This window comes from Flavobacterium sp., from assembly GCF_052437795.1.
Taxonomy (GTDB): domain Bacteria; phylum Bacteroidota; class Bacteroidia; order Flavobacteriales; family Flavobacteriaceae; genus Flavobacterium.
Genome location: NZ_JBQVPA010000002.1, coordinates 230,472 through 288,142 on the forward strand (window position 1 = coordinate 230,472; position 57,671 = coordinate 288,142).

A 57,671-nucleotide genomic window follows, 5' to 3' on the forward strand; every position below is an offset into this window, starting at 1 on the left:
CGGAAAATATCTGTTTAAAAGAATGAGTAAACATATCCGGGTGAAGCTCAATCTGAAATCTAAAATCTGAAATCTGAAATGCGTTAAACCATCTGTCCGCTAAACTTTTCCCTGTACATTTTCGGGGTCATCCCCACCGTTTTTTTGAAGAGGGTCCGGAAGGTCTTCAGGTCGTTATAGCCTGATTCCAGCATTACCTCCAATATGCTGTGGCGTGACTGCTCCAGCATCTGCTTGGCCGCCTCAATGCGGGTCTTTTGCAGGTATTCTATAGGTGTGATACCGGTTACCTGCTTAAAGCGGCGTACAAGGTTGCGGCGGCTCGCGGGCACATCGGTGATCAGTTCTTCAATGGTATTAGCAGTGCTGAATTTCTTCCTGATCTCTTCCTGCGCCTTTTTTACGAGGTCATCGCCATGGTCCTGGGATGGCGTGAACGTACCAAAATACGTCTGCCTGTTCCTGTCGAGGTCAATAGAAAAAACTTTCGCGGCTTTCACTGCTATTTTGCGGCTGCAATATACTTCGAGCAGGAGCATTAGTAAATGGAAGGTATTGGTCGCCCCACCGCTTGTGTAAATGCGGTCTTTCTCGGTCACAACGGCTTCAGCCTGCAATAATACATTGGGGAATAGCTTTGCGAAAGCGCCTTCTGCATTGATGTGCGTTGTCGCCGGCCTGCCATCGAGCAACCCTGTCGCGCCCAGTACGAATGCACCGGTACAAAAACTTGCCAGGGCGGCACCCTCCCGGTATTGGTTTTGCAGCCATGGTATCCATCCCATGTTGGCCTGCATAGACTCCCCTATGCCGTCATGGGTAAAGGAGGGGACCAGCAGCAGGTCGTAATAATTATCGTTGCCGGCCGCTATTGCGTTTTGCCCGGGATAGGCCAGGCCTTCGTGCTCCGGCAGGTGTAGCAGGTCGATGGTGAACGGGGCGGTAATGCCTTCTTCAACATAAAAGCGGTTGGCGGTTTCGAACACATCCAGAAGCGCTGCAACACTTAGCAGGCGATGGCCTTTGGTCAATAAGATCCCTATTTGCATGGTATATTGTCTTAGAAATTTGGTGGTTATCACAAATATAAGGTTTTTGTCCTAAACACCCCCTTAGGTTGACTTTTAAGCACACCGTGAACTGCAACGCGTCGCCATATCTTTGTAAGGCAAACAATTAGAAAACTATGGAAACTCCAAGAGATAGCAGGATGGTCGCATTGGTTAACCTGTATGACTGGCAGACAACATTCTTTAAAAACGTTCTTGACGGCATTTCGGATGCCGATGCCCACAAGCGCCTTGATACCCCGGCTAACCACATTGCGTGGCTGGCGGGAAGCCTGGTCGGGCAGCGCTACGAGTTGGTGAACGAGCTTACAGGCAGCAGCCACAAGCAGCAGGCAGATGAACTTTTTAAAGGCAACCAGGGAATAAAGGAAGGGGTGGCGTATCCGTCATTGGAACAGTATAGGGCCGACTGGGAAAAAGTATCGCCAATAGCGAGGGAAGCTTTGCTGAATGCCACGACCGAAAAGCTGGACAGCATCCTGAAAATGCCGGGCATGGAAATGCCTCTGTACGACTATGTGTTGTTCACGATATACAGGGAGGCGAACTGCATAGGGCAGATAGCGCTGTGGCGGAGGCTGTTGGGCTATGAGGCAATGAAGTATATGTAGTTGTAGAAAATTTGCTACATTTACTACAAGAACCTTTAACAAAATAAACCATGAAACGATTTTTAAGCCCTGAGCCCTTAGACAAAAACCTTGCGGCATTATTACTACGCGTACTTGTTGGTGGATTAATGATCATGCACGGATGGCCCAAGCTGGATAATTACAGCCAGTATGTAACTGAATTCGACCCGATAGGGTTGGGTAACGACCTTTCACTGTCACTTGCTATATTCGGTGAGTTCATATGCGGTATCTTTCTCGTATTGGGCTTTATGACGCGCCTTTCGGCGATCCCGGTGCTTATAACGATGATCGTAGCCTTTTTTGTAGTGCATGGAGCAGATGAGTTCCAGGTCAAGGAGCTGTCATTTCTTTATATGGGCCTTGCACTGGTTATCTTCTTTCTCGGCGGCGGCAAATATTCCGCTGATGCCTTGCTTTTCAGGAAGAAGGCTTTAGAATAAACAACTGATATACAGTGGTTTTTTCATTCCGGATCTTTCCGGCAGGCTTGACCTGTCTTCAATTTTAAACAAACTAAACTAAAATGTTGCCATGAAAATTCTAAAAGGAATCCTGTTTACGTTATTAGGGATCGTTGTGTTGCTTCTTGTAATAGCACTATTTGTGAAGAAGGACTACGCCATTGAGCGGGAGATCGTGATCAACAAACCTAGAGCGGATGTGTTCGACTACATAAAGCACATAAGGAACCAGGACACCTACAGTATTTGGAACATGATGGACCCGAAAAAGAAGCAGATCTTTACGGGTACCGATGGGACTGTAGGCTTCATTTATGCCTGGGACGGCAACAGCGACGTAGGTGCGGGCGAGCAGGAGATCACCAAAATTGATGGAGGTAACCGCATCGAGATGGAACTGCGTTTTAAAAGGCCGATGGAAGGCGTGGCGTTTGCCTACATGGCGACCGGGGATGCAGGCAGTGGAGCGACCAAAGTAAAATGGGGCATGACAGGGACAAGCAACTACCCGATGAACATCATGAACCTGATGATGGGCAGCATGATGGGTGACGGGCTTGAAAAAGGGCTGGCCAACCTGAAGAAAAACCTGGAAAGTAAATAATTTCGGCATTGGCCGGGGAATCTTCACTTACAGTGACAAATAACAATTACAAACTATAAAATCAAAAACCATGAAATTCATTAATCCGTACCTGAACTTCAACGGCAATACAGAGGAAGCATTCAACTTTTACAAGTCGGTTATCGGTGGCGAGTTTGCCGCAGTGATGCGATATGAAGACACTCCCGGCTGCGAAGACATCCCGGCAGATGAGCGCAAAGGCATCATGCACATTGCACTCCCCGTAGGCAGCAGCGTGATCATGGGCACCGACGTACCGTCGGGCATGGAACAGGTGATTCATGGCACCAGCGTATCCATGTGTGTTAGCATGGACAGCCGCGAGGAAGCCGACCGTATCTTTAACGGCCTTTCGGAAGGTGGAAAAGTGACCATGCCCATGGAGGATATGTTTTGGGGTGATTACTTCGGGAGCTTCTTCGATAAGTTCGGTATCCAGTGGATGATAAGCTTCAGCACGCAGGATCACAGCCAGCAATAAAAAAGAAAGTCTAACGATCGATCAAAAAACGACATTTTTTATGCATAACGAGATCATTTCCAAACTGGAATCGGCATTGGGCAAAACCATCACGCTGCTTTCTTCTTTCAACGAAAAAGACCTGAACACCGTACCGTTTGAAGGGAGCTGGACCGGAGCGCAGGTAGGCAGGCATATTTATAAGGCAAGTAAAGGCATGGATGAATTGCTGCTCGCTCCAACGGGACCGGTTAATCGCGACCCGGAAGAAAAAGCTGAAGAACTTAAAAATCTCTTTTTAGATTTCAGTATTAAAATGAAGTCGCCGGACTTTATAATTCCTGAAGACAGGGAATACGCCACGGAAGAGCTTATTGCTTCATTGTGCCAAGTGAAGGACAAAATAATCCCCGCAGCCAAAGAAGCAGACCTTACCCAACTGGCCCCGCTACCTGAGGGACATCCGTTGCAAGGGTACACCAAACTTGAAATGGTGCATTTCATGACGTACCATACAATGAGGCATAATCATCAAATTGAAAAGATAGGGGAAGCTTTATAAAGTTTTCAGTCGCAGTCGCAGTTTTCATTGAGCCTCGTGACTGAGACTGAAAACTGCGACTGGGTATTACTTCAGGAACTCAATATTCCGCCAAAGGCCATCGTATGTGGTGCGCTTTACGGCGGAATTTTTAAATACGGCCCTAAAGGTATCCTCGGTAATTTCCTCCCAGTCTTTTTTGGTCATGGAAAGCAGTTCGGGGTGGGGGTTGAACAGCGGTTCGGAATGCGGTTTGGAGAAGCGGTTCCACGGGCATACGTCCTGGCACACATCGCACCCGAAAGCCCAGTCGTCGAATTTTCCATTCATTTCATGCGGAAGGTTGTCCTTTAATTCGATGGTAAAGTACGAAATGCATTTGCTTCCATCTACTACATAAGGTTGTATGATGGCCTGGGTAGGGCAGGCATCAAGACAGGCGGTACAGCTGCCGCAATGGTCGGTTACAGCATGGTCGTAGTCCAGTTCGATATCGACGATAAGTTCGGCAATAAAAAAGAAAGAACCGACCTGTTTGCTGAGCAGGTTACTGTTCTTCCCGATCCACCCCAGGCCGCTCTTGGCTGCCCAGGCCTTGTCAAGCACCGGTGCCGAATCTACGAACGCCCTGCCACCTACCTCGCCAATAGTTGATTGTATGGAGTGCAGCAGCTCTTTCAGTTTTCCTTTTATGACGAAATGGTAATCCTGCCCGTAGGCGTATTTTGAGATCTTATAGCTGTTGTCAGTTTGTTTTTCTGATGGATAGTAATTCAGCAGCAGTGATATCACGCTTTTTGCCCCATCGACAAGCAATGTCGGGTCAAGGCGCTTGTCGAAGTGATTCTCCATGTACTGCATCTGCCCATGGCGGCCTTCATTGAGCCATTTTTCAAGGCGCGGGGCTTCTTCTTCTAAAAATCCGGCTTTTGAAATTCCGCACGAAATGAAGCCGAGGCGTTTGGCTTCGGATTTTATGAATTCGGAATGTTTTTGCTTATTTTTCATAGACCTCACCTCCGTCCCCTCTCCAAAGGAGAGGGGAGCGAGACGGAAATGTTCCTTATTATATCAAAAGTATAAAACCACTGTTTAGGTTATGAGTGTAGCCGCTCCCTCTCCTTTGGATAGGGCTGGGGAGAGGCCTTTAATCAAACAACCCACCCTGCGGCCCCAGCTTATATTTACCCAAATGTTTGTATGCCTTATCTGTCACTTCCCTGCCTCTTGGTGTACGTATGATAAATCCTTCCTGTATCAGGAAAGGCTCGTACACTTCCTCGATCGTCTCCCCACTTTCGGATACGGCAGTCGCTAAGGTAGACAGGCCGACAGGCCCACCCTTGAACTTGTCTATGATGGTGTTGAGTATCCTGTTATCCATTTCGTCAAGGCCGTGGGCATCTACGTGAAGGGCTTTCAGGGCAAATTTGGAAATTTCGATATCGATCTTGCCATTGCCTTTTATCTGTGCAAAGTCGCGTACACGGCGCAGCAGGGCATTGGCAATTCGCGGTGTGCCACGGCTGCGGCCCGCGATCTCGATGGCGGCTTCCATGGTAATGGGCATTTTTAATATCATGGAACTGCGCTGTACGATAGTAGTGAGGAGCTCGGTAGTGTAGTATTGCAACCGGCTGGAGATCCCGAACCGGGCGCGCATGGGTGCGGTCAGCAATCCGGAGCGGGTGGTAGCCCCTACCAGCGTAAAGGGGTTAAGCCCTATTTGTACCGAGCGGGCATTGGGTCCCGACTCGATCATGATGTCGATCCTGAAGTCCTCCATGGCAGAATACAGGTATTCTTCAACAATGGGGCTAAGGCGGTGTATCTCGTCAATGAAAAGGATGTCGCGCTCCTCGAGGTTGGTAAGCAGCCCTGCCAGGTCGCCCGGTTTGTCAAGCACCGGCCCCGAAGTGATCTTGATGCCCACGCCCAACTCATTGGCAAGGATGTTGGCCAGGGTGGTCTTACCAAGTCCCGGAGGCCCGTGGAACAGCGTATGGTCCAGTGCCTCACCGCGCATGTTGGCAGCCTGCACAAATACCAGGAGGTTTTCCAGTACCTGGTCCTGCCCGGTAAAATCGTCAAAGGAGAGCGGCCTTAATTTCTTTTCAAGGTCGATCTCTTCAGCGTTAAAACGGGTGTTGGTCGGGTCAAGATTTTCATTCATACAGCAAAGATAAACGAAATTGCCTGTACTACATCCTATACCCTTCAGAAAGGATATCGCCCCATTCGGGATGGTCGTTAACGTATTTCGCTATGTAAGAACATAACGGCATTACGGTAAAACCATTGTCTTTGGCACATTGCAGCGTCATTTGTACCAGCTTTGCGGCAACTCCTTTACCACGAAGGGCTTCAGGCGCTTCGGTATGTGTGAGGAACAGCTTTTCGCCTTCGCGATAGTATTCAATAAAGGCAACATGGCCGTCAACGTGCAGCTCGAACTGGCTGGCTGCCTCATTGATCTTAAAGCCATCTTTGTTGTTGTTTTTCATAGCGGGTGGTTTTTTGTAAAAGTAGTACGAATTTGTTTAGACATATCGTAAAGGAAGCTTAAAGTCAGGTTAGTTCAAGCTGAAGTAATTCATTAGCAGGGGCGATATGAGGACATTAACCCATCATTAACCGTCCGTTAACCCAACCATCGATACGGTTTTCAGAGATTTGCACCAACCAATCATTCAACCATGAGTTCATCATCGATCATTAAATTGTTTTTTGCGTTAGTTATCCCGATAGTATGCTCCGCCCAATCAGCGGGGCTTTCGGGTAAAGTAACAGACAAGGCCGGACATCCCATAGCATTTGCCAACGTCGCCCTGTGGATGGCGGATTCAGTTAAAAAAACCTCCTATACCGATGAGGCCGGGCAGTTTGAGTTTAAAGACATGTCCCAAAGCAAGTATACCCTCAAGATCAATACTATGGGCTATGCACCCTATAGTGCCGAAATATCCATTCCTGAAAATGCCGTGCTTGCAGATATCGTACTTGAGGAAAGTACTGAACAGCTTGCGAATGTAGAGATCAATTACCGCAGGCCGGTGGTTAACCGAAAGATCGACCGGCTGGAGTTCGATGTGGAGAACTCCATATTATCATCAGACAATGCATGGGAAATATTGCGTAAAACACCGGGGGTAAGCCTCTCAGGTGGGGGTATTTCCATTCGCGGGAGCAACAGCATCCTTGTGACCATCAACGATAAGAAAGTTTACCTCACAGGGGAAGAACTCAAGAACCTGCTGGAAAATACCGATGGGGATAATATCAAGTCCATCGAGGTAATAACCACACCGCCTTCCAAGTATGAGGCGCAGGGGAGCGCCGTACTCAATATCAAAATGAAGCGCAGTACTAACGAGGGCTACAAGGGCTCGGTAGTAGGAGCCTATGAGCAGAGTATGTATCCAAAGGGTGTAATGTCCACAAACCATTACTACAAAGGCAACCGCCTTTCAGCGTATGGCGGGTACATGTTCGGGTCGGGGCATTATTATGGCAGGAACTATTCTACCGTAAAATACATGGACGACAACGGCGACGTTTCCTCCATCTGGAAAAGCAGGGAGCAGGCACATTACAGGGCCACATCGCAAAATAGCTTCAACCTTAATTTGGAATACCAGATCGACAGCCTGAATACGGTAACCTTTGGCGGTAATAGTTTCTTTAGCATGAAGAGCACTGCCAACATCCATACGCCAACTTACATTTATGATGGCAATGGTGTGCTTGACTCGGTATTTGATGCCAAAAACCACCGCGATTACCCACAGAAGAACAACACACTGAACGGCTCGTTCGAGCATAAGTTCCGCAAAGGAAAACTCATCTTAATGTCCGATTATACCTGGCATTACTTCAACCAGTCGCAGGATGTGAACACATTGTTCTCGCTGCCGGGCGAAGCACCTTACCGTTCGCAGCTCCTTGCCAGCGACGACAACCGCCGCATAAGCCTCTTTTCGGCGCAGGCCGATTACAGCGGGCCAATGGGCAAGTACAACGTTGAGACGGGATTGCGCTTTGGTAATGTGAATGCCGAAAATGACTTCGACTATGAACAGGAGATCGATGGTGAGCCTGTGAGCATTGACGGGCTTTCTAACCGCTTCCTGTATGATGAAGCAGTGTTTGCGGGCTATTTTGGGCTCGACCGGGAGTTTGGCAAATGGGCGCTTAAGGCCGGACTCAGGGGTGAATATACCTCGCTGGAAGGTAATTCTGTAACCACTGCCGAAGTGAATTCGCAGGATTATTTCAAGCTGTTCCCAACGCTATATACGCTATACAAAGCATCCGATGACCATCAGATAGGGCTGTCTTATGGCAAGCGCATCAGCAGGCCGCCGTATTCCTACCTAAACCCGTTCCGTCTATACAGCACGCCATATGCTTACGTAACGGGCGACCCGAGGCTGCAGCCTGCCATTACGCATAACATAAGCCTGTTGTACACGCTGAAGAATAAATACAATTTCGACTTCTATTACCGGTATGAAAAGGACCCGGCCATGGAAGTGATGTACCAGGATTACGGAACGAATACGATCATCAGCAAGGTGACCAATATCGATAATAATTATGTAGCCGGGCTTGACTTCAATACCAACCTGGAGCTAAAAGACTGGTGGCAGTCCGGGATTCAGGCAAGCACGATGTATAAGGAAGATACCTTTCAGGGCATTGACGGCACCATGCAGAAGAACAAGATCGTAAGCTTTTTTGTCTACATGAACCACCGCTTTACGCTCGACAAGAAAAAAACATGGACTGCCGAGACCGGGTATTACTATGCTTCACCGGGAGTGTCGGGGGTATTCAAATTTGGCGATATGTCCAGCCTGTCGGCAAGCTTCAGGAAGACAATGCTAAAAGGCAAGGCAGAGCTGTCGTTCATCTTTTCTGATATTTACAGGGGCGAGCAACAAACCACTACGGTGCGTTATGCCAACCAGGACAGGGTAGCGCACCAATACAATGACACACAGAATTTCCGCATACAGTTCCGTTACCGCTTCGGTAACCAGAAGTTGGGGGATAAGCAAAGACAGGAAGCCGATGAGAAGGGGAGGTTGTAAAAAGCGTGCTATTTAGAATTGCGGAAAAAGAGGGATTCTCCGCACTAACCCTTTACATACCTAAGTGCCATGTGCCCTGAAGCAAAAACCTTTGATGCGACAAGTTTTAATTCAAATTGTTCAGGAAGGTTGGCACCTTCAAACAACCTCCTGCCTTCGCCGCCAATAACGGGATGCACAACAAAATGGTATTCATCAATGAGGCCAAGCTGCATAAGCTGTGTGGGAATAGCTATGCCACCGGTCACAATAGCTCTGCCATCTTCCTGCTTTAGCCTGATTATTTCTTCCCGAAGGTTGGTACGAATTATCTGTGTATTACTGCCCTCGGCTTTCTTCAACGTTTTTGATACCACTACAATTTTATCTACCGCATCAAATACGCGGGCAAATTCATGCGTTGCATCATTATGACCGGAACTTTCTTTTGCCATGTCGGGCCAAAACGGAACCATCAGTTCGTAGGTCTTGCGGCCATAAAGCAGTATGTCGGCCTCGCGTAATAGTTCGGTAAAATAGTCATGCACTTCTTCATTTGCAATTCCTTTGGTATGCTCGCAGCACCCGTCAAGGGTAACGTTTATGCCGTAGATCAGTTTTCTCATAATTGCCTGTTTAGTGTAAACTACATTACAAATGTAAGAGGGTAATAGCAGATTTAAAGCCCGTTAGAAAGACAATTTAGGGGGGATGATACGACAAGATCGGGCAACAATGTAAATTTTGCAGCATTTATTTTTAACCACATAGGTACATAGCTTTTAGCTGTCGGGTATAGGATGTAATTAAGTAACACAGAGCCTGAAGCTTCGCTTCACTATGTTTTACTATATACGCTTTTTAGTTCATTTAGAGCTATGTACCTATGTGGTTAAATGAATTTTCAGGAATTATTGCTGCTCCAGCAGTTCTCTTAGTTGCTCCGTTTCCACTAATCCGTTATAGTTCCCGATGAATCTGTAATTGCTATCCAATAACACCCATGTAGGGTAACCGTCCTGCGGGTTGGCCATGGCGGCGGCAAGGCTTTGCATGCCGCCTGTGCCATTGCCTAAAAACCGGTACTCGCGATAATTGAAGAAGATGGTTTTACGCGATCCGGCATCCAGCTCGAGGAAGTAGCATTTTTCGGAAAGCAGTTTTTTCAGTGCCTCGTCTTTCTCTATCTTTTTGTCCTGGATCTTGCAGACGGCGCACCATGTGGTGTAGACTTTTACCAGGATAGGGCGCGGCTTTTCGGCCAGTTTCTGCGGAAGCGCCTCAAAGGTTATAGCAGGGCTTTGACTGTAGCCGATAGCCATTGCAAATAATAATAGGGATGTTACTATCTTCATTGTTATTATAGCTTGATCATTTCGCAAAGATCCGCAAAGAAGCTCAAAGATACACAAAGCCTGGAACACTTCTTTCTTTGCAAAATTTAGCGTCTCCTCTGCGGAACTTTGTGGAATATAACCCCTTAAAAGAAATTATAACGCATTCCTAAAAACACCCTTCGCCCCTGCATCGACGCATAGTTATAGCTTGGGTCGAACGTATAGCCGTTCGGGTTGCTTACCGGGTCGTTCACATTTTTATCAAAAGGGTCGAACGGCCGCATGATCGGGTCTCCCGGGACAAAATCGAATAGGTTTTTTACCCCGCCATAAAACTCAAGTCCGAAGTAGAATTTCTTGGTGGCTTGTGCATTGGCGATCAGGAACCACGGCGAATATTCAGGCCTGTAATCATTTGGCAGTACCGGCAGGCGCATTGGGCCGTACCAGTTGCCTGTCAGGTCGATGCTCACTCCTTTCGGGAAGCTGTAAGTCCCCACAAAATTACCCGACCATTTTGGCGCGTGCAGCTGTTGTATGCGGTCAAGCCCGTTGCCTTTGTCCTCCATTTGGAAAACATCCATGTACGATACCCCTGCCATGATCTTTAGCGGAAAGGTGAACGTCAAATCGGTATTCAGCGATACGCCCTGCGATATGGCGTGCCCACGAAGGTTGTCGTATATGATCTTATCGGGATCGGTATCAAAGTCACCTACGATCTTGTTGGTAAAATAAGAGTAGAACCCGGTAATGTCAAATCCAAGGAAGAGATCCTCAGTAGGGACCTTCAGCACATAGTTGAGGTTGCCGTTGTAGGAGCGCTCCGGCTTCAGGGCTTCGGCGATCACCACCTCGCGGGCACCGGTAAGCGCGGCATGGTCTTCGGTAAAAAGGTTCACCACCCTGAACCCTGTGCCGAAACTCGCCCGTATGGTGTTATTCACATCCGGGGAGAATTTATAAGCTACCCTCGGCGAATGCACAGCACCGTGGTTTTTGTCGTAGTCAAAGCGGTAGCCACCCAATACTTTGTGCCTGTCGTTCAGCCTCCATTCATCCTGTATGAAGATCCCGGGCAAGGGTGTGCGCTGCGGCTCATTACCCGTTCCGTCAGGCGTTGCGGTGGCAGGAGTGTTGTCATCATATTCAGTATAGCGCAATGCAGCCCCAAGCAGGAAGGTGTGGTCCTCTCCAAACTGCTTGTCCCAGTACGTCTGCACAAAAGCGACCTGCTGCGTGGCCATGTAGGGCGTAAACCCGTAATACGAATTCTGGTCGTGCCAGTTGTAGGAAAACTGCGTAAAGATGCGTTCCGAAAAAGGCAATTGGTACAGCCCGATAAGCTCGGCACGGCGTGTGTAAATGCTTTCCCCGTAAATGCTGTCACTGCCCCTCCATTTTTTGCTCCAGTTGAGCTCGCCGCCCCAGCGGTCCTCGTACACATAGCGCCCGGCAAGGCTAAAGACACGGCTGTCGGGCCTTTCGAAATTCCATTTATTGAAAACAGAGATGCGGTTTTGCTGGGTCACATCGGTAAAGTTGTCGCCGTTCTTATCCGCCCTGTGGTTGTAATTGAAGTAATTCACGCCCAGCAGCGACGAGGCTTTCCCCAAATTGAATTTCACGGCACCATCCATGCTCAGCTCGCCCCAGCTTGTCACGAAGGTATCGGCAGAAATTACCGGTGCCTTTGCCGGTGTTTTAGTGATGACGTTGATGATGCCGCCCATCGCCTCCGATCCGTACAGCGACGATGCCGGGCCTTTGACTACCTCGATGCGCTCGACGATGCTGTTGGGGATGCCGCTAAGTCCATAGACGGTTGACAAAGAGCTGACTATCGGCATGCCGTCGATCAGGATCATGGTATAGGGGCCTTCCATCCCGTTGATGTGGATGTCGCCCGTATTGCACACATTGCAGTTGAGTTGCGGCTGGACCCCATTGACCATGCCTACTGCTTCGAACAGGCTGGCGGTAGGGTTCTTTTTGAATAATTTTGGTGTGATGATCTCTACTGGTATGGGGCTTTCGCTGCGGCTTACCTCCTTCATGGTGCCTGTTATCACCACTTCTTCGAGCGAGGTGCTTTCTTCCTGCAGGGTAATGTCGATCACGGTTTCCGCTTGCGATATGGTTATTTTTTTGCGCACTGTTTGCAGGCCGACCGCACTAAAGATGATCTCATAGTAGCCATAAGGCACATTTTTTATGCTGTAGTTGCCATCGTTATCTGCGGTAACGCTTTTCCCTGCAGGTGAGAGGATAACCTGTGCCGCCGGGACACTACCGCTGGCATCGCTTACTTTTCCGGTCACAGCGCCGTTTTGTGCATATATCGAAATGGATGTGAAAAGTAAAAATAACTGTGTAAAGATCTTCATTAGCTAAAAGTATAATTCGTTATGCAAAATTATAAATTTAGTTTAGACTAAAAATTATTTCTTGTTATTTTAATATTTTATTTCGATTAGTGAAATTTGTCCTGTAATTTTAAAATCGCTATTTTTATGGCAAACGGCATAATTTGGACACAAGAGGGAATTTCACAACGGTAAAGCCTGCGGATGAGGTAGTGGCAAAACATATTGCCTATTACTATTTCCATTCGTCAGATGATGAAGGCTTTGACAGTAAATTCACTTTTTATCCCAATTACCTTCACGCGATTACAATTTATAAAGGCTCAAACCTCACATTTACCGAAGATTCCTCCGTTATCAGGCCTGCCACAGATGACACTATCGGATGCTACTATTCCATCAACACAGATCAAAGTTTCTCGGTCGATCTGGAAGGAAGTTTTTACAAAATAGGGATCGTGTTCAATCCGCTTGGACTGAACAATTTTCTCGATAAGCCTTTATGCGATGCCTTTATCCCTTCGTTCGGTCCGTTTTATCACTTTGGCAAAGCACTGGAAGATGTGGTTAACCAGATCGCGAAACTTGAATATGCCGAAGCCAAGGCTGCGCTGCTGGACGGTTTTTTTCGTACCGCATATTGTGGCTTTGCTGAAACTGCTGTAAAACGCGGGGTGCAGGAGATACTGAACTCGAATGGTACCATAAAAGTGGAGCAGCTTTCGGATATTATTGGCGTTAACCGGAAAACGCTGCTCAGGCTCTTTAAAAAACACCTTTGCTGCTCGGTGGAGGAATATAAAAAGATGGTAATGTTCCGCAATGCGCTCAATTATGCCCAGCAGGCCGGTGACGATGCCACGCTGACAGATGTTGCGCTGTACAATTACTACTACGATCAGGCGCACTACATCAAGCACTTTAGGTCGGTCACCATGCAGTCGCCCAAAACGCTGCTCTCCAAGATCACCCAACTGGGCAGCCAGCCCGTGTACTGGAATTTTGAGGAATGAAATTGTTACATTGGTACATTTTGAAATTTTTCAAATGTCCCAATTTTACAATTTTATGTTTTGCCGTTGCCGCAACTTTGCACTATCAATCATCAATCAACTTTTTAAAGTCATGGCAAAACTAATTATGATCGTTGTGGAAAAGCTTGTCCACATCCTGTTTTAGGATTTGGATTCCTGCTGGACATCATGTCGGTCGCTAATTTCCCGATGTATCTCCCAATAAATTGCCGGGCACACATTGATCGTTACCCATATTAACCACCTTCCAAAATGAGAACCCCGCCGGTAAAAGCGGGGTTTTCTACTCAAAAAAAATGGTGGTTGGTTTGTGCCTGCTATTAAGGCGATATAGAAGGGGACTTCTGGCGGGAGCTAAAGTAAAGTTTCAAAATAACATACCAAATACCCATAAATAGGGATATTTCGTTTTAAAGACATTTGCCAGGATTTGCGTACTGCTTATTTTGTAAATTGCAGCTTTATCAAAAAAAATGCGAAGGAAGAAAATAGAAAGGATAAAGGAAGAGAAGTTTTGGGAAAACTTCTTCTACTTCAATGTGCCTGAAGGTATCGATGAACTGCCCAGGCATCTGGACCATGTGCGGTTCAGGCTATACGGGGTGGATGATGAAGGCATTGCAATGATGGTTCCCGAGCTTGACTCCATTACAATGCTCGACCTTGATGAGACCGACATTACCAATGATGGTATCATGCACCTCACAAAACTACATTTTATCAAAGAAATGCGGCTGAAGGGCTGTGACCGAATTGACGATGCCTGCATACCTTTCATCAATAAAATAAAAGGGCTTGAGCTGCTCCATCTGTGCAGTACCCCAATAACGACTGACGGTATCCTGCGATTGTTCCTTCCTGGGTTGAAACAGCTTTTTATTTCTGCAGAATATGATGAAGATACAAAAGTGAAGCTTCAAAGGCTTTGTAAAGCCTTCCCTGATTGCGAAGTAGTGGTTAACCATAAGCTGTTTGAAGATTACCTTACCCGTACGGGTTGGTAATTTCTAAATACATATTTAACTAAAAATGTAAGAAAATATCGCCATATTTTTTGTTAATACAAAACTGTGTCGTTGAATATTGCATTAGCTTTGCGTTTGCCTTATATCTCAACGTTGCAATGAAGATAAAATATATCGTATATACGCTCCTTATCCTCGGAGTTGGTGCCCTTGTTTATTACCGTATCTCAGAAAATAGTGCCAAAAAAGCTGAAGCCCCAGGTGGTGGTGGCAAAGGAGGCAAAAAGCCGCCCATGGCTGTAAATGGCATCGTGGTTCACCCTGAGCGATTTTCAAACGTATTGTCGCTTTCGGGTTCCATCGAGGCCAATGAGCAGGTGGAGCTGAGCAGTGAAGTAGCAGGCATTGCCGAGAAGATCTATTTTGAAGAAGGCAAAAAGGTCGCAAAGGGACAAGTGCTTGTAAAGATAAACGATGTGGAATTGAGGGCACAGCTGGGCCAGGCGCAAACCCGACAAAAACTGGCCTCAGAAAATGCAAGGCGTGCCAAATTGCTTTTTGAGAAAGAAGCCATCAGCCGCGAAGAATACGACATTGCCACAGCCGACTTCAAGACCTCCCAGGCACAGACACAGCTTATCAATGCCCAGATAGCCAAAACTTCCATAAGGGCGCCGTTCTCCGGCACTGTAGGTTTAAGGAGCATCTCGCCGGGCACCTACGTTACACCCGATATACTGATAGCACGCCTGGTAAACAGCACGAAGGTAAAGATCACCTTTTCGATACCTGAAAAATATGCGTCGCAGGTAAAACCCAACACAACAGTTAGCTTTACCATTCCCGGCGAGAAGAATAAATTTACCGCTAAAATTTACGCGCTTGAACCTGCTGTGGAGGTAGCTACCCGTACCTTACGCATACGCGCATTGGCCGATAATCCACAGGGGAAGTTCATCCCGGGTACATTTGCTAACGTTGAGCTGCCGCTGGAAAAGATAGACGATGCCTATATTGTCCCTACCGAAGCCATAGTGCCGGTACAGGGCGGTAAAAAAGTTTTCGTGTCCCGCAATGGCAAGGCCGATGAGGTAATGGTGGAGACCACGACCCGTACCGATAAGGACATCGTGGTGCTGTCGGGCCTCAAGTCCGGCGATACGGTGCTTACTACAGGTGTGCTGACGCTCAAGAAGGAAACACCGGTAAAGGTTAAGGTAACCCAAGCAAAGAAACCATGAGCCTTTCTACACTAAGCATAAAGCGGCCGGTACTCACTATCGTGATGAACATTGCCATTATCCTTTTTGGGGTAATAGGTTATACGTTCCTCGGTGTACGTGAGTTCCCGTCCATCGACCCGGCACAAATATCGGTACGTACCAGTTATGCGGGTGCCAATGCTGATATCATTGAATCGCAGATCACTGAACCGCTCGAAAAATCCATTAACTCGATCGACGGGATACGCAATATTACCTCGTCCAGCAACCAGGGTTCGAGCAACATTACCATAGAATTTGAACTGGAAAAAAACCTCGAGGAAGCCGCTAACGATGTGCGCGATAAAGTATCGCAGGCAATCCGCAGCCTTCCGCAGGATATCGACGCACCCCCTGTAGTTTCTAAAGCGGATGCCGATTCCGACCCGATCGTCACCATGACCGTGCAAAGCGCATCCCGCGACCCGCTGGAACTTAGCGATTATGCCGAGAACGTGATCGCCGAAAGGCTGCAGACCATTCCCGGAGTGAGCAGCGTGCAGATATGGGGACAGAAACGCTATGCGATGCGGTTATGGATCGAGCCAACGAAACTGGCTTCGTATGGCGTTACGGTCTCTGATGTGCGAACAGCCCTTTCCAGCCAGAATGTAGAATTGCCTTCCGGTAAACTGACAGGTGCTAATACGGAACTGACCGTGAAAACTATGGGCAACCTCTCTACTGCTGAGGAATTCAATAATATCATCATTAAGTCGGAAGGGGATAAGATCGTTAAGCTAAGCGATGTGGGCCGTGCTGAATTGGGGCCTGAGAACCTGGAGACAAAAATGACGAATGACGGGCAGCAGCTCGTGGGGCTTGCCATCATTCCGCAACCGGGTACGAATTACATAGAGATAGCCGATGCCTTTTACGAGCAGTACGACCAGATGAAGAAGGAACTGCCCGCCGACCTGAAACTCAACGTTGTAATTGATAATACGGTCTTTATCAAAAAATCGGTACATGAGGTGGTGGAAACGCTGGGCATTTCCATCCTTTTGGTAACGCTCATCATTTACCTGTTCTTCCGTGATTGGGCTATTGCGTTAAGGCCATTGCTGGATATACCAGTTTCACTCATCGCGACATTCTTCATCATGTATATTTTTGGATTTTCTATAAATGTACTTACGCTGCTGGCGATCGTACTTGCCACGGGACTTGTAGTGGATGATGGTATAGTGGTAACCGAAAACATTTTCAAAAAAGTTGAGGAGGGCATGACCCCGATCGAGGCGGCCATGAAAGGCGCCAACGAGATATTCTTTGCCGTGATCTCCATATCGGTCACGTTGGCGGCGGTGTTCCTTCCGGTGATATTTTTGGAAGGTTTCGTAGGGCGGTTGTTCCGGGAGTTTGGGGTCGTCATCGCGGCGGCAGTGCTGGTCTCCGCCTTCGTTTCGCTTACACTTACGCCAATGCTCAACGCTTACCTGATAAAGGGCGTACACAAAAAATCAAGGTTCTATGAATTTACCGAACCCTATTTCGAAAAAATGAACAAGGGTTATGCCCAAGCGCTTACCGGATTCATGAAGCGCAAATGGCTTAGCTTTCCCATTCTGATCGTATGTGTAGGACTTATCGCACTGTTCTTTTCAACGTTGCAAAAAGAGACCGCGCCTTACGACGACCGCAGCTTTGTCGGCTTGAATATTACAGGCCCGGAGGGTGCTTCCTATGATTATATGGATCGCTTTATGCAGGAAATGGAGCAGCTTATCAACGATTCAGTTCCCGAAAAGAAAGCCAGCCTGGTGATCACTTCGCCGGGGTTTGGTTCGGCATCAGTAAACAGTGGCCGCATCAGGCTGGCGCTGAAGGAGCCGGGTGAAAGGGAACGTTCGCAAAAGGAGATCGCTGCCGACCTGACCAAATGGACCAAGCGCTATGCTGAAGCCAGGGTTTCAGTATCTGAGCAGCCAACCATTGCCGTGAACAGGAGGGGAGGCTTCCCGATACAATACATCATACAGGCACAGAACTTTGAAAAACTGCAGCAAAAGATACCGGAATTCATGGATGAGGTAAGCAAGGACCCAACCTTTGCCATGACCGATGTGAACCTGAAATTCAACAAACCCGAAATTAATGTAACGATAGATCGCGAGAAAGCTCAGAGCCTTGGGGTGTCTTTATTAGATGTGGCACAAACGCTGCAATTGTCGCTTAGTGGGCAGCGTTTCGGCTATTTCATGATGAACGGCAAGCAGTACCAGGTGATGGGGCAGTTTGATAAAGAAGACCGCGCCGCGCCGCTGGACCTGACTTCGATATTCGTGAAAAGCAGCACGGGGCAGCTGATACAGCTGGATAACCTTGTTACTGTGAAAGAAGAAAGCAGCCCTCCGCAACTGTACCATAATAACAGGTATATGTCGGCTACCGTCTCGGCAGGATTGTCACCGGGCATGAGTATCAGTGACGGTATCGATGCTATGGAGCGTGCCAAAGAAAAAGTACTCGACGATACCTTTACGACCGACCTTGGCGGCGAGTCACGCGATTTTGTGGAGAGCTCGAGCAATACGCTGTTCGCATTCGGGTTGGCACTATTGCTTATATACTTGATATTGGCAGGCCAGTTCGAAAGCTTCATCGACCCTTTCATCATTATCCTTACGGTGCCTATGGCCGTCGCGGGAGCCTTGCTGTCGCTGTGGCTGTTCGGGCAAACATGGAATATTTTCAGCCAGATCGGTACCATCATGCTGATAGGCCTTGTAACGAAAAATGGTATATTGATCGTAGAATTTGCCAATCAGCTCCGTGAAGAGGGCAAGGAAAAATATGAAGCCATACTGGAAGCTTCCGAATCGCGCCTTCGTCCGATATTAATGACGAGCCTTGCCATTGCATTGGGTGCTTTGCCTATCGCCATGTCACTAGGAGCAGCCTCTACCAGCCGTATCGGCATGGGTGTTGTTATTGTTGGCGGTACCATTTTTTCACTGATATTGACGCTGTTCATTATCCCTGCAATATATTACATGTGGTCGCGACCGAAAAAGCACCGCCCCGAATTTGATAACCTTGAAGACTAATGAAGTTTTTCATCTATTTATATTTGAGTTTTTTCTGCCTCACTGCATTGGCACAGGACAGTATCGTTAAGCCGGAATATCCGCTGCTTAGCGCTGAAGATGCCGTGGCCGAAGCACTGAAGAATAATTATGATATTAAGTTGGCTGCCAACGACCTGAAGATCGACGAGAACAATGTGAGCCTTGCCAATGCAGGGATCTTGCCAACCTTATCCGGTACATTCAGCCAAAATAACAGCGTACAGAACTCACGACAGGTGCGTGCGGATGGCACTGCCCAGGAACTCGATAACGCCCGTAACAACAGTATGCAGTATGGTGTAAACCTTGGCTGGACGATATTTGACGGCTTCCGGATGTTCGCCCGCTATGACCAGTTGAAAGAATTGGAAAAACTGGGCGGCACCGAATTGAAATACACCATCCTTACCCGCGTGGGCGATGTGCTGACAACTTATTATGACCTCGTACAGCAGCAGCAAACGCTAAAGGCTCTCGATACCGCAGTGGTCATTTCGAAGCAAAGGGTAACGTTGGCCGACAACCGTTTTACAATAGGAAAAGCTGCCAAACTGGAAGTGCTTAATGCAAAGGTCGACCTGAATACCGATACGACCAACTACCTTCGGCAGAGGGAACTGTACGAAAATACTAAGACCTACCTGAATCAACTTTTGGCGCGCGAACTTACCATGCAATTCCGGGTTGTCGATTCGGTGGCGATCGATAACCGGCTTAAGTTGGTTGACCTGATGTCTTCGGCATCATCACAAAACCCGCAGATACAGATGGCGCTCATCAATAAGCGTGTCGCCGAATTCAACCTGAAACAGGTAAAGGCTGCCCGCTATCCGCAGATCGGTGTAAGCACGGGATATATTTTTACAGAAAGCGAGAACAGCCTAGGGTTCGCACGTGAGAACAGCGGAAGGGGACTGAGCTATGGCATTTCGGCAAATATCAATATCTTTAATGGTTTTTTGCAAAAGCGCAACGAAAATATAGCCCGCCTGCAAATTGACAATAGCAAACTCATCATCGATCAGCAGACGCAGGCGATCAATTCGCAATTGATATCAGCCTACCAAACCTACCTGACCAACCTGGAACTGGTGGAACTTGAAGGCAGTAATGTAGAGATCGCCAGGCAGAACCTTGATATTACCATGGAGAAATACCGGATAGGGAGCATTACCCAGATCGAGGTGCGCACTGCCCAGCTGAATTATGTGAACGCGGTGACCCGTAATAATTCGGCACAATATCAGGCCAAGATATCTGAAGTTACCTTAAAGGAGCTGGCCGGGAATATTACTTTTTAATTGAAAAATACCTGGTATTGGGCCACCACAGCGCTTCTGGTTCCTGTATTGTCGCCCAATGTGTTGAACAGCGGGCGGTTTTGGTAGGATAGGGTTAACTTTGATGTATGCCCTGCCAGCAACCAGTTAACACCTGCATCTACATAAGCCATGCCATCGTTCAGGCGTTCGTATTTCGCATACTGGATCGAGGCATACGGCATAAGCGTGGTAGTGCCAATAAGGTTATCCCGAAATTTATAGCCTGCCTGCATATAGCCTATCGTGCCCGTACCATACATTGGGAAAGCCGTGCCGCCGCCATTCAATACTGATGGATCGCTATTCCCATTGGCCGGGTTCATTGGGCCGCCATTGCGAAGGTAATTCTTCCCGTAGTCGGAAACGGTCACACTACCGTAAAGGCTTATTACCTGGCCTTTTTCGCCTACAGGAGCATCGTAGTACACATCGGCAGCCAGGTGGAGCATATTGCTGTGAATAGTATCTGTAGCCGTTTCATTAAGCCTCCACATGGCATCTTTCTGGTAAATGAACCCCGCACCAATGTTGAATACTTTTTTCTTTCCGAGGTAGGTTCCGGTAGTATAGGGCGTTAAGTTGGACTCCTGATCTTGGAACTGATACATGAAATAGCCGTTGTACTGCATCTTAGGCGGATCGCCCGAGAACATCGCATTTTGTCCAATGGCATTGGCGGGGTTATATCCGGCCGACTTTTGTATGGCCATTGGCTGTACCATCTGTATGCGGTAATCGAGCTTACCCAGCTTACCTTTCGCAAAAACCGACAGCTTACGCAGGAACTGGTCCGTAGCATCGGCGGTGGTTTGCTGGTAAATGGGTGCGTCAAGCCCTAATATGCTGCCTGCGGATGGCGATGCAAAACGCGTAAGCCCACTCCACCCTGAAAGCCCCGCGCCTAACGAGAACCTGGTCCTTTCTACTGCATATTCGCCATAGGCATCGTGCACAAAAAATCCTTGCTTGCGGTCTGCGATGTTATTGAAGTTATTCTCGCCAAACTGGCTGTAGGCGAACACCCTGTCGGTCAGTTGCCCGAAGAGCTGTACCCTGTACCGGCGGATGCCAATATCGGTGCCGCTGCTTTTGGCCACACCGTTGATGGTCGTCCCGGGATTGTATTGCGTGCTCCTGAGCCAGGCTTGTGTAAGGAAAGTGAACTTTACATAATTGCTGCCATCTTCATTAAGGTAGAATTTGCGGTCCTTAAAAAAGTTGTTCTCAGTTTTTGCCGGTTGTTCCTGTGCAGCGGCAATTTGGGGCAATATCAAACCCGCTAATAGTGCCAACGCATTTGTAAGCGATCTAGTCATTATGATAGTATGAAGGTGATCATTGCAAATTTACCTTTCTAAGTCGCAAACAGCAACTTTACCTTACATATTAACGCAAAAAAATACCCCAAACAAGTGTAGGGGTACTTTTGATAATGTGTTGCGGCTATTAGCCTTTGTCATATTTACAGCACGAATGCAGCTTGTTGTAATCTTCCTCAGTGGCTTTTACCTTATCGGTATCGTGGCCGGACTTCGCAACAGCAGCGCGAACGTCATCAAGGCTGCATTTGGTTTCGTCGATGATCAGGTGCAGGTCCTGATGGTCCTGGTGCCATACAGCCGATTTTACGCCTTTTACCGTATAAGCAGCCTTTTCAATGCGTTTCTTGCACTGGTCGCAATTGCCTTTCACTTCGATCTCGGCCTTGGCATTTTTGTTCTTTTTTTCCTGTGCCTGGAGCGATATGCCCATGAACAGCACAAGCATCATTAAAACGAGTTTTTTCATATTAATAGTTGTTAGAGGTTTTAAATGTAATTAATTGATCTTGAATCGCAAACCGGCATAATACATTTGCCCGAATATTGGCGCGTAGATAATGGAACTGTCAAAATACGGGCCAAAAGGATCGTCATTGCCTAATATTGCTTTTTTCTGTTGGTAATTGCCAAGGTTCTCTGCACCCACATACATTTCAAAAACGCTTGAGAAACTGCGCGTAACCTGAGCGTTCATGAGCGAGAAGGACGGCGAATGATTGCCCATTTGGTACTCTGCAGGGTTACTTGCGGTGTTTGGGAGGCGCTGCTTGCCCATCAGGTTATAGGTAAAGTCGAACTTCCATTGGCGGCCGCCGTCTTTTACGTGGGTTTCATAAGATACATTGGTAAAGAAGCGGTGCTTGGCCTGTAATACCCTTTCCTGTGTACCGACCGAAGCATAATCGGTCTGGATATCGTAATATTTGTAGGCCGTACGGATGTTGAAGTGGTGTGTTATCTCATAGTTCAGTTCTACCTGGAGGCTGTTGGCGAATGACTTTCCGTCGAGGTTGTAAAAATTCACTTCCTGTGGCGAACCAAATACATCTACCACCACCTGGTTCTGGAAATCGGTGCGATAGAGATCTACTACGAACTCAGCATTTTTATTGAACAGCGGGAAGCTTTGGATGAAGCTCACACCGTAGTTCCATGCGATTTCGGGGTCAAGGCCATAAAGTTTGCCGCCCGTTCCAAGTATATTCATTGTACGTGAACTGCCAAAGAATGCCTGATTCTCGGCAAAAATGTTAGCTGCTCTTTTGCCCCTGCCGGCAGATGCCCTGAACGTACCGCCTTCCCAAGGGTTGTAACGAAGGTGCATACGCGGTGTAAAGAACGAGCCAAGGCGGTTATGAACATCAAAACGGCCGCCAAGGATAATGCTGAAATCGTTGGCATTGTCGTAGTTGTATTCAAAGAAAGCACCTGCAGAATTATCCCTACGGCTAAAGTCGGCAGTATTTACAAATTCGCCATAGCTGTCGTAGGTAAAGTTAAGGCCCGTGGTAAATTTGTTCATTGTATTGTTGATGATCGAACTGAAGACCAGATTGGAATACATGCTTTTTTGGTCGATGTCGTAGGTTTTGAACCCAAAGTATGACTCCTGGTTGTGCCAGTTGAAAGAAGTTTGAAGGCCAATGCTTTGGTAGGGCATATCGGGGAACACATAGCCTAATTTGGCAGATGCATCCACCTTGTCGGTATTGATCTCGGATCCCCAGTGGTTCGTAGTAAACTTGTCGCGGTCCGGATCAAAGTCAACCTCGCCGGCCTGCCTTTCATCGCGCATGTAACGCAGGTTGATGAAGCTTACCCAGCCTTTTTCGGCATCATTATACTGCCAGCGGTTCATCACGTTGATCTGTTTTGCCAGGGGGTTATCGAGGAAGCCATCATCATTCATGTCGTTTTTGCCGATTCGGGTATTACCGTGTACGAACAGGCTGCTGCTCCATTTGTCGGAAAATTTTTTGTTGAAATGGGTGTTCAGCTCAAAGCGGCTGTCGGTTGAGCCATAGGCATTCAGGAAGAACGGTATGTCATCGGCAGGTTTTATCAGGTCATAGTTGATCTGGCCTGAGATGCTTTCGTAACCATTGACAACCGGTCCGGCACCTTTGGTGATCTGGATGCTGTTGACCCATGTGCCCGGCACAAATGAAAGTCCGTAGGCTTGCGATGCCCCACGTATTGATGGTATGTTCTCTTCGGCTATCAATAAATAAGGACTGGTAAGCCCAAGCATTTTTATCTGGCGGCTGCCGGTTAGCGCGTCCGAAAAGCTGGCATCGATAGAAGGATTGGTCTCAAAGCTCTCGGCAATGTTGCAGCAGGCGGCTTTAAGGAGTTCTTTGTGGCTCATTGTCGATACGTTAGTTGTCTGTACCCGTGATCGCTCAAGGCTCCTGCGCTGTTTTTCCAATACCACTTCGTTGAGTTCCTGGCCATCGTCAGGGGTCATTTTATGGTCGATGGCCCTTGGTACGGGTACGCTCAGGGTATCGGTCTTGTATCCGATGTAACTGATGATGAGCTTATCCGTCTCGGTAGAGTAGGGCAGTGAAAAAGTACCGCTTTCTGAAGTTATCGTAGAATGTTGGGGATCGGCAGGCTTTAGCCAATAGACCGACGCGCCCGGCATGGGCTGGCTGTTCTCATCGAGAATGGTGCCGGTAAGGTTTTCCTGGGCCTGCACATATCCGGCAGCCATAAGGAATAGTATATAAATGAATATGTTACGCATAAAAAAAGTTTAATGTTATTACTAAGATACTTTCGCACGGGCGAAAGTTGTAAGAACATTGAACTTAGGCGTAGAAAATGTGTTGGCAATACAGTTTGTATAGCGGTGGCGCATTAGATTCGCAATAAAAAGACGGCGTGTCTTTTGTTACGATCGTGGCAGTTGTACTGTATAACGCATTTGGGTTCCACTCTGTGGCAAGGCAAAAAGCGCCAAGGTCAAGCTGGAGTGATTTTGAAAGTATGTTGTCCGACTTGGTATCCTTAAGCTTTACCAGGTCGTCTTTGCAGCATTTTTTGTGCGAGTCTTTTTCCACACCGCAGGCATGGGCTTTCTTCCCGTCCTTATGCCCATTGCAGGGTTCAGCTTTCCTGTAAGCAAAATTAACCGAGGACACTTTACCGTGGCAGTAATGCACATTGAGCGCCAACCCCATACTGGAAACCAATATGAGCATTGTAAGCAGGGTGCTTATGTGTTTTCTTATCTGCATGTGGTGCAAAATTATGCAATTATGTTTTGATAACGGGAAATTTGCCCGAAAATTATTCAAACTCCGAAGTGTACTCTAAAACTGGAAACCGGCAGTTAAAAGTATATAAGCTCTGTTAAGGTTTTGACTTGAAGCTGAACGGTAGAAATCTGATACTAAAACCTCTTTAAAATATTTATTATTGGTTATGTTTTTTGCGGTCAGGTTAAATTCCCAGCCTTTACCGGGTATCCTGTACCGCAGCATTGCGTCAAGAAAATAGTATTCCCCGATATTTTGGGTGCTCGGAAGAAAGTAATCGGCGATAAGGACGCCAAACCAATTATCATTATATTTTACAAGCGTCTTAAATGAGTTGATGATGGTTGTATTGGTAAAGTCGCCATCGTAATTATCGGATGAAGAAGTACTGTTTTGCACACGCAGGGTGTTCTCAAAATTTAATGGGATGTCCAGAGCTGTTTTACCAAACAGGTCCACATAGGCTATATCGGACCTGTTGTTTCGCAGATCGGAACCATTAACAACATTTATATACCTGTAGGATACAAAATTGCCATTTAGTTTGATGGTAGACCTTATGGAAGGAATGTATTTTTCCACACTTGCCGAAGCGGTATAGGTATCATTGCTTTCAGGAAGGAAAAAGTAGCTTACTGTAGTAAGGTTCTGGGTTACCGTACTGTTCGCGTAAAAGTTATTCTGCTGCCTGAAATAATTCAGGCTCGCGTTAATGACAAATTGGTTGTAAATATCATTAAGTTCGTACCCTAACGTAGCATTGGTGGTTTTACTGAACGGTGTTGACGGCATGTTGCTGACCAGTGTACGGCTGGATGAGAGTACAAAACCTGAGTAAAGGTTATTCTCGCGGGGAGGCGTCATGTCATAGGAGTAGGTCGCGTAAAGCCTCGTTAAGGGATCTAGCTTGTAGCTGACTAAAAGCGACGGTGCAGCCAGCCATTCACTCTCACGGCTGTCAATTGCCCGCAGTGGTTCTTTCCTGTTCCACGAATAATTTTTGATCTGCAGCATGGGCTTTAACGTAAATTTGCCAAATTTAAAATTGTATACCGCTTCCGCAGACGTTTCTACCAGATCATAATCGAGGTCATTTCGATAGCCGGAGCTTAACAGATCGCCGGCTTCATACAGGTCTGACCGAAGTTTATTCTGCCAGTACTTAGTCCCTGCTTTTATGTGATATTTATCGGTTTTCCTTACGCCAAGCAAAGTGCCGCCCAGCTCGAGGTAGTTTTTATGGAAGACCGACTGCTGGCGGTTGCTGGTGCCCCCGATTATATTACCCGTATCCAGGTCGAGGCCGGGCCTCAGGCGAAGATCCTGGTCCGACCGGACATGGGAAAAGATCCCCTGTAGCTGAAAGCTATGTGTTTTGCTTAATTTTTGTGTGTAGAGCAGGTCCTGTTTTGTAAAAAAACGGACCGACTGAAGCCGAGAGTCCAGGCTGTTCTGATCATTGGTGAACAAGTCTGCCATTGTTCTAATACTTTCAGCATTCCATTTGGATGTAATTTCAAGTTGCGAAACTTTTGAAGCGTTCCATGTCAGTTTTACATTACCGTCGTATTGTCGCGGCAGTTTGACTACTGTTTCTTCCTGCGTGGTGGTAAGCTGTTGGCCATCATCAAAAATATAATCTGAGCGATCTGATTTGATAAAACTCAGCTTGTCGTCATAATAAGCAAGCATCACCCGTGCATTGAGGCTCTTTGAGATCTTATAAAGGTTATTGATCCCGCCGTACCAATTGTCATTAATGGTCGCCCTGCTCTCCCCAACGGCGCTTGCCGACACTATTTCAGGTATCAGCTTTGGGGCAAGCATTGGCTGGTTCTTAGATTCTTCAGGTGAGGGGAAAAAAGAAAAATAGTTATAGGGCGATTTATTTTCGCCTACATTGTTATAATTGACCACGGAGAAATTTTTGTTGGACTTTGATACCGCAAGGCCATTTATATCGGCATAATAACGGTCTTCTACTCCATAGCCAACGATTCCTTCACCGGAAAGTGCCGTCTTGCCATCCTTCAGTTTCAGGTTAAGTGCGACCTTATCTGAATCTTCAATGCCTGCCAATAGTGGATTTTCCACGAATTTTTCAATAGCCTGTACCTCATCAATGATCCCTACAGCCATATTTTGTGTGCCCGTAGTATAATTTTGATCAAAAAGGTCATCACCGTCAAGCAGTACTTTTTCAACATTCCTGCCTTTATATTTAATATAGCCCTGATCATCGATCTGGATACCCGGTATTTTCTTTAGCAGGTCTTCCACCTTTCTTTCGGATCCATCTAAAAATGCCGACGCGCGGTAATTGACCGTATCACCGGCCACTTCAATTTTGGGCCGTTGACTGATAACCACCTCTTCCATAACAATGGCCTGTTCGGTCAATACTATATCAAGGTGATACCGGTCTCCGATATCGGCGCTTTTCAATTGAAATGATCGTGTTTCAAAGCCCATTTTTGTAGCTTCAAGAATAATGTTCTCAAATTTAGACCTCAGGGTTATACTGAAAGACCCGTCATTTCCCGATATGGAAAATTCAGAGATCAACTGTGGGGTTTCGGCATTCCTCACCGTTATGTTCACATTCGAAAGCTTTTCTTCAGCTGCGCCGGTCACGGTCCCGGTAATGGTTTGTGCGCAAAGACTATATGTTCCCAATAACAGAAAGAAGAGTAAGGCAATTTTATTCCTGGTCATTTAAATATCTTTGAAATCCATCTCAATAGCAGAATTGTTTATTATAACCTCAGAAATGTTTGGGTTTTTACTGCGTTGATATCGTATTTCTTTTTCTTCGTTGGCCTTAATGATCGCTAATTTTTCTTTTATTGAAACAGTTTTATTTTTCCTGTATTTACTCTTTAATTTTTCAATTTTAAAATTATCCGACTTTTGGTTTATCTTAAGTTCGTAAGCCAAAAAATGATATTTCCCTTCCTTCGATGCTACTTCCAGGATGAGTCCCGGCAGTCCGTGAAATTTATAGGGCCCATCAGGTATAGGGATATCCTGTGCGAACCATGCTTCGTAATTTCTTCCCCTGAAGGATGTTGTTGCCCTTTGCACGGTATGGCCCAAAATGGATCTGGTTTCTTTTTCAATAGTCCAGCTCATCTTCGGCATTTTTTCTGCGATGATGTGGCAAAGCCTTTCACCATATACATTTTCGAAAGCGTAGAGTGAATCTTTATCATACAGTTTTTGATATTCAGGCTTTTGTCCTTCACTGTCACTGTACTTTTCAACATTTATAAATTTATCCCCGTTCTCCTCTCCGGATACCGTATAGGTACTGTCAGGCACTTTAAGGAACCCGAGATTGATGTAGGTAGACATTTTGTTCTTAGCAGAATAAAGCAATGCTCCGTCTATTTGCGCCTTTGACTGCTCATTATTTATTGTGAACACATATTTAACTTCAGAAAATACAGTTTGCGCCACAGCCGTAAAGCCCGTACAAAGGATCATCAGTATAAAAAATACTTTTTTCATTTTATAATTATTAAAAATTGCCGGAAGTAGTGCTTCCGGCAATTGATTAACTAAAAACAATTATTATAAGCCCATTCCTATGGCTTTCATAAGTTTATGCATCTCCGCGAGTTCTCCCGGAGTATCGCAATTCCACGTTGTTGTCGTAGTAGTACTTGTTGAACCGTCAGCATTTGTCTTACTTGACATTTTTACTGTTGTAGAGCAGTCTACAGTTTCCTTTTTATCAGCGGACTCTGATTTCTTCTCTTCGGTCGTTACCGCAAATGCAGATGTTGAGGCCAACACTACTGCCATCATAATTATTTTTTTCATGATAAACATTTTATGGGTTTTGTTTCATTAATTTATGGTACGTTACCAACTCCTGAGGGGTGTCGCAATTTACTACAGTAGTTGTGTTAACCGAAGATGTGCCGTCCAGTTTTGTAGTAGTAACTGTAGTTGTGGTACTTGAGCAGCCCACAATAAGCTCTACAGCCTTCTCTACCTTTTTGTTTTTTACAGGCTGGTTCGCTGCAAACGCAAATGTTCCGATCATAGCGAAACTTGCTGTCAAAATGATTCTTTTCATAATAAAAATGATTTGTAAAAAGTTGATAAATAGATTATGGCGCCATTGTAAATCTATATCAAATTTTCAATGAATTATTACGGAAAAACCTCAATTAACAAAATATTGGCTTAAATAATTATAATTATTTAAATAATATATTTATTTTATTGAAAATAATTAAATTATGACTAATTATTCCTTTTATTCTTTTGGTAAAAGAAAGCAGGTAGGAACAGCAGCAGCAACAATGGCTGTATCAGGAAGCGGCGTATGTAAAAAATGAGCATCAGGTTAGGCGTGTCATCAGTGAGGCTTATGAATAATAGTGCTGTAAGCACTACAAAAAAAGCGAGATATAATAATGCTGCAAGCCTTAGTATGGCCTTGTCCTTAAATGCAAGCCAAATGATGCCCAGCGAGAGTAGTGTGTTAATGCCGTAGCGGAAAGCTATGCCAAGGAAGAGCTTAAAGCTCTCATAGTCGGGTAATGTTTTGTCTTCTTTCCTGAAGAATTCGAGTAGTGGGTCATAAAACAGGGATGCTTCAAAAGATCGTACCAGCACCAGCAATATCAAAAGCGCAAGTATCCCTATCAGGGCATTCGCGTTTTTTATCCTGACGACCGAGAGCTTTAATACCCATGCTATCCACAAAACAAAAACTACTCCATATATAAAGAGCGGGAAGATAATGTCATGCAGCAGCGGCCCATGTTCCTTGTAATAAAAAAGCCCCAGCCCCAGCAGGGCTATCCGTACCACATTAAGAATGTGCAGCAAGGCTATGCCCATGATAATATATAGCGAGGTGCGCTTGAACGTGGTGGAAAATGCTACGATGAATGATGCGAACAATGCCATGACACTAACGGCATTGCATCCCTCGACCACCCTTGCCAAACGTTTGCCGTTGACAAAAAAGTACCAGGAGGCCTCTTTTGAATTCTTAGCAATATGAGACTCCTCACCCCATAGGTCCACTAATCCGGAAGCTTGCTCTGCAACAAGGGTGGTCATGCCATCGGGCTCAAAAGCTTTGGCATCGTACTGGCTGAGATAGGCCCAGTACAGCGCTGAAAGCAAAAGGTAGGTGCCCGCGAATTTTATGAGGAAAAGAAAAAAGCCCCTGTTGTTTTGAAGGATGCCCATCGGCAATTTAGTTTTTAACAAAAATATGGAAAATACCTTATAAACTACGAAAATGTCACATTGAGAACAGTCGAAATGCGGCATTTTCGTAATTTTGCTACTCGGATCCGCTCACGACTAACGAGAGCGCTGCCACTGTAAACTAAAGATCTTAACGCCATGACATTTGAAGAACTGAAACCAAAGGTTGTCGACATACTGCACCGCGACAACATACTGCGTGATGAAAAACTGCTGCAGCTTTGCCATCTATTAAAAGAGAACATTGATTATTATGACTGGGTAGGCTTTTACTTCCGCAACGGCGACAAGGAAGAACTTATCCTTGGGCCGTATGCAGGGGAACCAACAGACCATACTGTTATCCCATTTGGTAAAGGCATTTGCGGGCAGGTAGCGTTATCGAACCAAAACTTTGTAGTGCCCGATGTTAGCGCGCAGGACAACTACATTGCGTGCAGTATTACGGTTAAGTCGGAGATCGTGGTGCCGCTTTTTGTAAATGGCGAGAATATTGGCCAGATCGACATTGACTCGGGCGTGCTGGACCCGTTCACAGAACTGGATGAAAGGTTCCTGGAGTTTGTGAATGGGGAAGTGAGCAAGTTGTTTAGGTAGTTGCAAAGTCATAAAGTTATAAAGTTGCAAAGTGCTTCTTAGTGTCGGATAACAAGTTATTCCATGGCAATAATGCTAATGGATTGCTTCACTGTGGATTATAAGCTTTGCGGCTTTGGTGCTCTGTAACTTTGGAACTTATAACTTTATCACATTTCTCCTCTTGCGCGTTTAAAAATATTGATTACCTTTGCACCCAATCAGGAGAAACCTGGTATACATAATAATCATTTAGATAATATTAGCATGTACTTGACTAAAGAAGTAAAAGCAGAGATCTTCGCCAAGCACGGTGGAGCAGAAGCTAACACAGGATCTGCAGAAGGGCAGATCGCATTGTTCACATTCAGGATCAACCACCTTACAGGGCACCTTAAAAAAAATCGCCACGATTTTAATACAGAGCGTTCGCTAGTAATGCTGGTAGGTAAAAGGAGAAGCCTTCTTGACTACCTGAAAAAGAAAGATATCAACAGGTATCGTGAGATTATCAAAGAACTGAACATCAGGAAATAATCGAGATAAGAAGAGGTGCCCGCGCGCCTCTTTTTGTTTTATTACATATTGCAGAAAAAGTTTTAGGTTTTTCATTGGGTTCCATACAACTACAACAACTACAACACAACAACTAAACCCATTGTTTAACAAAAGAATTAAATTTTATGATCCCTAACGTAATTAAAGAGATCATCGATCTGGGAGATGGACGAAGCATCTCGATCGAGACAGGCAAACTTGCCAAACAAGCCGATGGTTCGGTAGTAGTACAAATGGGCAACGCGATGCTCCTTGCCACTGTGGTTTCTGCCCGCACAGCAAGTCCAGGCATCGACTTCTTGCCATTGACACTTGACTACCGCGAAAAATTTGCAGCCGCAGGGCGTTTTCCCGGCGGTTTCTTTAAGCGCGAAGCAAGGCCAAGCGATGGTGAAGTACTTACCATGCGTCTTGTAGACCGTGTACTGCGCCCGCTATTCCCTAAGGACTACCATGCCGAGACGCAGGTAATGATCCAGCTTATGAGCCATGACGAAGAGGTTATGCCCGATGCACTTGCCGGACTGGCAGCATCTGCGGCACTTGCCCTTTCTGACATTCCTTTCGCGACACTTATATCTGAAGTGCGTGTAGCAAGGATCAACGGCGAATTCGTGATCAACCCAAGCAAAGCCCAACTGGCTGAGTCGGACATCGACATGATGATCGGCGCGTCTATGGACTCTATCGCGATGGTAGAAGGCGAGATGAAAGAAATATCTGAAGCTGAAATGATCGAGGCCATTAAATTTGCCCACGAAGCCATTAAGGTACAGATCGCCGCGCAGGAAAGGCTACAGGCCGCTGCAGGCAAAAAAGAAGTAAGGACGTATGAAGAGGAGCGTAAGGATGAAACCATCCTTGCAAAAGTAAAAGAGCTTGCTTACGATAAATACTTTGCCATTGCCAGCGAAGGCTCTGCAAAGCACGAGCGTTCTGAGAAATTTGCAGGCGTGAAGGAAGAAGTGAAAGCGTTGTTTACTGACGAGGAGCTTCTTGAGAACGGCGACCTTATCAGCAAATACCTTTCTAAAGTTAACAAAGAAGCGGTACGTAACGTGATCCTTGACAACGGCACACGCCTTGACGGAAGGAAAACAGATGAGATACGCCCTATCTGGTGTGAGGTGGATTACCTTCCATCAACACATGGATCTGCCCTTTTCACAAGGGGAGAGACCCAGGCGCTTGCTACAGTGACGCTTGGTACTTCACGAGAGGCCAACATCATTGACCGCCCTACAGACCAGGGAGAAGAGCGTTTCTACCTGCACTACAATTTCCCTCCGTTCTCTACAGGTGAGGCAAAACCGCTAAGGGGTACCTCAAGGCGCGAAGTAGGCCACGGTAACCTTGCACAGCGTGCACTTAAAAATATGCTTCCTGCAGAAGTTCCTTACACGGTACGTGTTGTATCTGAAGTATTGGAATCGAACGGTTCGTCTTCAATGGCAACTGTTTGTGCTGGTACACTTGCACTAATGGATGCCGGTATCCAGATGATACGCCCTGTGTCGGGTATCGCCATGGGACTAATATCTGATGATGCTACAGGCCGTTGGGCTGTACTTTCGGATATCCTTGGTGACGAAGACCACCTTGGCGACATGGACTTTAAAGTAACCGGAACATCTGAAGGTATTACTGCCTGCCAGATGGACATCAAGATCACAGGCCTTAAATACGAGATCATGGAACAGGCGCTTAACCAGGCCCGTGAAGGCCGCCTTCATATCCTTGGAAAACTGACTGAAGTTATCGATACTCCAAGGGAAGATGTGAAACGCCACGCTCCGAAGATCATAAAAGTTACCATTCCAGGTGCATTCATCGGAGCCCTTATCGGCCCTGGTGGAAAAGTTATCCAGGAACTTCAGAAAGCCACAGGCACTACTATCGTTATTAACGAGGTAGACGAGCAGGGCGAAGTGGAGATCCTTGGAACAAGCCCTGAAGGGATCCAGGCGGTACTGAACAAGATCGACTCGATCATATTCAAGCCGACAGTCGGAGAGACCTACAGCGTAAAAGTTATCAAGATGCTTGACTTTGGCGCAGTGGTAGAATACCTTGACGCACCGGGCAATGAAGTATTGCTTCACGTAAGTGAGCTTGACTGGGCACGTACCGAGAACGTATCTGACGTGGTGAACATGGGCGACGTATTTGATGTAAAATACATTGGTATAGACCCTAAGACACGCAAGGAGAAAGTTTCCAGGAAAGCGCTTATGCCAAGGCCTCCAAGGGATGAGAATTATGTTCCGAGGGAACGTGACGACCGCCCAAGGGATAACGACCGTGGCGGCTACAGGGATAACCGTGGCGGCGGACGCGATAACCGCGGACGTGACGACAGGAACTCACGCGACCGTGGCCCAAGGGAAGAAAGAAGAGACGATGCCCCGAGGGAACCAAGGGAGCCGCGTAACGAAGATAATGGCGGAGAGCCACAAGGATCTTAATTACTTTTAAGGTTAATTCAGGAAGAACCCTGTCGCTGCAAAGTGGCAGGGTTTTTTGGTTTTTAAATACAGCTAACTTTCAAAGCTTAGAATTTAATTGAGATAATTATCTTTACTGTTCTAATACGAGCAAAATGACTATCCGAGAAGCCTTCATCACCGATATCCCCCAAATACAAATTATCCGCAATTCTGTAAAAGAGAACATGCTGTCCAATCCTGCGCTCGTCCCCGATTCTGACGTTGACGATTATATGTTCCGTCGTGGCAAAGGCTGGGTGGCAGAAGATAATGGCATGATCGTAGGCTTTGCCATCGCCGACCTGCAGGACCATAATATTTGGGCATTGTTCCTGCATCAGGACAATGAAGGCAAAGGCATTGGTAAGCAGTTGCATAAAACGATGATGGATTGGTACTTTTCGCAAACTCAGGAAACCGTATGGCTAAGTACCGGCTTTAATACCCGTGCGGACAAATTTTATCGTATGCAGGGTTGGCGCGAAGCCGGATTGTATGGCACCAAGGAAACGAGATTTGAAATGAGCTTTGAAGACTGGAAAGCCATTACCCGTTAAACAGCTTATTCCTCTTTATATCCCTCCCTTTGCGCAGCTGCCAGGCATGCCACGCACTGGGCACATCGTGTGTCCATTTAGGTAATAGCAAAATGATCAGGTACACATCGATGTGCGAGATGATGCCGAAGATCACTGCCAGTGCCAATGGTATCCCGCCATACCCAAACCCTATGATAGAAATAAAGGCAACGAACAACGTTATGCCCCATAGCTTGGAGAGCAACGCGTGTGTACAGGTTTCCTTACCAAATTTAGCAATGCTCAATACATAAGTCAGCCCTTCCATAGCGAAGATGGTAATGATCGCGTATTTGTTTTCGATAACGATCTCAGGGTTGAGTAACCAGCTGCACCATCCGGCGCATATCCAAAACACCAGGTCGGTCTGGCTGTCCATGCGGCGAAGCTTTTCGGTTGATACACCTGACTTCCGTGCTATGATGCCATCAAAAATATCCGATAGTATGCCCAGCAGCAGCATAACCATCAGTACAATGCGTACCGATGCTCCGTAGTTGTATGTTATGCCTATCATTACCGGCCCAAGAACGAACCGGAAGGCAATAAGTAAAAGTGGTATGTTTTTCATAATATATTTTTTATCTCACCCCAGCCCTCTCCAAAGGAGAGGGAGGAGCTTCACTCATATGGAAATTGACTATCCAACTTTCAGTTTTGGCTCCCCTCTCCTTTGGAAAGGGCCGGGGGTGAGGTCTGTTTCAGTCTTTAAAATTCCAATTAAAAAAAGGGAGTATTCGTTTCTCGTTCCTGTTGATCAGCCCGATCTGGATGCCCTTCAGTTTTTTGGCGTTATTGAAAAGCCCGATCTGGACTCCGGAAAATTTTTCAGCTTTGCCATAGGCTCCGTTGAGCATGCCGATCTGCACGCCCGAGAAAGTATCGTAATCATTATGAATTCCCGCTACTTGCAGTCCTTTCCCTTCATGTGTGGTCGTACTGAACATCGCTGCCAGTAAACCGTTGCTATAAACCGTTCCCGTAAAGCCCGCGGCCACCTGAAGGCCATTGTTACCGTAGGACTGGCTGGAAAATCCGGCTACAGAAAGTCCGTTGGTTTGTCGCAGCGATTGCACGAGCGCGGAAACAGTGATCCCGTTTACATCGGCAAAGGCATTCGTGCCGCAGGAAAGATTAAGTCCGTTAATAACTTCGTTTGGGACTTTCTTTTCAAACTCTTTAATTTCTTTCGGCGTATCGGGATAGCGCACCCTGTCGATGGGAAATATCAATGTAAAGAATAGTAGTGCCTGCGATACCGGCTCAATGCGGATCCCGTTGGACCGTACGCTTACACGATCGGAGTCCATGTAAGTATCGGACCCGACACCGAACGAAATACCGTAAATGTCGCTTTCGCCCGTGGTATAAAGGCCAACGGGGAACCGTGTTTTGCGGTGCTGCACTTCCTGTGCCTTCACCGGGGAATAAATTAGGAATGGCATAAGCATAAACAAAAGTGGTTTCATGGTTAAAGACTTGGTTAGTTTAAATTTAACCACACAGGCACATAGATTTTTTTTCAGATGTTTAGTCAGGCAGAGCTACACACAGATGAAGCCTAAATACATCCTCTGTGAACTAAAACATTAATAATTTTAGCCTCTCATACTATGTGCCTATGTGGTTAAACGATTATTGATCTATTGTCGGTAAACGACCCCAAAACTCAGGCTGTGGGAACCGAAGTTTCTCGGTACATAGTCGGTCAGGAGGCCATAAGGCGTATAGCTGTAATGCACCTGTAGGCCAACGTTGGCATAATTCAGCCGCACGCCCTGCCCAATGTGAAAGGTGCTGAAGGACTTGATGAAGGAAGTGTTATCGCTTTCTTCAAATTCTTCGGGGAAAGCCCTGTGCTTGTAGCGCGCTTCCTTATCGTCATACATCATGAAGGCATACCCGAAAGTCGAGACCCACTCCAGGCTAAGGTCGAAACCTATAGTATACACCTTTGTGGGCCGGATGCCAATCATCCCCGAAACACCTTTGGCTTTGGTCCGGTAAAGGCTGTCGGGCGTTGTGTAGTCAAACTCTTTTGTTTTACCTGGAATTTGTATCGAAATACCTATATCCAGCATGTCATTGCTTTCATCCATCCGGCATCGGTACCACAAACCGAATTCCGGCGACGGTCCGATCTTGTCGGCCAGGTTACCCAGCGGCACCCTTACGCCCGCTTCGCCAATAAAGCGCTCATAGCCCTGCGCGAAACAATTAAGTGTTGCAAGCAGCAGTGTTATTGTGATCATCTTTTTCATGAATTACCAGTTTACGAACGGCAGCGACCGCTTGCCATTCCTGTTCCACAATCCTACCTGCAGGCCGCTTTGTTCTTTGGTGCGGTTAAAAAGCCCTATCTGCACGCCGGTAAAGCTTTCGGAATAATTGCTCAGCCCCACCTGGACCCCGGTAAACTGGTCGGCTACGTTAAATGGTGAAATGATAACACCTACACCATTGTCAGCAATGTTCGCAAGGCCGGATATGTGTAACCCATTTAGCGTATCGCCGGCATTATACAGCCCGGTAAGGCTTACACCATTGCAGCCGTAGCCAATATTATAAAGCGAAATGCCCAGCCCATTAACCGATCCATTGCCGCTGAACCCGCCTACGGCCAGGTGTAGCCCGTTAACATCTACCGACGATTCACCCGATCTTGCCCCTCTAGAGGGATCCTGAAAGAGAATGAAAAAGGGTGATACGGGATTGATCTCGATATTAATGCCGTTGATGGTGGCTCCATTCGGACTCCCGAACCAATGCCCAACGCCTAAAGCCAGCCCATTGACCTCGACCACATTTTGCGAAAGTGGTGTGAAGCTGAATACCTGCGCACGGCCCTGGGCAAAACCCGCGGCGCTTAGCAAAAGGAACAGTAATGATAATTTCGTTTTCATGGTAAGATGCTTTATAATTCTGAACCAAAATTATTGTGATGCCCGCAATTCAAATTGTGGTAATGAATTAATAAAAAACCTACATTTGTGAAAATCGCAAAAATGGACAATCAGGACCTGTTGCTCAAAGCCATACGGCGAAAGGTAGATAGATCGGCATCTGTGATCGATGAGATCGCTGCCGTACTGAACATAAGTTATGATGCCGCGCACCGCAGGGTATCCCAGAAGAGCAAGTTCTCTATAGAAGAAGCCGTACTGTTGTGCAGGCACTATTTGCTGTCTATGGATGTGCTGTTTGCCGACGGAAAAAAAGTGATCGTAGAAAAAACCAGTGAGATACGTTCGATGGAAGATATGGCAGTTTACTTTCGGCAGTCCGCAGAGAATATCAGCAGCTTTCTGGATCATGCCGGAGCAAAGATGTATTATTCAGCAAAAGATATTCCCTTGTTTTACACCATTGGCGGTACCTTGCTATCCAAATTCAAGCTGTATGTATGGCTAAACCTTTTAGCCGGTACGCAAAACCAGGACAGCTTTGAGAGCTTTACTATTGACCAGTCTTTGCTCGAACACAGCACGAAGCTGAAGCAGGTGTATGACAGTGTGGAGGTACACGAGATATGGAACGATACCACCATCAACAGCAGCCTCCAGCAAATTTATTACCTGTACCAGTCCGGATTGCTCACTTTGGCGAATGCTCAATTGCTTTGTGATGACCTGAAAACCATATTGCGAACCGCCGAAGACCGATGCTGCAATGGTACATCGCGATTCCATCTGTACTATAATGAGCTGCTCATACTCAATAACAACGTGCTTCTTTCGGCACCCGAAAAGCAGTCGCTGTTCGTTCCCTACACAATGCTCGGTTATTTTATTACAAATGATGCGAATACCTGTGGCAACGCGCTCGACTTTTTCAGGCACCAGCTAAAGAATTCCAAGGCGCTGAACGATTCGGGCACGCGCGACCGGAAGCTGTTCTTCAACAAGGCACACCAAAAGATCGACTTTTACCTGCAACGGATGGAAGGCGAGGCCGGCATGGCATTTTAAAAAAAAATATCCACCTGCGCGCAACCTTTTACTTTTTGGATACTATTAAGAGGAATGTGACAGGAAATAAAAATTATTTCAATTGCCAACGCAACCTTTAGCATTCCATAAAGACTAATAAAAAAGGACCGGGCGATCCTTAACCTGCCCCGATCAATAAAACCAACCTTACTTGAACCAGGAACAACTGATAAAAGGCTGCATTAAGCACAATGCCGGCGCGCAGGAAGAACTGTACCGCCGTTACAAGGACGTGCTTTTTACAGTGAGCCTGAAATATTGCAGGAATGAGGCCGAAGCCGAAGACAACCTGCACAACACATTTATTGAGGTCTTTACCACGATAGACAGGTATCAGGGCTCAGGGTCATTTGAGGGGTGGATGAAGCGCATAGCCATCAACAAAGCCATTGACAGCTACAAAAAAAGCATACAGCTTGTGCCCGTGAAAGAAGACTATAGTGAAGATACTGATGTAAGTGACGCTGAGATGGACCTTCCGCTGGACTACCTCCTTTCGCTCGTACAGCAATTGCCCGATAAGTACAGGCTGGTATTCTCTCTCTATGAACTTGATGACCATTCGCACAGTGAAATTGCGGCAATGCTCGACGTTAGCGAAGGTACTTCCAAAAGCAACCTGCACCGTGCAAGATCTGTATTAAAAGAAAAGATAACCGGCAGGCAGCCGCGCCCTAATTATAATATGAGTAATGGAAAGTAAGAAAGACATAGGCAAAGCATTTCGCGATAAGCTGGACCGCCTCGATAAGACGGCGCCCGGCAGCGGATGGACCGCTATATCGGGCGAGTTGCAGCAGATGAAGATGCAGCGAAGGTTTCCGTGGAAGCGCGTGCTCGGATCTTTGCTGCTGTTGCTTTTGATCGGGCTGGTAGCTACTTACCCACTTTGGGAGGATGATGTGCCTCATGTATATATAGAGATGCCTGAAGAACACGAAGGCCAGGGAGATGATATTAAGGAAAAGGGCATGCATGAAAAAAGCACTGCGGAAGAAGCCCAAAAAACGGGAACAAATTCGGTACAGGATAAAATTAATGAAGGTACCGGTACAGGGCTGACTATTATCCCGAAAGGGAACGATCCAAGAAATAGTATACAAACTGATAGTCCCATAAGTACGATCAGGCCAACGGGCATCGGGAACGAAAATTATGATGGGAACACTATTATCCCTTTGCCAAAAGCTGCAGCAGAAATGCCAATTCCGGATAAAACAAGTACAGGCACAAAATTCGCAACAGCCGGTACGGATGATGGTGAGGGAAAATATAAAATGCTTGATCTGAGCAGCGTAAATTATGGGACCGACACCTTAAAATTTAATAAAAATAAAAAGCTGGACACAAAACGGATCTCAGACAGTCTTAATAAACTATATGGAAAAGAAAGGGCGGGAAGAAAAAATAAGGAAAAGGAATGACGGCCCGCAAACAAGCAGGCAATGTTGTTATACAGGCAATAGATACATGCTCATTTTTTAGTTGCACCCCAAGCCCCGGCCGGAGCCTCCAAAGGCCGGGGTTTTTGTTAAAGTTTACGTAAAATGAAAAACTTTGTAACTTTTTGCGTTTTGGTTACGTATAACTAATACACACTTAAACTCAGGAATCTTTTAAATGAGACAATTAAAAATTACCAAGCAGGTTACCAACAGGGAAACTGCATCGTTAGACAAATACCTTCAGGAGATCGGAAAAGTGGATCTGATCACAGCGGATGAGGAGGTAGAATTAGCACAACGTATAAAAGCCGGAGACCAGAGAGCACTTGAGAAATTAACCAAAGCAAACCTTCGTTTCGTGGTGTCTGTTGCGAAACAGTACCAAAACCAGGGACTTACACTTCCCGACCTTATCAACGAAGGAAACCTGGGACTTATAAAAGCCGCACAGCGTTTTGACGAGACACGCGGTTTCAAATTCATATCGTATGCCGTATGGTGGATCCGCCAGTCGATCCTTCAGGCACTTGCCGAACAATCGCGTATCGTTCGCCTTCCGCTTAACAAGATCGGATCGATCAACAAGATCAACAAAATGTACGCACTGCTTGAGCAAAGCAACGAGCGGGCCCCTTCGGCAGAAGAGATCGCCAAGGAGCTTGACATGACGGTGAACGATGTTAAGGAGAGCATGAAGAACTCAGGCCGACACCTTTCGATGGACGCGCCACTTGTGGAAGGTGAGGATTCCAACCTGTACGATGTACTTCGTTCGGGAGAGTCTCCAAACCCGGACAGGGAGCTTATCCATGAGTCGCTTCGTACAGAGATAGAGCGTGCACTGGAAACATTGACCCCGCGTGAGGCCGATGTAGTGAGGCTGTACTTCGGATTGGGCGACCAGCACCCGATGACGCTTGAGGAAATAGGAGAAACTTTCGACCTTACCCGCGAGCGTGTACGCCAAATTAAGGAAAAGGCTATCAGGAGGTTAAAGCATACTTCCCGCAGCAAGATCCTTAAAACGTACCTTGGATAAATACCGGCCAGCAAAAAATGCCGCCCAAAATTTTATATTTTAAATATAATTTGTATTTTGGCGGTATAATTGCGCGATACACCGATATAACAATATATAACGTACCTACAGTTCAATAACTGTTCGTTTTTTGATTGATGATTGAACTCCGGCTGATTACCGGAGTTTTTTATTTTCATCAATTTTCTTTCCCTTTAAAACATTGTTACTAACTCAAATTATTTAAACCGGAAAATCTTACAGTATCTAACGCAAGCACTGTGCCAAAATTGTGAAGTAGTTAAAATAATTTTTTGTAAGAAGAAAGAGAGAAAGTCGTAAAGTTAGAAAGTCGTAAAGTTGGAAAGTTGAGTTTGTAACATACTTTTATTCGGATTATGATCTGCGACTTAATAACTTTAAGGCTTTATGACTTTCCAACTTTGCCACTCTGCAACTTAAAACTATATTTGCCGCACTAAACAACAACACAATAATGAAGAATACACTTATAGCACCCTCAGTGCTTTCGGCAGATTTTGCCAACCTGCAGCGCGACATCGAAATGATCAATAACAGCGAGGCCGACTGGTTTCATGTAGATATCATGGATGGTGTTTTCGTACCCAATATCTCCTTCGGGATGCCGGTACTGGAAGCTATTTCGCGCCATGCTAAAAAGACGGTCGACGTTCACCTGATGATCGTGAACCCTGATCAATACATTAAAACATTTGCGCAGCTTGGGGCGAATAACCTTACTGTACATTACGAAGCCTGCACCCATCTTCACCGTACGTTGCAGGCCATAAAGGCCGAAGGCATGAAAGCCGGTGTTGCCCTTAATCCGCACACTAACGTAGCTTTACTGGAGGATATTATTAACGATATCGATCTGGTATGCCTTATGAGCGTGAACCCGGGCTTCGGAGGGCAGTCGTTCATAGAGCGTACCTATAGCAAAATAAAGCAGCTAAAAGAGATCATTACGCGTAATGGCGCATCTACATTAATAGAAATTGATGGAGGCGTAAGCGATAAAAATGCGGTACAGCTTGTTGAAGCAGGCGCCGACGTGCTTGTGGCAGGTAATTACGTGTTCAGGGCCGGGGATCCTGTGGCAACTATTGCAGGTTTGAAAAAGCTTACCGCGATCTGATCTTAATAGTCATCAGTCCAAATAAAAAACTCCGAACATCTCATTTGTTCCGGAGTTTTTATTTAATGACCACTCATTGCAGTACTTTTAATCAGCTGTAATAGTTTTTATTTCAGATATCAACTTCCCATCGGCACTAAAGCCTTCGATCATCGCGTTCATCGTCTTTTGTCCTGTTTTTGGCAGCGTGAACTCAAACCCGCCATTTTCATCCGTCATTAAGACCGGTTCCCAATCGATCACGCCAAAATTCTCAAATCCCTTATCGGTAGTAGAGGTATATTTGATGTTCTCGAAAGCCGTCACTTTACTGAATCCATTTTCAAGGATGATATTGGGTGTTGCATTTTTAGAATTTACTCTCGCACCCTTCTTTAGGTATACCCTTATAATGCCCATGTAATTACGTACCGATGGCACTATGGCATGAGGGCTCATGTAAATTTCATCGACTTCGGATAACTGGATCATTCCCATCATCGAGTAATCCATCTGCTGCATATTGTCAATATAGAAGATCGGTCCGCTTGTGCCACCATTGATCGTATTTACCGTCCGGCTCGTAAGGCGCACCTGGCCGTTGCTTTCGGTTACGTTAAACCCTCCGTAGGTCTTTATATAATTAAGCAGGCTTTGGTACATATATTCCTGGGAATCGGAGATCTTGTAAGCTCTCAGGTTGCCATTACCAAAGTTTTTGGCATATTTCAGGCCGGTAGCTTCTATCGTGACCTCATCAAGCATTGTCATCTCACGATACACTGCGGGTGCGTCATAGTCCTGGGGTCCTGACTGCTGATAAAACTTCGGTTCAGGCTTGTATGGCTTGTTGAATTTTCTTGCGCCATTGGTTACTAATGGTGTTGTAGTGAGTTCCTTTGGTTTTTCGCCTTTTCGCAGCATCGTAAGGTTGATGTAGGAGGAATCTACTGCTACGATGTTCTCAAATATAAATTCCCTGTTCTCATTTACATCCGCCATGACATCTAAAGAGGATGTGATCGAATAGAGGCGCACCTTCGCGAACTTCGCTTCGCCTGCGATCCGCGGCAATGTGCCTTTGAGCGTTAGCCCCATGTCAAATTGGTATTTGTTTGCAGGAGGATTGCTTTTAATGGGGTTCCATTTGTATTTTGGGGACTGGTTGAGCAGGTAGAGGTCCAGCTCATAATTTTTTGACCTCGATGCATTAGCAAGATAGTACCGGCCGGATACAGGCCTGTGTCCATGTATGTGGGGGAGAAGAAGGAATGAACCGTAAATGTCATCGGTTTCGACCAGGCTCTTACTATTTTCTGGAAGAACTGAAACGCTGAGGTTCATGTTGGGATAGCTTACTTTTCCTTTATAAGTGATATCATCTCCTTTCTGCCCGGACCTGCCTATCTGGGCACTTAAGCCCTGTGGCAGGCTTTTAAATATCAGGCGGGATGCGATCTCATTCAGGTCATTATCCAGTATCCTTATGGTATTCACTCCCTCAAATAGGTCGGCAGCGGGCAGGGCAATGGTCTGTTCAGCACTGCCGGGTTTAAAAGAGAACTCATATACTGCCGACTGCTCATCCTGGTGGAGCAGTAAATACAATGGTTTTCCTGTAAATGCATCCGCCGTGTATTTATTGGTCTTTATCCGTACAACGGTTTTATCCGGAAAATTATTTACGTCAAGTGCAATGCCCCTTGCCTGGGGTGGGGGAAGGGGCTGTTCAAATTTATTGCCGTCAACCATCACGATCGCTTTGCATCCGGAAGCAGTGGCAGGAAGCTCAAATTTTCCATATCCCTTTTTGTTCAATTGCACCTTTAAAAGTGATCTTCCCGAACTATCAACGATATCGGCAGATGAAATCGCAACAGGATCGTTATTGCAGTCGGTTACGCTTATGCCTATAGTATTATTTATGTCACTTACCAGTGTACCGCCTTCCGGCCTGAAAACTATGTTCATTTTAGAAGGGTCGGCTTTTGCCAATGCGGTACCCGCGCCTTCAGCCTCATTAATAATGGCGATCTCGTACACTGCCGATTCATCTTCTGTAAAATTGTTCATCCAGTTGGTGTAGAATTGGAGGTAGTATTTACCTGATCTTAACTGGCTGTTCAGTTTAAAGTTGCCCGAAAAGCTGCCAATGTTACCGTATATAAGTTGCGTGTCCAGTATTTTGCCATCCTGGTCAATAATGGAAGCGTAGACGTTCACTGTAGAGAAGAAAGGCACATTCTTCCTTCGGTGGAATACGTAACCCTTGAACCAAACCTGCTCATGGGACATAAAAATGTGCTTGTTGAGGTGGACATGGATGTTTTCCCGCTCCAGAAAAAAATAATCGGTAAGGTACTTTGCGATCTGTTCTTTTTTATTTTCCTGTGCTGTGGTTTTTTGGCTGTAGCCGAATAAGGCCAATAAGATAAAGGCGAGTAGTGATCGTTTCATAAGGTTGTGGTTGGTTGGTAATTTCCGAACAAATATTATTCCCTAAAACGCAAATGCTTTAATTTATATTGAAATATTATGTAAAAATTAACATAATAAAAAAGGAGCGTTATCAAACGCTCCTTTAAATATTGTGACGGTATATCTTACATCATTCCTGGCATTCCGCCGCCCATTGGCATTCCGCCTCCGGCTCCTTCTTCTTTAATATCGATTAGCGCACACTCGGTAGTAAGGATCATTCCCGCAACCGAAGCAGCATTCTCAAGCGCTACGCGTGTTACTTTCTTAGGGTCGATGATACCTGCCGCAAGCATGTCTACATACTCGTCCGTCTTGGCATTGTATCCGAAGTCTCCGCTGCCTTCAGCAACTTTTGCCACTACTACCGATCCTTCAAGTCCGGCATTCTCAACAATAGTCCTCAATGGCGACTCTATTGCACGGGCAACGATCTGGATGCCTGTAGCCTCATCTGCATTTTCGGCTTTGATGCCTGCAAGAGCCGATTTTGCCCTTAACAGTGCCACACCGCCACCGGCCACGATACCTTCTTCTACAGCAGCCCTTGTTGCGTGAAGCGCGTCGTCTACACGGTCTTTCTTCTCTTTCATTTCCACTTCCGATGCCGCGCCAACATATAGTACGGCAACACCGCCAGCCAGTTTGGCAAGGCGTTCCTGAAGCTTTTCCCTGTCGTAATCAGAGGTTGTAGACTCTATTTGCGCTTTTATCTGGTTTACACGGTTCTTGATCATTTCGGCTTCGCCTGCACCATTCACCAGAGTCGTGTTGTCTTTGTCGATAACCACTTTTTCGCACGTGCCCAACATGTCAAGGGTAGCGTTCTCAAGCGTATATCCGCGCTCTTCAGCGATCACGGTACCGCCTGTAAGGATAGCAATGTCTTCCAAAAGCGCCTTTCTCCTGTCGCCAAAGCCAGGAGCCTTGACAGCAGCGATCTTAAGCGCGCCGCGAAGTTTGTTCACTACAAGTGTAGCAAGAGCTTCACCGTCTACATCCTCAGCAATGATCAACAGGGGCTTGCCCGATTGTGCTACCGGCTCCAATACAGGAAGCAGCTCCTTCATTGAAGATACTTTTTTGTCGTATAGCAATATGTATGGCCTTTCAAGTTCAGCCTCCATTTTTTCAGAGTTGGTTACAAAGTATGGAGAAAGGTAACCGCGATCAAACTGCATGCCTTCTACAACGTCAACATAGGTGTCAGTCCCTTTTGCCTCTTCAACTGTGATCACACCTTCCTTACCTACTTTGCCGAAAGCTTTTGCGATAAGCTCGCCAATGGTCTCGTCATTGTTCGCAGATATTGAAGCGATCTGCTTGATCTTTTCACTATCCGATCCCACTACTTTTGCCTGTTGTCCAAGATCGGCAACAATAGCCTCAACAGCTTTATCGATGCCACGCTTCAGGTCCATAGGGTTGGCGCCTGCCGCTACGTTCTTAAGGCCTTCTTTTACTATGGCCTGTGCCAAAACCGTTGCTGTTGTAGTACCGTCACCGGCAAGGTCGTTGGTTTTAGAGGCTACCTCTTTTACCATCTGTGCGCCCATGTTCTCAAGGGTATCTGCCAGTTCGATCTCTTTTGCTACCGATACACCGTCTTTAGTTACTGTCGGCCCGCCAAATGACTTGCTGATGATAACATTACGGCCTTTCGGGCCAAGGGTCACTTTTACCGCATTTGCCAATGCATCCACGCCACGCTTCAGTCCGTCGCGTGCTTCAATGTCGAATTTTATTTCTTTTGCCATTTTCTTTTGTAATATGTGTTTAAATGATAGACGCTTAGATTATCGCGAAGATCTCCTCTTCTTTCATCATAAGATAGTCCTTGCCTTCAAATTTCAGTTCGGTTCCTGCATATTTGCCATACAGTACGGTATCGCCTACCTTTACGGTCATGTCATGGTCTTTAGTACCATTGCCCACGGCCACTACGATACCTTTTTGCGGTTTCTCCTTAGCGGTGTCAGGAATGAATATCCCGGAAGCAGTTTGTGTTTCTGCGGCAACCGGCTCAACCAGAACACGGTCATGAAGGGGTTTAATGTTTAAAGCCATATTATATTGTTTTGTTATTAAAGTTATTCGTTTCTGTTTTGTCAGAAACTGTGCCATACTGCGGCGGCTGACAAATTTACAGATACAAAAAATGCCAGCATGAAAGTGCCGGCATTTTTTTAATTATATAATGTGAATTATTGTGCAGGTTGTGTTGCAGGTGCAGGAGTTCCTTGTGGCTGTCCGGCAGGTGCGGCAGGAGTCCCTGTTGCAGGGGCCGCAGTTTTTGCAGGTACCGCGCTTTCATCTATCAATGGCTGTTCGCCTGAAAATCCTGTAGAGAAGCTAAGGCTCGAAAGGAGGATAAGCGCGATGAGTATCGTGCCCAGTGTCCAGGTGCTTTTGTCAAGGAAATCAGTTGTTTTCTGTACGCCACCCATCATTTGTGTTCCGCCAAGGGTTGATGACAAACCGCCGCCTTTAGGGTTTTGAACCATAATTACGACTATTAGCAGAAAGCTCACTATCGTTATAAGTACCAGAAAAATTGAAAAGTTAACCATCGTTATTAATTGTTATTTTGTTGTAAAGTCTTTATGTCCGAAATACGGTCTGCAAAGAAAACACTTTTTTCCGGATATTTCAAAATTAAAATTTCATAAGCTTGTATCGCTTTCGAATATTTTTTCTGTTCGAGATAAACCCTTGCAAGCGTTTCGGTCATAAGGCTGGAATTGTCCTCCACACTGCGCTCAATGTTCGCGGGTGCGGGAATGGACCTGGCAGGCGCGATCTTAGGGTTGCTCTCTATGAACCTGTCGATCATGTCCAGCTTTTTGGTAAGTCGGTTTTTTTCTTCCGGCTCCGGGTCTGCCGTAACAATGTGTGCCTCCTCACGGCTGATGGGGGTGAGTTTTGACAGTTGAAGCCATTCGGCAAAAGAGTGCTTTTCGCCATCATTAAACTCCAGGGGCTTGCCTATATTAAGGTGTGTTTCGGCTTCGGTGATCTCTCCGGCAGCCTCATGCTGTTCTAAAGGCTCGTCCGTAACTACAGGCTCGTCATCTGTAACGATGGTCATTTCAGGCATTTGTTCAGGAATCGGATCGGTTTCAGATTCCGCTTCGGCAACCAATCTCTTTATCGATTCTTCAAGTGTGTCAACCACAGGTACTGCCACGACCTCGTTATCTGTCACGCTGATCTGTGCTATTGCCTCCAGCTGCTCGTCATACATCTTCTTCTGTACGCTCTGGAACTGCTCCGAAGTAATGAAGTCAAACAGCACCGAGCGGTCAGTACTATAAGCTGCCGTTTTTTTTAATTCAGTATTGTATCGAAAGCTGTCCTGGTTATATAGCCCTTTTAAATAAATGGCACGTGCGCTCTGCAGGAACGGGAACTCATTAAGGATCCGCTCCAGCTCGCCCGTCTGCTTTTCGTTCAGCGCGTAAGGCCTGTTCAAAAGGTGTATGTAGTCTTTCGTGTTCAATTAGTTTACAGTTTTAAGTTTACAGTTCACAGTCAGGCACCATAGGCCGTGAACTGTGAACTATAAACCAATTTACCATTTTGCCAGGGATTCGTTAAATATGTCCTGCGTGATCCTTTCGAATATCTCTTCGAGAGCGGCTGACTTTATTTGTCCCGACGGCAATTCATTGCCGGTGTAGTCATAGTAAAAACTGAAGCGCTTCTCAAAATCATCATCTTCCTTTTTCTTATTGGTAAAACGGACCATCACCGATATGGTAAGCCTGTTTTGCGATGCCCTTTGGTTGGCCGTAGCTGTCATCGGGGTAACGCGGTATTCGGTGATCTCTCCTTCATAGACCAGATCGCCACCGGAGCCTGTAAGTGTTAGGCGTGTATTATCCTTTATGCGATCTTGTAAGGTAGTAGTAAATATCCTTTCGATCCCCGGCTCAACAATGTCGGCTGTATTTTGGAACGACTTAACCTCAAATGTCTTTAAATTCTCGGGTATATTATCTCCGGACAATGTGTATTTCGACTTACAACCTGTTAAGGCAATAATAGTAAAAATCATAACGGCTGTCAAAACCTTTAACTTGCGAGTCACGACTTTCAAACAATTTACCATTTTGCAAGGGATTCGTTAAATATATCCTGCGTGATCCTTTCGAATATCTCTTCGAGCGCGGCTGACTTTATCTGCCCTGAAGGCAATTCATTGCCGGTGTAATCATAGTAAAAACTGAAGCGCTTCTCAAAATCATCATCTTCCTTTTTCTTATTGGTAAAGCGAACCATTACCGATATGGTAAGCCTGTTTTGCGATGCCCTTTGGTTGGCCGTGGCCGTCATCGGGGTAACCCGGTATTCTGTGATCTCGCCTTCATAGACCAGGTCGCCGCCGGTTGTCGTCAGGCTAAGGTTCGTCTGGTTCTGTATCAGGTTTTGCAGCCTTTGTGTAAAGTCGCGCTCAATGCCCGGCTCGACCAGGTCGGCCGTATTCTGGAAATAATTCACCTGGAATGTCTTGGCATCTATCTTGCCCGTCCCGGTAAAGTTATAAATGCTACATCCGCTTAGGGTAAAAATAATGGCGAATGCCAACAGAAATTGTATCTTTTTCATTTGATCGGCTTATAGGTCAAATTGTTTTATTTTGCGGTATAGCGTCCTTTCGGATATGCCCAGTTCGTCGGCGGCAGCCTTGCGCTTGCCTTTGTTGCGTTCCAGTGCCTTTTTGATAAGTTCTATCTCCTTTTCATCAAGGCGCAGGGTCTCTTCCTCCTCTACGGTCTCGGCGAATAGGTAGTTGTCGTCATCATCGTCGTCGTGGTTCTCCACAACAGGTTCCGGCCTTTGTGCCTTTTGCGGAGCAAATACCTCGGGCCTCGACAACTCTTCAAAATCGCTGTGGGTATCGTTGCCGTTGCCGTATATTTTCTGTATCAGTCCTTTGTTCGACTCGTGTACCTTATTGGTGTTGCCATTCTGCATAAGCTCCATGGTCAGCTTCTTCAGGTCATTGAGGTCATTCTTCATGTCGAACAACACCTTATATAGTATCTCCCTCTCGTTGCTAAAATCACTTTCGGCCTTCTGTCCCTTTACTACGGCAGGAAGATTAGTGCCTGCTTCCGGCAAATAGTGGCGCAGTGTGCTTAATGATATGTTCCGGTTGGTCTCTAAAACGGATATCTGCTCGGCTACATTGCGCAACTGTCGGATATTTCCGCTCCAGCGGTAATTTTGTAACAGTGATACCGCATTGTCGTCAAGTTTAATGGGCGGCATCTTGTATTTGTGAGCAAAGTCCGATGAGAACTTGCGGAACAGCAAATGGATGTCGTCCTGCCTGTCGCGCAATGGTGGTAATAATATTTCCACTGTGCTTAGGCGGTAATACAGGTCTTCCCTGAACCTGCCTTTCTCAATGGCATCGAACATGTTCACGTTGGTCGCTGCCACAATGCGCACATTGGTCTTTTGCACCTGTGACGAACCTACTTTTATGAATTCGCCATTCTCCAATACACGCAGCAGCCTCACCTGTGTGGTAAGTGGCAGTTCGCCTACTTCGTCGAGGAAGATGGTACCGCCATCAGCTACTTCAAAATAGCCCTCGCGGGTAGCGGTCGCCCCTGTAAACGCACCCTTCTCGTGCCCAAAAAGCTCACTGTCGATAGTACCTTCCGGGATGGCACCGCAGTTCACTGCAATATATTTGCCGTGTTTCCTGTGCGACAGGGCATGTATGATCTTGGGGATGCTCTCCTTACCCACGCCGCTCTCACCGGTAACGAGCACCGAAATATCAGTCGGTGCCACCTGTATGGCTTTCTCCACGGCACGGTTCAGCCTTGGGTCATTCCCTATTATCTCGAATCTTTGTTTTATCGCTTGTACGCTTTCCATAAATTAAGTTTCAGGTTTAAAGTTTCAAGTTGTCAATCGTTTCCCATAAGTTGTTGCGGCTCCAGTAACCTGAAACTTGAAACCTGAAACAAAAACTATTGCATTTGAGAATACCCCACAGCTTCACCGATCAGTGTAGCCGAAGTACAGTCGCTTACCAGCACGTTCACAAAGTCGCCCGGCTTGTAATCGCCTTTCGGGAAGACCACCACCGTATTTTGGGAGTTACGCCCGCTCCAGTGCGCATCGGAACGCTTTGATCCTTTTTCTACCAACACTTCCACGACCTGACCTACGAAACGCTGTGTGCGCCCCAATGCCATTTGCTGCTGCAGGTTGATGATCTCCACCAGCCTTCGGTTCTTTACTTCGTCTGGCACATCATCTTCCATTTTCCTTGCGGCAAGTGTTCCCGGGCGCTCGGAGTAGGCGAACATGAACCCGAAGTCGTACTTGCAATGCTCCATCAGGCTAAGCGTATCCTGGTGGTCTTCTTCGGTCTCGGTAGGGAAACCGGCGATCATGTCCTGCGAAAGTGACATTTCAGGGATAATGCGGTAAATGTTGTCCACAAGCTCCATGTATTCCTCACGGGTATGCTGGCGGTTCATTTCTTTTAGTATCCTTGTACTGCCGCTTTGTACCGGCAGGTGGATGTACTTACATATATTATGGTGTTTGGCCATTACCTCGATCACTTCCAGGTGCATGTCCTGCGGATTGGATGTCGAGAAGCGGAAACGCATTTTCGGGAAAGCGATCGCTGCCATGTCCAGCAGCTGTGCAAAATCGACCGCGGTAGCTTTCTGCATGTCAGATGCCTTTACGAAGTCCTTCTTCAGGCCGCCGCCGTACCACAGGTAGCTGTCCACATTTTGCCCCAGCAGGGTGATCTCCTTAAAGCCCCTGCTCCAAAGGTCCTGTATCTCCTCCATGATGCTCTGCGGTTCGCGGCTGCGCTCACGTCCACGGGTGAACGGCACCACGCAAAAGGTACACATGTTGTCGCATCCACGGGTAATAGATACAAATGCCGTCACGCCGTTACTGTTAAGGCGTACGGGAGAAATATTTCCATATGTTTCATCTTTGGACAATATCACATTGATGGCATCACGGCCTTCCTCAACTTCCTTTAACAGATTAGGAAGGTCCTTATAGGCATCAGGGCCAATTACCATGTCAACGATCTTTTCTTCTTCCAGGAACTGGCTTTTGAGTCGCTCGGCCATGCAGCCAAGTACACCCACCTTCATTCCGGGGTTGATCTTCTTTACGGCATTGTATTTTTCAAGCCTTTTGCGCACGGTCTGCTCTGCCTTGTCGCGTATGGAACAGGTGTTGACCAATACAAGGTCGGCCTCCTCAATGTTCTGGGTGGTATTAAATCCTTCATTGGCAAGGATCGAGGCTACTATCTCGCTGTCGGAAAAATTCATCTGGCAGCCGTAGCTCTCTATGAAAAGCTTTTTGGTGTTCCCTTCCTTCTGTTCCAAAACAAGGCTCTGTCCCTGCTTGTTCTCTTCAATTATCTTTTCCATATCACTCCTGTCGTGCTTTTTAGAACGGCAAAGATAGTACTTTATTCAATATTATGACAAGATGGCAGGAAGTGATTTCAGATTTTGATCTCAGGTACGCAGCGAATATTATCCGCGCTTACGATAATTAGACATCAGTGCAATTGGTACCGTAAAACCTCTTATGCAATATCATAAAATCATTTTTAAATTTCTTAAAAAAGCTTCTATTTAAAAAATTCGCATACTTTTGCCCCCAAAGAAACATGGAATGGCAAAGAATTTAGTGATCGTTGAGTCGCCTGCAAAGGCAAAGACCATAGAAAAATTTTTAGGGAAAGACTTTCAGGTAGAGTCGAGTTACGGGCACATTGCCGACCTTCCCAGTAAGGAGATAGGGGTAGATGTGAACAACGGGTTCAAGCCGCGCTATGAAGTGTCTTCTGATAAAAAGGCATTGGTTAAAAAGCTCAAAGACCTTTCTAAAACCGCCGAAATGGTTTGGCTGGCTTCCGATGAGGACCGCGAGGGTGAGGCGATCGCCTGGCACTTGGCGGAAGAGCTGAAACTGGATAAAGCCAAGACCAAACGCATCGTTTTCCACGAGATCACCAAGACTGCGATACTAAAGGCGATAGAGAACCCGAGGGGGATCAACTACGACCTTGTAAATGCCCAACAGGCACGCCGTGTACTTGACAGGCTGGTAGGGTATGAGCTTTCGCCAGTACTTTGGAAGAAAGTAAAAAGCGGACTTTCTGCGGGAAGGGTGCAGTCGGTTTCCGTGCGCCTTATCGTAGAGCGTGAGCGTGAGATACAGAATTTCAATTCGGAAGGCACATATAGTGTTACCGCCGAATTCGTGAACGAAGCCGGAAGATCATTAAAAGCAAAGCTCCCAAAGAACTTTTCGACCAGGCAGGAAGCCCAGGATTTTTTGAATAAAAATATTGGTACTATATATAAGGTGTCGGACCTTGAAACGAAACCGGCAAAAAAATCGCCCGCAGCGCCATTCACCACATCAACACTTCAACAGGAGGCATCGAGGAAACTTTACTTTCCGGTAGGTGTGACCATGATGCTGGCGCAGCGCCTGTATGAAGCGGGGCTTATCACTTATATGAGGACGGACAGCGTGAACCTTTCGCAGGAAGCCATGACGGCAGCGCAGGATGAGATCACCAGGTCGTATGGCAAAGAGTTCAGTAAGCCGCGTACCTATGCTACAAAAAGCAAAGGGGCACAGGAGGCGCACGAAGCCATCCGCCCGACCGATATGTCGCGCCATAGCGTGAACATCGATCGTGACCAGGCGAGATTATATGACCTGATATGGAAGCGTACGCTTGCCTCCCAAATGAGCGATGCCGAACTGGAGCGTACTAACGTGAAAATTGAAGCAAATAACCATAAGGAGCTATTTACCGCATCAGGCGAGGTGCTCTTGTTCGAAGGCTTCCTGAAAGTATACCTTGAAGGCAATGACGATGAGGATTCGGAACAGGAGGGGATGCTGCCTGCGCTTAAGGTAAATGAAAAGCTGACGAACAACTACATAACCGCTACCGAGCGTTTTTCCCGCCCGCCGGCCCGTTACACGGAAGCAGCGCTGGTGAAAAAACTGGAAGAGCTGGGTATCGGACGCCCGTCAACTTATGCGCCTACCATTTCTACCATCATCAACAGGAATTATGTAGAGAAGGGAAGCTTTGAAGGGCAGGAGCGTAAATACACGCAAATGGTGCTGAAAGGTGCACAGGTGTCCAGCCAGGAGCTCACTGAGAACTACGGCTCGGACAAAGGAAAACTGGTACCGACAGACATCGGTATCATCGTGAACGACTTCCTTGTAAACCATTTTGAGACAATACTTGATTATAACTTTACCGCTAAGGTAGAGCAGGACTTTGACGAGATCGCTTCGGGCAATGAGGACTGGACCAAGATGATGGGTGATTTCTACGGGCATTTCCATCCGACGGTACAAGACGTAGAAAAGAATGCCGAAAGGGAGTCGGGTGAGAGGATATTGGGTACCGACCCTAAGACCGGCAAGCCGGTAAGCGTACGCCTTGGAAGGTTTGGCGCCATGGCACAGATAGGAGATGCGGAAGATGAGAACAAGCAGTTCGCGAGCCTCATGCCTGACCAGAACATCACCACTATTACAATAGACCAGGCCCTGGCGCTGTTCATGCTGCCTAAGGCTTTGGGAACTTATAAAGGAGAAGAAGTTGAAGTGAACAACGGGCGTTTCGGTCCCTACGTGCGCTTTGGCAAAACCTTCATTTCGCTGCCGAAAGGGGAGGATCCGTTAGATGTTACCTTTGAGAGGGCACAGGAACTTATTGGCGAAAAAGAGCAGGCCGATGCGCCGATAGGCATGTACGAAGACCAGCCGGTGCAAAAAGGCGTGGGCCGTTTCGGGCCGTTCATCAAATGGAACGGGATGTTCATCAACGTAAATAAGAAATACGATTTTGACCGGCTTTCTCAGGACGATATTGTTAACCTTATCGAAGACAAGCTTCAGAAAGACCAGGATAAAGTGCTCCATAATTGGGAGGCAGAGGGGATAAAAGTAGAAAAGGCACGCTGGGGCCGTTCCGTTATCCTGAAAGGGAAGACCAAGATCGAACTGGGTAAGGATGTTGATGCGGCCGCACTGACACTTGACCAGGTAAAGGCAATGATAGAGGCCAAAGCCCCTGCAAAGAAAACAGCTGCTAAAAAACCAGCCGCAAAAAAAGCCCCTGCAAAAAAGACAACCGCAACAAAGAAATAACCCGCCATGCCTTTTGAATATTTAGAGCCTTTAGACAGTACACTGATTGAGTTCGTGAACGAGCTGCCGGCGCAATCGCTGGGCAGGAAGATCGTGTTGCATACAGAAGAGGTTTTTCCGGAAACGGAGAATGCCGCTATCGCCATTATTGGGGTGCCGGACAACAGGGGCATGAACGATAAAAAGGACCATGTACACCTAAATTATATCAGGAAGGAATTGTACAGCCTGTTCCCGGGTAACTGGCATAAAGCGATTATCGACCTTGGTGACATACCTTCGGGTGAGACTCCACAGGATACCTATTTTGCGATGAAAAGCATCGTGGAGATCCTGTTAAAGGATAAAGTGATACCTATAGTCATCGGGGGTTCGCAGGATCTCGCTTACGGCATGTACCGTGCCTACGACAAACTGGAACAGATGGTGAATATGGTGGCGATCGACAGCAGGTTCGACTTTGGGAAGGAAGATGAGGCAATGTCGGCAAGGTCATATCTTACAAGGGTGATCGTAGATGAGCCGAATAACCTTTTTAACTACAGCAATATAGGCTACCAAACGTATTATAACTCTCAGGAAGAGATCGACCTGATCGAAAAGCTGTATTTTGATGCTTATCGATTGGGGGAGATAAGTAAGGACCCTTCGGTCGCTGAGCCGGTCTTTAGAGATGCAGACATGGTGTGTGTTGACATGACAGCAGTTAAGTCGGCCGATTCCGGAAATATTGTTAAATTTATACCAAATGGTTTTGATGGCAAAGAAATTTGTACTTTAGCGCGCTACGCAGGGATCAGCGATAAGGTAAGTGCCTTTGGTATTTTCAACCATGAGGACACAAAGCAGGAGGCAGCCCTGATAGCACAGGTTATTTGGTACTTTGTTGAAGGGATGCATTACCGTTCGAACGAATATCCGTTCGGGAGTAAGGAGCAATACCTTAAATATATAGTGCCGATGGAAGGTGAAGAGCTCGTGTTCTACAAGAGCGACAAGACCGAAAGATGGTGGATCGATGTCCCTTATATATCGGGAGTTGATAATAAATTAAAAAGGAATACGTTATTACCATGTAGCTACGAGGATTATATTAGTGCATGTAACAACGAGTTTCCTGAAAGATTATGGAAAGCTCAAAGAAAAAACATAATTTAACGTTTTTGTTATAAAATACGAACGTTTATCGCTAAGAATTCAAATGTTTGCTTTTTGACGCGGTTTTTTTATTAAAAAAATTGTTTTTTTGAAAATAAATAAATAGGTTTACGCCCTTAAAAATAGAATTACAAAAACAACCCAAATCTATGAAGAAGTTCATTGCATTAACAGCAACTTTATCATTTTTAATCAGCTGTGGTTCCAGTGACCGGGGGGAACTGGTAGGTGTTAAAGGAAAAAAGTGGAGGCCTGAAAAGCCTTATGGTATGACTTTGGTTCCGGGTGGCGCTTTCATTATGGGTAAGTCGGACGATGACTTGGCTAACGTGCAGGATGCTCCTACCAAGACTGTAACTGTACGTTCTTTTTACATGGACGAAACGGAGATCACGAACAGCGAGTACCGACAGTTCGTAGAGTGGGTAAAAGATTCAACTATCAGGACCAGGCTTGCTATCCAGGCGGATGAGATGGGTGCTACACCGGGAAGCGGCGGTATTGGTGAATATGCATTTAAAGGTGCTGACGAAGGAGAAGAGCTTACTCCTTACGAAACATATATGAAGGAAAATTATTGGGATCTCCCGGACCCTAATAATCCTGACGACCTTTACGCCGGCAGGAGGCTGAACCGTAAGCCGAAACTTATTAGTGATCCGTACAAGTATCCGGATGCTGATTATGTAGAAGTTATGGACTCAATGTATCTTCCTGAGTCTGAATCGTATAATGGTGTGAGGACTATTGACGTTTCTAAGCTTGTGTTCCGCTATAAGTGGATGGATATCGAAAAAGCTGCGAACGACAGATCGACTTCAGTAAATTCAAGGGAAAAAAGGAGGCAGTACATCAAGTCTGAGCCGATAGCTATCTATCCTGATACAACGGCATGGATAAAGGATTTTGCATATTCTTATAACGAGCCAATGCATAACGACTATTTTTGGCACGATGCATACGGTGAGTATCCGGTAGTTGGTATTTCATGGAAAAAAGCAAAGGCTTTCTGTGCATGGAGGCACCTTAATAAAAATGCTTACCAAAAACAAAAAGGAAGGCAGTTCGTGAACAAGTTCCGTTTGCCTACTGAAGCTGAATGGGAATATGCCGCAAGGGGTGGCCTCGAGTCTGCAACATTCCCTTGGGGTGGTCCTTACGCTAAAAATGACACAGGTTGTTTCCTTGCTAACTTTAAGCCGAACAGGGGTGACTACGCGGCGGATGGTGCTCTTTATACTGTAGAGGCTCATTCATTTGATCCGAATGATTTTAATCTTTATAACATGGCCGGTAACGTTTCTGAGTGGACTGATTCATCTTATGATGCAGCGTCTTACGAATATGTTTCTACAATGAACCCTAACGTTCCTGACCAGACCAATAACCGTAAGGTAATTCGCGGTGGTTCATGGAAGGATGTAGGTTACTTCCTTCAGGTAAGTACGAGGGATTGGGAATATGCCGACTCGGCAAGGAGCTACATAGGCTTCAGGACTTGCCAGGATTATATGGGTACAGAAAGTACCGCAAATCAATAAGTAACCAACATTGTCTTTTGAATATTTAAATTTAACTTAACTAAAAACTAAAAATTATTTTTATTATGGCACTACCTAAAAAAGTTATGAATTTTGCCTACGGTATGGGAGCGGCAGTTGTTATCATCGGAGCTCTATTTAAGCTTATGCACTGGCCGGGGGCTAGTATAATGCTAATCGTAGGTCTTGGTGTTGAAGCCCTTATCTTTGGTCTTTCTGCTTTTGACCCTGTTGAAAAAGAACTTGACTGGTCTCTAGTGTATCCTGAGCTTGCAGGTGGCGAAGCCAAGAAAAAAGAGTTGAAGAAAGAAGATCCGAAAGAGGCTCAGGGACTACTTTCTCAGAAACTTGACAACTTATTGAAAGAAGCTAAAATTGACGGTGCGCTTATGGAAAGCCTTGGTAACAGCATCAAGAATTTCGAATCTGCTGCTAAAGGTATCTCTCCAACAGTTGATTCAA

Annotated in this window: 53 protein-coding genes and 1 pseudogene (1 of these 54 only partly in view); 24 read left to right on the forward strand and 30 right to left on the reverse strand. The window is 46.3% G+C overall.

Annotated elements, in window-relative coordinates; all coding sequences use genetic code 11:
• Positions 1 to 83: 83 nt before the first annotated feature.
• Positions 84 to 1,049: a GlxA family transcriptional regulator gene (locus tag ACT6R0_RS07715; protein ID WP_444652891.1), complete on the reverse strand. Its 966-nt coding sequence runs from the start codon at positions 1,047 to 1,049 to the stop codon at positions 84 to 86.
• A 137-nt stretch (positions 1,050 to 1,186) separates the two neighbouring features.
• On the opposite strand from ACT6R0_RS07715, the gene ACT6R0_RS07720 reads away from it, so the two are divergent.
• The 5 genes from ACT6R0_RS07720 (at position 1,187) to ACT6R0_RS07740 (ending at position 3,813) form a co-directional block, all read left to right on the forward strand.
• Positions 1,187 to 1,681, forward strand: a complete 495-nt coding sequence (locus tag ACT6R0_RS07720; RefSeq protein WP_444652890.1) for a DinB family protein — start codon at positions 1,187 to 1,189, stop codon at positions 1,679 to 1,681.
• A 50-nt stretch (positions 1,682 to 1,731) separates the two neighbouring features.
• Positions 1,732 to 2,145 carry a DoxX family protein gene (locus ACT6R0_RS07725; RefSeq protein WP_444652889.1) on the forward strand — a complete coding sequence of 138 codons (414 nt, stop codon included), beginning with the start codon at positions 1,732 to 1,734 and terminating at the stop codon, positions 2,143 to 2,145.
• 91 nt (positions 2,146 to 2,236) lie between these two features.
• Positions 2,237 to 2,770, forward strand: coding sequence for an SRPBCC family protein (locus ACT6R0_RS07730; RefSeq protein ID WP_444652888.1), 534 nt, complete (start codon positions 2,237 to 2,239; stop codon positions 2,768 to 2,770).
• Between the two features lie 70 nt (positions 2,771 to 2,840).
• Positions 2,841 to 3,272, forward strand: a complete 432-nt coding sequence (locus tag ACT6R0_RS07735) for a VOC family protein (protein WP_444652887.1) — start codon at positions 2,841 to 2,843, stop codon at positions 3,270 to 3,272.
• Between the two features lie 40 nt (positions 3,273 to 3,312).
• Positions 3,313 to 3,813 carry a DinB family protein gene (locus tag ACT6R0_RS07740; RefSeq protein WP_444652885.1) on the forward strand — a complete coding sequence of 167 codons (501 nt, stop codon included), beginning with the start codon at positions 3,313 to 3,315 and terminating at the stop codon, positions 3,811 to 3,813.
• A gap of 66 nt (positions 3,814 to 3,879) precedes the next feature.
• Here the strand turns inward: ACT6R0_RS07740 and queG are convergent, their stop codons facing one another.
• From queG to ACT6R0_RS07755, 3 genes are all read right to left on the reverse strand, one after another.
• Complete coding sequence (gene queG / locus ACT6R0_RS07745; RefSeq protein ID WP_444652884.1) at positions 3,880 to 4,800, reverse strand: tRNA epoxyqueuosine(34) reductase QueG; 921 nt, start codon at positions 4,798 to 4,800, stop codon at positions 3,880 to 3,882.
• Positions 4,801 to 4,939: 139 nt separating this feature from the next.
• Positions 4,940 to 5,965 (reverse strand): Holliday junction branch migration DNA helicase RuvB, encoded by a 1,026-nt coding sequence (ruvB, locus tag ACT6R0_RS07750; protein ID WP_444652883.1) that lies wholly within the window; start codon positions 5,963 to 5,965, stop codon positions 4,940 to 4,942.
• A gap of 28 nt (positions 5,966 to 5,993) precedes the next feature.
• Positions 5,994 to 6,296: a GNAT family N-acetyltransferase gene (locus tag ACT6R0_RS07755; protein WP_444652881.1), complete on the reverse strand. Its 303-nt coding sequence runs from the start codon at positions 6,294 to 6,296 to the stop codon at positions 5,994 to 5,996.
• 192 nt (positions 6,297 to 6,488) lie between these two features.
• Here ACT6R0_RS07755 and ACT6R0_RS07760 point away from each other — a divergent pair, with 192 nt between their 5' ends.
• Positions 6,489 to 8,885 (forward strand): outer membrane beta-barrel protein, encoded by a 2,397-nt coding sequence (locus tag ACT6R0_RS07760; RefSeq protein WP_444652879.1) that lies wholly within the window; start codon positions 6,489 to 6,491, stop codon positions 8,883 to 8,885.
• Between the two features lie 44 nt (positions 8,886 to 8,929).
• Here the strand turns inward: ACT6R0_RS07760 and ACT6R0_RS07765 are convergent, their stop codons facing one another.
• The 3 genes from ACT6R0_RS07765 to ACT6R0_RS07775 all read right to left on the reverse strand — a co-directional run bounded on the left by ACT6R0_RS07765 (position 8,930) and on the right by ACT6R0_RS07775 (position 12,588).
• On the reverse strand, positions 8,930 to 9,490 hold the full coding sequence (locus tag ACT6R0_RS07765; protein WP_444652877.1) for a dihydrofolate reductase family protein: 561 nt from the start codon (positions 9,488 to 9,490) through the stop codon (positions 8,930 to 8,932).
• Between the two features lie 285 nt (positions 9,491 to 9,775).
• Positions 9,776 to 10,219: a thioredoxin family protein gene (locus ACT6R0_RS07770; protein ID WP_444652876.1), complete on the reverse strand. Its 444-nt coding sequence runs from the start codon at positions 10,217 to 10,219 to the stop codon at positions 9,776 to 9,778.
• Positions 10,220 to 10,344: 125 nt separating this feature from the next.
• Positions 10,345 to 12,588: a TonB-dependent receptor gene (locus ACT6R0_RS07775; RefSeq protein WP_444652875.1), complete on the reverse strand. Its 2,244-nt coding sequence runs from the start codon at positions 12,586 to 12,588 to the stop codon at positions 10,345 to 10,347.
• Positions 12,589 to 12,731: 143 nt separating this feature from the next.
• On the opposite strand from ACT6R0_RS07775, the gene ACT6R0_RS07780 reads away from it, so the two are divergent.
• The 5 genes from ACT6R0_RS07780 to ACT6R0_RS07800 all read left to right on the forward strand — a co-directional run bounded on the left by ACT6R0_RS07780 (position 12,732) and on the right by ACT6R0_RS07800 (position 20,200).
• Positions 12,732 to 13,580 carry a helix-turn-helix domain-containing protein gene (locus ACT6R0_RS07780; RefSeq protein WP_444652874.1) on the forward strand — a complete coding sequence of 283 codons (849 nt, stop codon included), beginning with the start codon at positions 12,732 to 12,734 and terminating at the stop codon, positions 13,578 to 13,580.
• Between the two features lie 494 nt (positions 13,581 to 14,074).
• Positions 14,075 to 14,605, forward strand: a complete 531-nt coding sequence (locus ACT6R0_RS07785) for a hypothetical protein (RefSeq protein WP_444652872.1) — start codon at positions 14,075 to 14,077, stop codon at positions 14,603 to 14,605.
• A gap of 119 nt (positions 14,606 to 14,724) precedes the next feature.
• On the forward strand, positions 14,725 to 15,807 hold the full coding sequence (locus ACT6R0_RS07790; RefSeq protein WP_444652870.1) for an efflux RND transporter periplasmic adaptor subunit: 1,083 nt from the start codon (positions 14,725 to 14,727) through the stop codon (positions 15,805 to 15,807).
• Positions 15,804 to 18,878 carry an efflux RND transporter permease subunit gene (locus ACT6R0_RS07795; protein ID WP_444652869.1) on the forward strand — a complete coding sequence of 1,025 codons (3,075 nt, stop codon included), beginning with the start codon at positions 15,804 to 15,806 and terminating at the stop codon, positions 18,876 to 18,878. The genes ACT6R0_RS07790 and ACT6R0_RS07795 overlap by 4 nt, the downstream gene beginning before the upstream one ends.
• Positions 18,878 to 20,200 (forward strand): TolC family protein, encoded by a 1,323-nt coding sequence (locus tag ACT6R0_RS07800; protein ID WP_444652867.1) that lies wholly within the window; start codon positions 18,878 to 18,880, stop codon positions 20,198 to 20,200. The genes ACT6R0_RS07795 and ACT6R0_RS07800 overlap by 1 nt, the downstream gene beginning before the upstream one ends.
• Here ACT6R0_RS07800 and ACT6R0_RS07805 read toward each other — a convergent pair.
• The 10 genes and pseudogenes from ACT6R0_RS07805 to xrtF all read right to left on the reverse strand — a co-directional run.
• Positions 20,197 to 21,537 carry a hypothetical protein gene (locus ACT6R0_RS07805; RefSeq protein ID WP_444652865.1) on the reverse strand — a complete coding sequence of 447 codons (1,341 nt, stop codon included), beginning with the start codon at positions 21,535 to 21,537 and terminating at the stop codon, positions 20,197 to 20,199. The two genes, ACT6R0_RS07800 and ACT6R0_RS07805, sit on opposite strands and share 4 nt — an antisense overlap.
• Before the next feature lie 130 nt (positions 21,538 to 21,667).
• Positions 21,668 to 22,009, reverse strand: a complete 342-nt coding sequence (locus ACT6R0_RS07810) for a heavy-metal-associated domain-containing protein (protein WP_444652864.1) — start codon at positions 22,007 to 22,009, stop codon at positions 21,668 to 21,670.
• A 30-nt stretch (positions 22,010 to 22,039) separates the two neighbouring features.
• Positions 22,040 to 24,292 (reverse strand): TonB-dependent receptor domain-containing protein, encoded by a 2,253-nt coding sequence (locus ACT6R0_RS07815; protein WP_444652862.1) that lies wholly within the window; start codon positions 24,290 to 24,292, stop codon positions 22,040 to 22,042.
• 64 nt (positions 24,293 to 24,356) lie between these two features.
• Positions 24,357 to 24,785: an HYC_CC_PP family protein gene (locus ACT6R0_RS07820; RefSeq protein WP_444652861.1), complete on the reverse strand. Its 429-nt coding sequence runs from the start codon at positions 24,783 to 24,785 to the stop codon at positions 24,357 to 24,359.
• Positions 24,786 to 24,860: 75 nt separating this feature from the next.
• A complete protein-coding gene (locus ACT6R0_RS07825; RefSeq protein ID WP_444652860.1) occupies positions 24,861 to 27,521 on the reverse strand; it encodes a hypothetical protein in 2,661 nt (886 codons plus the stop codon).
• Positions 27,522 to 28,316, reverse strand: coding sequence for a GLPGLI family protein (locus tag ACT6R0_RS07830; protein ID WP_444652859.1), 795 nt, complete (start codon positions 28,314 to 28,316; stop codon positions 27,522 to 27,524).
• Positions 28,317 to 28,379: 63 nt separating this feature from the next.
• Entirely contained in the window at positions 28,380 to 28,631 is a 252-nt protein-coding gene (locus ACT6R0_RS07835; protein ID WP_444652858.1) for a hypothetical protein, read from the reverse strand.
• Between the two features lie 10 nt (positions 28,632 to 28,641).
• Positions 28,642 to 28,890, reverse strand: a complete 249-nt coding sequence (locus ACT6R0_RS07840; RefSeq protein WP_444652857.1) for a hypothetical protein — start codon at positions 28,888 to 28,890, stop codon at positions 28,642 to 28,644.
• Positions 28,891 to 29,060: 170 nt separating this feature from the next.
• Complete coding sequence (locus ACT6R0_RS07845; protein WP_444653188.1) at positions 29,061 to 29,486, reverse strand: exosortase F system-associated membrane protein; 426 nt, start codon at positions 29,484 to 29,486, stop codon at positions 29,061 to 29,063.
• 30 nt (positions 29,487 to 29,516) lie between these two features.
• Positions 29,517 to 30,104 (reverse strand): annotated as a pseudogene (gene xrtF, locus ACT6R0_RS07850) (exosortase family protein XrtF); the annotation flags it as partial.
• A 75-nt stretch (positions 30,105 to 30,179) separates the two neighbouring features.
• Between xrtF and ACT6R0_RS07855 the strand changes: the two are divergent.
• From ACT6R0_RS07855 to ACT6R0_RS07870, 4 genes are all read left to right on the forward strand, one after another.
• Entirely contained in the window at positions 30,180 to 30,638 is a 459-nt protein-coding gene (locus ACT6R0_RS07855; RefSeq protein ID WP_444652855.1) for a GAF domain-containing protein, read from the forward strand.
• A gap of 246 nt (positions 30,639 to 30,884) precedes the next feature.
• On the forward strand, positions 30,885 to 31,154 hold the full coding sequence (gene rpsO, locus ACT6R0_RS07860) for a 30S ribosomal protein S15 (RefSeq protein ID WP_341695816.1): 270 nt from the start codon (positions 30,885 to 30,887) through the stop codon (positions 31,152 to 31,154).
• Between the two features lie 146 nt (positions 31,155 to 31,300).
• Entirely contained in the window at positions 31,301 to 33,640 is a 2,340-nt protein-coding gene (locus ACT6R0_RS07865) for a polyribonucleotide nucleotidyltransferase (RefSeq protein WP_444652854.1), read from the forward strand.
• 134 nt (positions 33,641 to 33,774) lie between these two features.
• A complete protein-coding gene (locus tag ACT6R0_RS07870) occupies positions 33,775 to 34,218 on the forward strand; it encodes a GNAT family N-acetyltransferase (protein ID WP_444652852.1) in 444 nt (147 codons plus the stop codon).
• Here ACT6R0_RS07870 and ACT6R0_RS07875 read toward each other — a convergent pair.
• The 4 genes from ACT6R0_RS07875 to ACT6R0_RS07890 all read right to left on the reverse strand — a co-directional run bounded on the left by ACT6R0_RS07875 (position 34,208) and on the right by ACT6R0_RS07890 (position 37,142).
• Complete coding sequence (locus ACT6R0_RS07875) at positions 34,208 to 34,810, reverse strand: CDP-alcohol phosphatidyltransferase family protein (protein ID WP_444652851.1); 603 nt, start codon at positions 34,808 to 34,810, stop codon at positions 34,208 to 34,210. The two genes, ACT6R0_RS07870 and ACT6R0_RS07875, sit on opposite strands and share 11 nt — an antisense overlap.
• A 130-nt stretch (positions 34,811 to 34,940) precedes the next feature.
• The gene (locus ACT6R0_RS07880; RefSeq protein WP_444652849.1) at positions 34,941 to 35,708 is read right to left on the reverse strand and encodes an LA_2272 family surface repeat-containing protein; all 768 of its coding nucleotides are present in this window, start codon (positions 35,706 to 35,708) and stop codon (positions 34,941 to 34,943) included.
• Between the two features lie 174 nt (positions 35,709 to 35,882).
• The gene (locus ACT6R0_RS07885; protein ID WP_444652847.1) at positions 35,883 to 36,500 is read right to left on the reverse strand and encodes a hypothetical protein; all 618 of its coding nucleotides are present in this window, start codon (positions 36,498 to 36,500) and stop codon (positions 35,883 to 35,885) included.
• Between the two features lie 3 nt (positions 36,501 to 36,503).
• A complete protein-coding gene (locus ACT6R0_RS07890) occupies positions 36,504 to 37,142 on the reverse strand; it encodes an LA_2272 family surface repeat-containing protein (RefSeq protein WP_444652845.1) in 639 nt (212 codons plus the stop codon).
• Positions 37,143 to 37,229: 87 nt separating this feature from the next.
• Here ACT6R0_RS07890 and ACT6R0_RS07895 point away from each other — a divergent pair, with 87 nt between their 5' ends.
• From ACT6R0_RS07895 to rpe, 5 genes are all read left to right on the forward strand, one after another.
• On the forward strand, positions 37,230 to 38,207 hold the full coding sequence (locus ACT6R0_RS07895; RefSeq protein WP_444652843.1) for a hypothetical protein: 978 nt from the start codon (positions 37,230 to 37,232) through the stop codon (positions 38,205 to 38,207).
• Positions 38,208 to 38,379: 172 nt separating this feature from the next.
• The gene (locus ACT6R0_RS07900) at positions 38,380 to 38,931 is read left to right on the forward strand and encodes an RNA polymerase sigma factor (protein WP_444652842.1); all 552 of its coding nucleotides are present in this window, start codon (positions 38,380 to 38,382) and stop codon (positions 38,929 to 38,931) included.
• The gene (locus ACT6R0_RS07905; RefSeq protein ID WP_444652840.1) at positions 38,921 to 39,652 is read left to right on the forward strand and encodes a hypothetical protein; all 732 of its coding nucleotides are present in this window, start codon (positions 38,921 to 38,923) and stop codon (positions 39,650 to 39,652) included. Before ACT6R0_RS07900 ends, ACT6R0_RS07905 begins: the two co-directional genes overlap by 11 nt.
• A 196-nt stretch (positions 39,653 to 39,848) precedes the next feature.
• Positions 39,849 to 40,712, forward strand: coding sequence for a sigma-70 family RNA polymerase sigma factor (locus ACT6R0_RS07910; protein WP_020212501.1), 864 nt, complete (start codon positions 39,849 to 39,851; stop codon positions 40,710 to 40,712).
• 475 nt (positions 40,713 to 41,187) lie between these two features.
• The gene (gene rpe, locus ACT6R0_RS07915) at positions 41,188 to 41,850 is read left to right on the forward strand and encodes a ribulose-phosphate 3-epimerase (RefSeq protein ID WP_444652838.1); all 663 of its coding nucleotides are present in this window, start codon (positions 41,188 to 41,190) and stop codon (positions 41,848 to 41,850) included.
• Between the two features lie 87 nt (positions 41,851 to 41,937).
• Here rpe and ACT6R0_RS07920 read toward each other — a convergent pair whose 3' ends face one another.
• From ACT6R0_RS07920 to miaB, 9 genes are all read right to left on the reverse strand, one after another.
• Positions 41,938 to 44,286, reverse strand: coding sequence for a hypothetical protein (locus tag ACT6R0_RS07920; RefSeq protein WP_444652837.1), 2,349 nt, complete (start codon positions 44,284 to 44,286; stop codon positions 41,938 to 41,940).
• A gap of 146 nt (positions 44,287 to 44,432) precedes the next feature.
• Complete coding sequence (gene groL, locus ACT6R0_RS07925) at positions 44,433 to 46,064, reverse strand: chaperonin GroEL (protein WP_444652835.1); 1,632 nt, start codon at positions 46,062 to 46,064, stop codon at positions 44,433 to 44,435.
• 34 nt (positions 46,065 to 46,098) lie between these two features.
• Positions 46,099 to 46,374: a co-chaperone GroES gene (locus ACT6R0_RS07930; RefSeq protein WP_444652834.1), complete on the reverse strand. Its 276-nt coding sequence runs from the start codon at positions 46,372 to 46,374 to the stop codon at positions 46,099 to 46,101.
• Positions 46,375 to 46,511: 137 nt separating this feature from the next.
• Complete coding sequence (gene secG, locus ACT6R0_RS07935; RefSeq protein WP_444652832.1) at positions 46,512 to 46,877, reverse strand: preprotein translocase subunit SecG; 366 nt, start codon at positions 46,875 to 46,877, stop codon at positions 46,512 to 46,514.
• A 5-nt stretch (positions 46,878 to 46,882) separates the two neighbouring features.
• On the reverse strand, positions 46,883 to 47,806 hold the full coding sequence (locus tag ACT6R0_RS07940; RefSeq protein ID WP_444652831.1) for a tetratricopeptide repeat protein: 924 nt from the start codon (positions 47,804 to 47,806) through the stop codon (positions 46,883 to 46,885).
• A 72-nt stretch (positions 47,807 to 47,878) separates the two neighbouring features.
• Positions 47,879 to 48,364 carry an LptE family protein gene (locus ACT6R0_RS07945; protein ID WP_444652830.1) on the reverse strand — a complete coding sequence of 162 codons (486 nt, stop codon included), beginning with the start codon at positions 48,362 to 48,364 and terminating at the stop codon, positions 47,879 to 47,881.
• A 47-nt stretch (positions 48,365 to 48,411) separates the two neighbouring features.
• The gene (locus ACT6R0_RS07950; protein ID WP_444652829.1) at positions 48,412 to 48,915 is read right to left on the reverse strand and encodes an LptE family protein; all 504 of its coding nucleotides are present in this window, start codon (positions 48,913 to 48,915) and stop codon (positions 48,412 to 48,414) included.
• Between the two features lie 9 nt (positions 48,916 to 48,924).
• The gene (locus tag ACT6R0_RS07955; protein WP_444652828.1) at positions 48,925 to 50,202 is read right to left on the reverse strand and encodes a sigma-54 interaction domain-containing protein; all 1,278 of its coding nucleotides are present in this window, start codon (positions 50,200 to 50,202) and stop codon (positions 48,925 to 48,927) included.
• A gap of 95 nt (positions 50,203 to 50,297) precedes the next feature.
• Positions 50,298 to 51,743: a tRNA (N6-isopentenyl adenosine(37)-C2)-methylthiotransferase MiaB gene (gene miaB / locus ACT6R0_RS07960; protein ID WP_444652826.1), complete on the reverse strand. Its 1,446-nt coding sequence runs from the start codon at positions 51,741 to 51,743 to the stop codon at positions 50,298 to 50,300.
• A gap of 250 nt (positions 51,744 to 51,993) precedes the next feature.
• Here miaB and topA point away from each other — a divergent pair, with 250 nt between their 5' ends.
• The 4 genes from topA to porL all read left to right on the forward strand — a co-directional run.
• A complete protein-coding gene (gene topA / locus ACT6R0_RS07965) occupies positions 51,994 to 54,510 on the forward strand; it encodes a type I DNA topoisomerase (protein WP_444652825.1) in 2,517 nt (838 codons plus the stop codon).
• A 6-nt stretch (positions 54,511 to 54,516) separates the two neighbouring features.
• On the forward strand, positions 54,517 to 55,668 hold the full coding sequence (locus tag ACT6R0_RS07970) for a formimidoylglutamase (protein ID WP_444652823.1): 1,152 nt from the start codon (positions 54,517 to 54,519) through the stop codon (positions 55,666 to 55,668).
• 149 nt (positions 55,669 to 55,817) lie between these two features.
• A complete protein-coding gene (porK, locus tag ACT6R0_RS07975) occupies positions 55,818 to 57,209 on the forward strand; it encodes a type IX secretion system lipoprotein PorK/GldK (protein WP_444652821.1) in 1,392 nt (463 codons plus the stop codon).
• 62 nt (positions 57,210 to 57,271) lie between these two features.
• Positions 57,272 to 57,671, forward strand: the 5' portion of a protein-coding gene (gene porL, locus ACT6R0_RS07980; RefSeq protein ID WP_444653186.1) for a type IX secretion system motor protein PorL/GldL. 236 nt of this gene lie beyond the right edge of the window; the window shows 400 of its 636 coding nt (coding positions 1-400); its start codon is at positions 57,272 to 57,274; its stop codon lies off the right edge, out of view.

Excerpts from the sequence above, each read along its gene's own strand:
- ACT6R0_RS07715 (WP_444652891.1), bottom strand. The coding sequence starts at position 1,049 with ATGCAAATAGGGATCTTATTGACCAAAGGCCATCGCCTGCTAAGTGTT.
- ACT6R0_RS07720 (WP_444652890.1), top strand. The coding sequence starts at position 1,187 with ATGGAAACTCCAAGAGATAGCAGGATGGTCGCATTGGTTAACCTGTAT.
- ACT6R0_RS07725 (WP_444652889.1), top strand. The coding sequence starts at position 1,732 with ATGAAACGATTTTTAAGCCCTGAGCCCTTAGACAAAAACCTTGCGGCA.
- ACT6R0_RS07730 (WP_444652888.1), top strand. The coding sequence starts at position 2,237 with ATGAAAATTCTAAAAGGAATCCTGTTTACGTTATTAGGGATCGTTGTG.
- ACT6R0_RS07735 (WP_444652887.1), top strand. The coding sequence starts at position 2,841 with ATGAAATTCATTAATCCGTACCTGAACTTCAACGGCAATACAGAGGAA.
- ACT6R0_RS07740 (WP_444652885.1), top strand. The coding sequence starts at position 3,313 with ATGCATAACGAGATCATTTCCAAACTGGAATCGGCATTGGGCAAAACC.
- queG (WP_444652884.1), bottom strand. The coding sequence starts at position 4,800 with ATGAAAAATAAGCAAAAACATTCCGAATTCATAAAATCCGAAGCCAAA.
- ruvB (WP_444652883.1), bottom strand. The coding sequence starts at position 5,965 with ATGAATGAAAATCTTGACCCGACCAACACCCGTTTTAACGCTGAAGAG.
- ACT6R0_RS07755 (WP_444652881.1), bottom strand. The coding sequence starts at position 6,296 with ATGAAAAACAACAACAAAGATGGCTTTAAGATCAATGAGGCAGCCAGC.
- ACT6R0_RS07760 (WP_444652879.1), top strand. The coding sequence starts at position 6,489 with ATGAGTTCATCATCGATCATTAAATTGTTTTTTGCGTTAGTTATCCCG.
- ACT6R0_RS07765 (WP_444652877.1), bottom strand. The coding sequence starts at position 9,490 with ATGAGAAAACTGATCTACGGCATAAACGTTACCCTTGACGGGTGCTGC.
- ACT6R0_RS07770 (WP_444652876.1), bottom strand. The coding sequence starts at position 10,219 with ATGAAGATAGTAACATCCCTATTATTATTTGCAATGGCTATCGGCTAC.
- ACT6R0_RS07775 (WP_444652875.1), bottom strand. The coding sequence starts at position 12,588 with ATGAAGATCTTTACACAGTTATTTTTACTTTTCACATCCATTTCGATA.
- ACT6R0_RS07785 (WP_444652872.1), top strand. The coding sequence starts at position 14,075 with ATGCGAAGGAAGAAAATAGAAAGGATAAAGGAAGAGAAGTTTTGGGAA.
- ACT6R0_RS07790 (WP_444652870.1), top strand. The coding sequence starts at position 14,725 with ATGAAGATAAAATATATCGTATATACGCTCCTTATCCTCGGAGTTGGT.
- ACT6R0_RS07795 (WP_444652869.1), top strand. The coding sequence starts at position 15,804 with ATGAGCCTTTCTACACTAAGCATAAAGCGGCCGGTACTCACTATCGTG.
- ACT6R0_RS07800 (WP_444652867.1), top strand. The coding sequence starts at position 18,878 with ATGAAGTTTTTCATCTATTTATATTTGAGTTTTTTCTGCCTCACTGCA.
- ACT6R0_RS07805 (WP_444652865.1), bottom strand. The coding sequence starts at position 21,537 with ATGACTAGATCGCTTACAAATGCGTTGGCACTATTAGCGGGTTTGATA.
- ACT6R0_RS07810 (WP_444652864.1), bottom strand. The coding sequence starts at position 22,009 with ATGAAAAAACTCGTTTTAATGATGCTTGTGCTGTTCATGGGCATATCG.
- ACT6R0_RS07815 (WP_444652862.1), bottom strand. The coding sequence starts at position 24,292 with ATGCGTAACATATTCATTTATATACTATTCCTTATGGCTGCCGGATAT.
- ACT6R0_RS07820 (WP_444652861.1), bottom strand. The coding sequence starts at position 24,785 with ATGCAGATAAGAAAACACATAAGCACCCTGCTTACAATGCTCATATTG.
- ACT6R0_RS07825 (WP_444652860.1), bottom strand. The coding sequence starts at position 27,521 with ATGACCAGGAATAAAATTGCCTTACTCTTCTTTCTGTTATTGGGAACA.
- ACT6R0_RS07830 (WP_444652859.1), bottom strand. The coding sequence starts at position 28,316 with ATGAAAAAAGTATTTTTTATACTGATGATCCTTTGTACGGGCTTTACG.
- ACT6R0_RS07835 (WP_444652858.1), bottom strand. The coding sequence starts at position 28,631 with ATGAAAAAAATAATTATGATGGCAGTAGTGTTGGCCTCAACATCTGCA.
- ACT6R0_RS07840 (WP_444652857.1), bottom strand. The coding sequence starts at position 28,890 with ATGAAAAGAATCATTTTGACAGCAAGTTTCGCTATGATCGGAACATTT.
- ACT6R0_RS07855 (WP_444652855.1), top strand. The coding sequence starts at position 30,180 with ATGACATTTGAAGAACTGAAACCAAAGGTTGTCGACATACTGCACCGC.
- rpsO (WP_341695816.1), top strand. The coding sequence starts at position 30,885 with ATGTACTTGACTAAAGAAGTAAAAGCAGAGATCTTCGCCAAGCACGGT.
- ACT6R0_RS07865 (WP_444652854.1), top strand. The coding sequence starts at position 31,301 with ATGATCCCTAACGTAATTAAAGAGATCATCGATCTGGGAGATGGACGA.
- ACT6R0_RS07870 (WP_444652852.1), top strand. The coding sequence starts at position 33,775 with ATGACTATCCGAGAAGCCTTCATCACCGATATCCCCCAAATACAAATT.
- ACT6R0_RS07875 (WP_444652851.1), bottom strand. The coding sequence starts at position 34,810 with ATGAAAAACATACCACTTTTACTTATTGCCTTCCGGTTCGTTCTTGGG.
- ACT6R0_RS07880 (WP_444652849.1), bottom strand. The coding sequence starts at position 35,708 with ATGAAACCACTTTTGTTTATGCTTATGCCATTCCTAATTTATTCCCCG.
- ACT6R0_RS07885 (WP_444652847.1), bottom strand. The coding sequence starts at position 36,500 with ATGAAAAAGATGATCACAATAACACTGCTGCTTGCAACACTTAATTGT.
- ACT6R0_RS07890 (WP_444652845.1), bottom strand. The coding sequence starts at position 37,142 with ATGAAAACGAAATTATCATTACTGTTCCTTTTGCTAAGCGCCGCGGGT.
- ACT6R0_RS07905 (WP_444652840.1), top strand. The coding sequence starts at position 38,921 with ATGGAAAGTAAGAAAGACATAGGCAAAGCATTTCGCGATAAGCTGGAC.
- ACT6R0_RS07910 (WP_020212501.1), top strand. The coding sequence starts at position 39,849 with ATGAGACAATTAAAAATTACCAAGCAGGTTACCAACAGGGAAACTGCA.
- rpe (WP_444652838.1), top strand. The coding sequence starts at position 41,188 with ATGAAGAATACACTTATAGCACCCTCAGTGCTTTCGGCAGATTTTGCC.
- ACT6R0_RS07920 (WP_444652837.1), bottom strand. The coding sequence starts at position 44,286 with ATGAAACGATCACTACTCGCCTTTATCTTATTGGCCTTATTCGGCTAC.
- groL (WP_444652835.1), bottom strand. The coding sequence starts at position 46,064 with ATGGCAAAAGAAATAAAATTCGACATTGAAGCACGCGACGGACTGAAG.
- ACT6R0_RS07930 (WP_444652834.1), bottom strand. The coding sequence starts at position 46,374 with ATGGCTTTAAACATTAAACCCCTTCATGACCGTGTTCTGGTTGAGCCG.
- secG (WP_444652832.1), bottom strand. The coding sequence starts at position 46,877 with ATGGTTAACTTTTCAATTTTTCTGGTACTTATAACGATAGTGAGCTTT.
- ACT6R0_RS07945 (WP_444652830.1), bottom strand. The coding sequence starts at position 48,364 with ATGATTTTTACTATTATTGCCTTAACAGGTTGTAAGTCGAAATACACA.
- ACT6R0_RS07950 (WP_444652829.1), bottom strand. The coding sequence starts at position 48,915 with ATGAAAAAGATACAATTTCTGTTGGCATTCGCCATTATTTTTACCCTA.
- ACT6R0_RS07955 (WP_444652828.1), bottom strand. The coding sequence starts at position 50,202 with ATGGAAAGCGTACAAGCGATAAAACAAAGATTCGAGATAATAGGGAAT.
- miaB (WP_444652826.1), bottom strand. The coding sequence starts at position 51,743 with ATGGAAAAGATAATTGAAGAGAACAAGCAGGGACAGAGCCTTGTTTTG.
- topA (WP_444652825.1), top strand. The coding sequence starts at position 51,994 with ATGGCAAAGAATTTAGTGATCGTTGAGTCGCCTGCAAAGGCAAAGACC.
- ACT6R0_RS07970 (WP_444652823.1), top strand. The coding sequence starts at position 54,517 with ATGCCTTTTGAATATTTAGAGCCTTTAGACAGTACACTGATTGAGTTC.
- porK (WP_444652821.1), top strand. The coding sequence starts at position 55,818 with ATGAAGAAGTTCATTGCATTAACAGCAACTTTATCATTTTTAATCAGC.